The organism is Salinadaptatus halalkaliphilus (assembly GCF_006543045.1).
Taxonomy (GTDB): Archaea; Halobacteriota; Halobacteria; order Halobacteriales; family Natrialbaceae; genus Salinadaptatus; species Salinadaptatus halalkaliphilus.
The window spans coordinates 1-57671 of the sequence record NZ_RBZW01000013.1; the positions used below are offsets into that span (position 1 = coordinate 1).

49 protein-coding genes (1 of these 49 running past the window's edge) are annotated in these 57671 nt (G+C 61.5%); 25 read left to right on the plus strand and 24 right to left on the minus strand.

The annotated features are described in order from the left end of the window. The 3 genes from D8Y22_RS04620 to D8Y22_RS04630 all read right to left on the minus strand — a co-directional run. The coding region (locus D8Y22_RS04620; protein WP_246084355.1) for an isocitrate/isopropylmalate family dehydrogenase at positions 1-522 on the minus strand (522 nt) is incomplete at its 3' end. A 113-nt stretch (positions 523-635) separates the two neighbouring features. Then, on the minus strand, positions 636-1610 hold the full coding sequence (locus tag D8Y22_RS04625) for an NAD(P)-dependent oxidoreductase (RefSeq protein ID WP_141463550.1): 975 nt from the start codon (positions 1608-1610) through the stop codon (positions 636-638). Between the two features lie 3 nt (positions 1611-1613). Then, the gene (locus D8Y22_RS04630; RefSeq protein ID WP_141463551.1) at positions 1614-2048 is read right to left on the minus strand and encodes a universal stress protein; all 435 of its coding nucleotides are present in this window, start codon (positions 2046-2048) and stop codon (positions 1614-1616) included. 204 nt (positions 2049-2252) lie between these two features. Between D8Y22_RS04630 and D8Y22_RS04635 the strand changes: the two genes are divergently transcribed. From D8Y22_RS04635 to D8Y22_RS04650, 4 genes are all read left to right on the plus strand, one after another. After that, a complete protein-coding gene (locus tag D8Y22_RS04635) occupies positions 2253-3722 on the plus strand; it encodes an SLC13 family permease (RefSeq protein WP_141463552.1) in 1470 nt (489 codons plus the stop codon). 405 nt (positions 3723-4127) lie between these two features. Beyond that, positions 4128-5117, plus strand: a complete 990-nt coding sequence (locus tag D8Y22_RS04640) for a Bug family tripartite tricarboxylate transporter substrate binding protein (RefSeq protein ID WP_246084356.1) — start codon at positions 4128-4130, stop codon at positions 5115-5117. Positions 5118-5247: 130 nt separating this feature from the next. After that, complete coding sequence (locus D8Y22_RS04645) at positions 5248-5760, plus strand: tripartite tricarboxylate transporter TctB family protein (protein ID WP_174811755.1); 513 nt, start codon at positions 5248-5250, stop codon at positions 5758-5760. Next, the gene (locus tag D8Y22_RS04650; protein WP_141463555.1) at positions 5757-7247 is read left to right on the plus strand and encodes a tripartite tricarboxylate transporter permease; all 1491 of its coding nucleotides are present in this window, start codon (positions 5757-5759) and stop codon (positions 7245-7247) included. Before D8Y22_RS04645 ends, D8Y22_RS04650 begins: the two co-directional genes overlap by 4 nt. A 206-nt stretch (positions 7248-7453) precedes the next feature. Here the strand turns inward: D8Y22_RS04650 and D8Y22_RS04655 are convergent, their stop codons facing one another. Further along, the gene (locus D8Y22_RS04655) at positions 7454-8431 is read right to left on the minus strand and encodes an aminopeptidase (protein ID WP_141463556.1); all 978 of its coding nucleotides are present in this window, start codon (positions 8429-8431) and stop codon (positions 7454-7456) included. A gap of 155 nt (positions 8432-8586) precedes the next feature. On the opposite strand from D8Y22_RS04655, the gene D8Y22_RS04660 reads away from it, so the two are divergent. Next, the gene (locus D8Y22_RS04660; RefSeq protein WP_141463557.1) at positions 8587-9714 is read left to right on the plus strand and encodes a 2-methylaconitate cis-trans isomerase PrpF family protein; all 1128 of its coding nucleotides are present in this window, start codon (positions 8587-8589) and stop codon (positions 9712-9714) included. A gap of 164 nt (positions 9715-9878) precedes the next feature. Continuing rightward, the gene (locus tag D8Y22_RS04665; protein ID WP_174811756.1) at positions 9879-10838 is read left to right on the plus strand and encodes an aminopeptidase; all 960 of its coding nucleotides are present in this window, start codon (positions 9879-9881) and stop codon (positions 10836-10838) included. A gap of 69 nt (positions 10839-10907) precedes the next feature. Here the strand turns inward: D8Y22_RS04665 and D8Y22_RS04670 are convergent, their stop codons facing one another. After that, a complete protein-coding gene (locus tag D8Y22_RS04670; protein ID WP_141463559.1) occupies positions 10908-12068 on the minus strand; it encodes a PrpF domain-containing protein in 1161 nt (386 codons plus the stop codon). Positions 12069-12319: 251 nt separating this feature from the next. Here D8Y22_RS04670 and D8Y22_RS04675 point away from each other — a divergent pair, with 251 nt between their 5' ends. The 8 genes from D8Y22_RS04675 to D8Y22_RS04710 all read left to right on the plus strand — a co-directional run bounded on the left by D8Y22_RS04675 (position 12320) and on the right by D8Y22_RS04710 (position 23054). Beyond that, entirely contained in the window at positions 12320-13705 is a 1386-nt protein-coding gene (locus D8Y22_RS04675) for a CapA family protein (protein ID WP_141463560.1), read from the plus strand. 111 nt (positions 13706-13816) lie between these two features. Next, a complete protein-coding gene (locus D8Y22_RS04680) occupies positions 13817-14320 on the plus strand; it encodes a redoxin domain-containing protein (RefSeq protein ID WP_141463561.1) in 504 nt (167 codons plus the stop codon). A gap of 97 nt (positions 14321-14417) precedes the next feature. Further along, positions 14418-15179: an SDR family NAD(P)-dependent oxidoreductase gene (locus D8Y22_RS04685; protein WP_141463562.1), complete on the plus strand. Its 762-nt coding sequence runs from the start codon at positions 14418-14420 to the stop codon at positions 15177-15179. 79 nt (positions 15180-15258) lie between these two features. Continuing rightward, positions 15259-16668 (plus strand): FAD-dependent tricarballylate dehydrogenase TcuA, encoded by a 1410-nt coding sequence (gene tcuA / locus D8Y22_RS04690; protein ID WP_141463563.1) that lies wholly within the window; start codon positions 15259-15261, stop codon positions 16666-16668. A 314-nt stretch (positions 16669-16982) separates the two neighbouring features. Continuing rightward, positions 16983-19439, plus strand: coding sequence for a methyl-accepting chemotaxis protein (locus tag D8Y22_RS04695; RefSeq protein ID WP_174811757.1), 2457 nt, complete (start codon positions 16983-16985; stop codon positions 19437-19439). Between the two features lie 324 nt (positions 19440-19763). Then, the gene (locus D8Y22_RS04700; protein ID WP_141463565.1) at positions 19764-20153 is read left to right on the plus strand and encodes a cupin domain-containing protein; all 390 of its coding nucleotides are present in this window, start codon (positions 19764-19766) and stop codon (positions 20151-20153) included. 129 nt (positions 20154-20282) lie between these two features. Next, positions 20283-21383 (plus strand): zinc-dependent alcohol dehydrogenase, encoded by a 1101-nt coding sequence (locus D8Y22_RS04705; RefSeq protein WP_141463566.1) that lies wholly within the window; start codon positions 20283-20285, stop codon positions 21381-21383. Positions 21384-22091: 708 nt separating this feature from the next. Then, positions 22092-23054: a hydroxyacid dehydrogenase gene (locus tag D8Y22_RS04710; protein WP_141463567.1), complete on the plus strand. Its 963-nt coding sequence runs from the start codon at positions 22092-22094 to the stop codon at positions 23052-23054. Positions 23055-23620: 566 nt separating this feature from the next. Here D8Y22_RS04710 and D8Y22_RS04715 read toward each other — a convergent pair. From D8Y22_RS04715 to D8Y22_RS04745, 7 genes are all read right to left on the minus strand, one after another. Beyond that, the gene (locus D8Y22_RS04715; RefSeq protein ID WP_141463568.1) at positions 23621-24541 is read right to left on the minus strand and encodes an NAD(P)/FAD-dependent oxidoreductase; all 921 of its coding nucleotides are present in this window, start codon (positions 24539-24541) and stop codon (positions 23621-23623) included. 9 nt (positions 24542-24550) lie between these two features. Then, the gene (locus D8Y22_RS04720) at positions 24551-25663 is read right to left on the minus strand and encodes a hypothetical protein (protein WP_141463569.1); all 1113 of its coding nucleotides are present in this window, start codon (positions 25661-25663) and stop codon (positions 24551-24553) included. Positions 25664-25667: 4 nt separating this feature from the next. Beyond that, a complete protein-coding gene (locus D8Y22_RS04725; RefSeq protein WP_141463570.1) occupies positions 25668-26267 on the minus strand; it encodes a UGSC family (seleno)protein in 600 nt (199 codons plus the stop codon). A gap of 264 nt (positions 26268-26531) precedes the next feature. Beyond that, a complete protein-coding gene (locus D8Y22_RS04730; RefSeq protein ID WP_141463571.1) occupies positions 26532-26837 on the minus strand; it encodes a putative quinol monooxygenase in 306 nt (101 codons plus the stop codon). Between the two features lie 308 nt (positions 26838-27145). After that, a complete protein-coding gene (locus D8Y22_RS04735) occupies positions 27146-28336 on the minus strand; it encodes an iron-containing alcohol dehydrogenase family protein (RefSeq protein WP_141463572.1) in 1191 nt (396 codons plus the stop codon). A 39-nt stretch (positions 28337-28375) separates the two neighbouring features. Then, the gene (locus tag D8Y22_RS04740; protein WP_141463573.1) at positions 28376-29116 is read right to left on the minus strand and encodes an MBL fold metallo-hydrolase; all 741 of its coding nucleotides are present in this window, start codon (positions 29114-29116) and stop codon (positions 28376-28378) included. Beyond that, positions 29113-30042, minus strand: a complete 930-nt coding sequence (locus D8Y22_RS04745) for an MBL fold metallo-hydrolase (protein WP_141463574.1) — start codon at positions 30040-30042, stop codon at positions 29113-29115. The genes D8Y22_RS04740 and D8Y22_RS04745 overlap by 4 nt, the downstream gene beginning before the upstream one ends. Positions 30043-30484: 442 nt before the next feature. On the opposite strand from D8Y22_RS04745, the gene D8Y22_RS04750 reads away from it, so the two are divergent. Further along, the gene (locus tag D8Y22_RS04750; protein ID WP_246084357.1) at positions 30485-30712 is read left to right on the plus strand and encodes a class I SAM-dependent methyltransferase; all 228 of its coding nucleotides are present in this window, start codon (positions 30485-30487) and stop codon (positions 30710-30712) included. A 119-nt stretch (positions 30713-30831) separates the two neighbouring features. Here D8Y22_RS04750 and D8Y22_RS04755 read toward each other — a convergent pair whose 3' ends face one another. Continuing rightward, positions 30832-31803 (minus strand): LLM class flavin-dependent oxidoreductase, encoded by a 972-nt coding sequence (locus D8Y22_RS04755; RefSeq protein ID WP_141463575.1) that lies wholly within the window; start codon positions 31801-31803, stop codon positions 30832-30834. Between the two features lie 137 nt (positions 31804-31940). On the opposite strand from D8Y22_RS04755, the gene D8Y22_RS04760 reads away from it, so the two are divergent. After that, positions 31941-32387 carry a Rieske (2Fe-2S) protein gene (locus tag D8Y22_RS04760; RefSeq protein ID WP_141463576.1) on the plus strand — a complete coding sequence of 149 codons (447 nt, stop codon included), beginning with the start codon at positions 31941-31943 and terminating at the stop codon, positions 32385-32387. 26 nt (positions 32388-32413) lie between these two features. Here the strand turns inward: D8Y22_RS04760 and D8Y22_RS04765 are convergent, their stop codons facing one another. The 4 genes from D8Y22_RS04765 to D8Y22_RS04780 all read right to left on the minus strand — a co-directional run bounded on the left by D8Y22_RS04765 (position 32414) and on the right by D8Y22_RS04780 (position 36495). Then, positions 32414-33499, minus strand: coding sequence for an amidohydrolase family protein (locus D8Y22_RS04765; RefSeq protein ID WP_174811758.1), 1086 nt, complete (start codon positions 33497-33499; stop codon positions 32414-32416). Positions 33500-33842: 343 nt separating this feature from the next. Beyond that, positions 33843-35012, minus strand: coding sequence for a thiolase family protein (locus tag D8Y22_RS04770; protein ID WP_141463578.1), 1170 nt, complete (start codon positions 35010-35012; stop codon positions 33843-33845). Positions 35013-35093: 81 nt separating this feature from the next. Beyond that, positions 35094-35879, minus strand: coding sequence for an SDR family NAD(P)-dependent oxidoreductase (locus D8Y22_RS04775; RefSeq protein ID WP_141463579.1), 786 nt, complete (start codon positions 35877-35879; stop codon positions 35094-35096). A 166-nt stretch (positions 35880-36045) separates the two neighbouring features. Next, positions 36046-36495, minus strand: a complete 450-nt coding sequence (locus tag D8Y22_RS04780; RefSeq protein WP_141463580.1) for a MaoC family dehydratase — start codon at positions 36493-36495, stop codon at positions 36046-36048. Positions 36496-36661: 166 nt separating this feature from the next. On the opposite strand from D8Y22_RS04780, the gene D8Y22_RS04785 reads away from it, so the two are divergent. Continuing rightward, positions 36662-37741 carry an amidohydrolase family protein gene (locus tag D8Y22_RS04785; protein ID WP_174811759.1) on the plus strand — a complete coding sequence of 360 codons (1080 nt, stop codon included), beginning with the start codon at positions 36662-36664 and terminating at the stop codon, positions 37739-37741. A 56-nt stretch (positions 37742-37797) separates the two neighbouring features. Here D8Y22_RS04785 and D8Y22_RS04790 read toward each other — a convergent pair whose 3' ends face one another. Together D8Y22_RS04790 and D8Y22_RS04795 are read right to left on the minus strand one after the other, a co-directional pair. Beyond that, positions 37798-39873 carry a TRAP transporter permease gene (locus D8Y22_RS04790; RefSeq protein WP_141463582.1) on the minus strand — a complete coding sequence of 692 codons (2076 nt, stop codon included), beginning with the start codon at positions 39871-39873 and terminating at the stop codon, positions 37798-37800. 48 nt (positions 39874-39921) lie between these two features. Beyond that, positions 39922-40983 (minus strand): TAXI family TRAP transporter solute-binding subunit, encoded by a 1062-nt coding sequence (locus tag D8Y22_RS04795; RefSeq protein WP_174811760.1) that lies wholly within the window; start codon positions 40981-40983, stop codon positions 39922-39924. Between the two features lie 778 nt (positions 40984-41761). Here D8Y22_RS04795 and D8Y22_RS04800 point away from each other — a divergent pair. From D8Y22_RS04800 to D8Y22_RS04820, 5 genes are all read left to right on the plus strand, one after another. Further along, complete coding sequence (locus D8Y22_RS04800) at positions 41762-42862, plus strand: TAXI family TRAP transporter solute-binding subunit (protein WP_141463584.1); 1101 nt, start codon at positions 41762-41764, stop codon at positions 42860-42862. A 27-nt stretch (positions 42863-42889) separates the two neighbouring features. Continuing rightward, positions 42890-44950 (plus strand): TRAP transporter permease, encoded by a 2061-nt coding sequence (locus D8Y22_RS04805; protein WP_141463585.1) that lies wholly within the window; start codon positions 42890-42892, stop codon positions 44948-44950. 121 nt (positions 44951-45071) lie between these two features. Next, positions 45072-45884 (plus strand): enoyl-CoA hydratase/isomerase family protein, encoded by an 813-nt coding sequence (locus tag D8Y22_RS04810; RefSeq protein ID WP_141463586.1) that lies wholly within the window; start codon positions 45072-45074, stop codon positions 45882-45884. Next, positions 45881-46702: an SDR family oxidoreductase gene (locus tag D8Y22_RS04815; RefSeq protein WP_141463598.1), complete on the plus strand. Its 822-nt coding sequence runs from the start codon at positions 45881-45883 to the stop codon at positions 46700-46702. Before D8Y22_RS04810 ends, D8Y22_RS04815 begins: the two co-directional genes overlap by 4 nt. Positions 46703-46823: 121 nt before the next feature. Continuing rightward, a complete protein-coding gene (locus D8Y22_RS04820; RefSeq protein WP_141463587.1) occupies positions 46824-47108 on the plus strand; it encodes an AbrB/MazE/SpoVT family DNA-binding domain-containing protein in 285 nt (94 codons plus the stop codon). Between the two features lie 147 nt (positions 47109-47255). Here D8Y22_RS04820 and D8Y22_RS04825 read toward each other — a convergent pair whose 3' ends face one another. Together D8Y22_RS04825 and D8Y22_RS04830 are read right to left on the minus strand one after the other, a co-directional pair. Beyond that, complete coding sequence (locus D8Y22_RS04825; RefSeq protein ID WP_141463588.1) at positions 47256-48953, minus strand: acyl-CoA carboxylase subunit beta; 1698 nt, start codon at positions 48951-48953, stop codon at positions 47256-47258. A 136-nt stretch (positions 48954-49089) separates the two neighbouring features. Next, positions 49090-50685 (minus strand): class I adenylate-forming enzyme family protein, encoded by a 1596-nt coding sequence (locus tag D8Y22_RS04830; protein ID WP_174811761.1) that lies wholly within the window; start codon positions 50683-50685, stop codon positions 49090-49092. 160 nt (positions 50686-50845) lie between these two features. Here D8Y22_RS04830 and D8Y22_RS04835 point away from each other — a divergent pair, with 160 nt between their 5' ends. Genes D8Y22_RS04835 through D8Y22_RS04845 form a run of 3 tightly spaced genes read left to right on the plus strand, consistent with a single transcriptional unit; the run spans position 50846 to position 53645 of the window. Beyond that, positions 50846-51976: an acyl-CoA dehydrogenase family protein gene (locus tag D8Y22_RS04835; protein ID WP_141463590.1), complete on the plus strand. Its 1131-nt coding sequence runs from the start codon at positions 50846-50848 to the stop codon at positions 51974-51976. After that, on the plus strand, positions 51973-53310 hold the full coding sequence (locus D8Y22_RS04840; RefSeq protein WP_141463591.1) for an acyclic terpene utilization AtuA family protein: 1338 nt from the start codon (positions 51973-51975) through the stop codon (positions 53308-53310). The genes D8Y22_RS04835 and D8Y22_RS04840 overlap by 4 nt, the downstream gene beginning before the upstream one ends. After that, positions 53307-53645: an AtuA-related protein gene (locus tag D8Y22_RS04845; RefSeq protein ID WP_141463592.1), complete on the plus strand. Its 339-nt coding sequence runs from the start codon at positions 53307-53309 to the stop codon at positions 53643-53645. Before D8Y22_RS04840 ends, D8Y22_RS04845 begins: the two co-directional genes overlap by 4 nt. A 33-nt stretch (positions 53646-53678) precedes the next feature. Here D8Y22_RS04845 and D8Y22_RS04850 read toward each other — a convergent pair whose 3' ends face one another. The 3 genes from D8Y22_RS04850 to D8Y22_RS04860 form a co-directional block, all read right to left on the minus strand. Further along, positions 53679-54866: an acyl-CoA dehydrogenase family protein gene (locus D8Y22_RS04850; RefSeq protein WP_141463593.1), complete on the minus strand. Its 1188-nt coding sequence runs from the start codon at positions 54864-54866 to the stop codon at positions 53679-53681. A gap of 94 nt (positions 54867-54960) precedes the next feature. Next, entirely contained in the window at positions 54961-56070 is a 1110-nt protein-coding gene (locus D8Y22_RS04855) for a phosphotransferase family protein (RefSeq protein ID WP_141463594.1), read from the minus strand. 26 nt (positions 56071-56096) lie between these two features. Beyond that, positions 56097-57671, minus strand: partial view of an acyl-CoA synthetase gene (locus D8Y22_RS04860; RefSeq protein ID WP_141463595.1) — the 3' portion only. Its footprint extends 72 nt past the window's final position; only the last 1575 of its 1647 coding nucleotides appear in the window; its start codon lies off the right edge, out of view; the stop codon is at positions 56097-56099.

Here is a 57671-nt window from a genome sequence, read left to right on the forward strand (position 1 = left end):
GACTTCCTCGACCTCGTCGGTGCCGGCTTCCCACTCGATGCCGGCGTAGACGTCTTCGGTGTTCTCCCGGAAGGTGACCATGTCCATCTGGCCGGGTTCCTTGACGGGGGATGGAACGCCGTCGAGGTGGTAGGTCGGGCGGACGTTAGCATAGAGGTCGAGCAGTTTGCGCAGGCCGACGTTGAGCGAGCGGAAGCCGGCGCCGACCGGCGTCGTCAGCGGGCCCTTGATGGCGACGCGGTGTTCTTTGATGGCCTCGACGGTCTCGTCGGGCAGGTTCTCGTCGTACTTCTCGCGGGCGCTTTCGCCGGCGTAGACGCGCATCCAGTTGATCTCGCGGCCGGTGGCCTCGGCGGCGGCCTCGAGGACCTGTTGGGCGGCGGGGCCGACGTCGCTGCCGACGCCGTCGCCGTAGATGATCGGGATAATCGGGTTGTCCGGAACCTCGAGTTCGCCGTCAGTGCCGTCTTTCAGCGTGATCTGCTCCCCGTCTTCGGGGACCTCGATCTTGTCGTAGCTCATCTCGTCTTGAGAGCGAGACTCTATCGACATAAACTGTGCTGTTTTACCGTTCGGAATAGTGTGTGTTCGCGGACAACGGCACGGAGGTAACGACGGTCGACCTCGGAATTATATCAGTCGACTGGCCGCTCCGTTGGGCGGACGGCGACGAATCGATCGGGAAGATCACTACCCTCGATGTGTGCCGTCGTGAGCTCGGCGAGCGTTTCGACGGCGCTGTGGCGGTACTCTCGGGTGGTCGCGGCGATGTGTGGTGTGAGCACGACGTTGTCGTGGTCGCGAAACGGTGAGTCCTCCGGCAGCGGTTCAGTTTCGAAGGCGTCGAGTCCGGCACCGCCGATCGAACCGTCCCGAATCGCCTCGAGCAGCGCCGGTTGATCGACGATAGCGCCGCGGGAGGTGTTGACGAGCACGGCGTCGTCGTCCAGGGACTCGAGTGCGTCCGCATCGATCATACCACGGGTCTCGTCGGTTAACGCGGCAGTCACGACGACGGAGTCGGCGCGTGCGAGGAGCTCCTCGAGTTCGAGGAGGGTCGTGCCGGTGATCTGGGTGTCGATCTCGTGGACGTACGGATCGAACGCGAGCGTCTCGGTGTGGAATCCATCCAGCAGTCCGGCGACCCGTTTTCCGACGTTTCCGAATCCGACGATACCGATCGTTTGGCCGGTGAGCGAGCGACTCAACGGCATCTCGTCGCGCCAGCCGCCGGCTTCGATCGTCCGTTGTCCTCGAAGGACGTTTCGATTGACTGCAAGCAGCAACGAGACGGCGTGTTCGGCGACGGCGAGTGCGTTGAGTCCTGGAGTATAGACGACGGTGACGTCGTGTTCGGCGGCTGCGTCGAGGTCGATCGAGTCGATACCGGTGCCGATCTTCGCGACGAGTTCGAGATCGGTCGCCGCTTCGAGTACGGTCTCGGTGACGGGGAGACGGGATGTCGTAAAGAGGACGTTCGTTCCCCCCAGCGCATCGATAAGCGCAGCTTCAGTCGCTTCGACACCGACCTCGAGTTGCACGTCCCCCTCGAGATCGGCGACGAGTGGTTCGCGTGGCTTGAGGTCCTGGTCGATGAGGCCGCTGAGCATCGACTATGACTCGTCTCGTGTGACGGTGACGACCGGACACGATGCGTCCATGAGGACTGGTTGGGCCGTGCTGCCGAAAATCGCTTTCCCGACGGCCGACCGTTTTCGTCCGCCGAGAACGATGTATCGGATGTCGTTCGTCTCAATGTAGTTGAGCAACCCGTCGGCTGGATCACCGACGAGCCCGATCGGTTCGTACTCCGAGACGACACCCTCCGCGGCTTCGTCTGCGATCTTCGTGGCAAACGATCGGACTTCTTCCATCGGGACGGCCGTTCCCGTCTCCTCGACGCTCGTCTGTTCGATCTCTCGGAACTTCTTCCGGGTTAGAACGTGAACGACGTGCAGTGGCTCTCCCGTTGCCGTGGCAAGTGCTTCTGCTTCGGTGAGGACGTCGCTGGTCGAGTCGCTTTGGTCGACGGCTGCAACTATTGGCATACACGTCGTCGTACTCGCCAATGGATTATATATGCACGTGTTAAATACATCGTTTGCGAAGTGGAACTACCGACGTGGATTGCTTCCCGACTGTGGCAGTCCGTCTCCCACGTATCGATTCACGCAGTGCTTACAGAATACAATCGGGCAACGGGATGCCCGCTAACAGTACCTTTATCAAATACGTAACGGAAGGCACCGTCAATGGACTCCGATTCGGAAGGCAATGCTGAGGATGTCTCCCGGTCTCGCCGCACTCGTATAATTCAATGGGCTGGGTCGATAGCGACTGTTTTCGTGCTCGTCGTTGGTGTCGCGTTTCCACCGCTGTTCGGCCTGGAAACGGATATGCAGTTGGTTTTGACTATCTTTCTGATGGCGATTATTCTCTGGGTCACCAAGCCGGTTCCGTTCACGATCTCGAGCGTGTTGGTGATGTCGCTGCTGTTTGGACTCGGTATTACGTCCTCGTTCGACGATGCAGTAAGCGGGTTTGCTTCCGAGCTCGTGTTTTTCCTGTTCTTGCTGATCTTACTCGGGAATACGATCGGGAAGACGGGGCTGGACGACCGAGCAGCACGGCAGTTGCTGTCTGCACAGAGCACACCTCGTCGATCGGTTCGATCGCTCTCGACGAATCTGTTTGCGCTGTCGTTTTTTATGCCATCCGCTGTCGCACGAACCGTGACGTTTATTCCGTTGGTCAAGCGCGTCACGACGCTGTATGGATTGGGTGCAAAGAGCAACTTCGAGAAGTCGTCGTTCTTTATTCTCGGTCACGTGAATCCGATCGCGTCGATGGCGCTGATGACCGGCGGCGGAATGGCGATTATTACCTCGAGTGTGATCCAGTCGTCGGTGCAATCTATCACGTGGGTCGAGTGGGCGGTGTATATGATCCCGCCCGTCGGGCTCTTGTATGCGATCGCAGCGGTTTCGGCGGCGAAACTGTATCCGGTCAACGATTCGATGACGATCGGTGACACCCAGTCGACGGATGGCGGGGAGACACAGTCGGTCGACGACGAACTCGAGGCGGATCCGATGAGCAGGGACGAGCGGATCGTCGCGGTGGTCATGGGTGCAACGGTCGTCGCATGGATCGTCGGCTCCTTCGTGGGTATCCCGACGATTCTGCCGGCGGTCGTTGCTGTCGTCGTCCTGTCGTTGCCGGGTATTCAGATCATCACTCCAAGCGATATTCGCTCCATGAGTTGGGGTATCTTGTTCGTTATCGGGGCGATGTTTTCCATCCTGGAGGTAATGGAAACGACCGGGACGCTGACGTTTATCGTCGATACGATTACGCATCTGGTTCCGTTTGGCACGATGGCACTTTGGCAAGTCGTCGCGATACTGCTTACCATTGCGATCGTGATGCGAACGTTTTTCTCGACTGCGTCGGCTGCGATCACGGTCGTGCTCCCGATCGTTCTCGAGTTCGGTAGCGTCCTCGGTATCAACCAACTCTATCTCGCGTTTTCGATCCTCACCATCATCGGCTCGACGACGTTTCTCCCGTTCAACACGACTGCCGTGCTCGTTTCGTTCGATCAGGGACCGTTGAGTATGCGTGACGTGTTCACTTTCGGGTTGTTGACGATGGTCTTTGCACTCGCCGTAATTCCCCTTGCGTGGCTGTTCTACTGGCCGTTCGTCGATGCGATCCTCTAATCCGCAGATCCGCCCCGCAGTCCGCCTCTCGAGTATCTGACTGCGTTTTGAAACCGCACGACGCCCGTGTATCCCGGTCGGCACTACGTCCTGCGTTACCTCGGTTGTCTCGACGATCTCGAGCCAACGACCGCAACGACAATCGTAGCTGGCCACTTCAGCAACTACTGTTCAGGCCCAGGATGATGGCAACTATAGTACGTTTCGTCCGGATACTGTTTTCTACTGCCATTGCCGTTTCGACCGTCGTCATCTGACGATGTAAAGGAGGAATCCTCCGCAACAACATAAATTATAAATATAGTGGGTGCGAACCGTTGAGTTGCAATGGCACGGAAGTTTACTATGGAGAGCTACAACCGCAGGGAACTGCTACAATACGCTGGTGCTGCGTCTGTAGCTGGGATGACAGGCATTGCGGGCTGTCTTGGTGACGATAATGGCAACGGAAACGGGAACGGGAACGGCAATGGCAACGGCGGTGGGGACGACTTCCCAACAGACGACATTCGGTACATTATTCCCTTCGGCGAAGGGGGCGGCACCGACACGTACGCACGTGAGATGGTTCCGCTTGTGGACGAACGAATGGACGTAAACATTGCGATCGAGAACATCTCGGGCGCGGCGTCGCTTCGCGGCACCGGTGAAATGATGTACGCAGAACCCGACGGGTACACGATCGCCGCGTTCAATCCGCCGTCGACGCCGGTCTCGGAGATGGTCAACCCGCAGGATTTCGACCTCGAGAACGTCACTGGCGTCTGTAGTTACGCGAGTACGCCGTTCGTGATCGTCGCGAATTCGGATTACGACATCGATGGCTACGAAGATCTCATGAGCCGGTACGACGACGGCGAACTCGAGAACTTCGGTGGGAAGGAACGTGGCGGCGTCGACCACGTGATGGCCATCCTGATGCAGAACCTCCACGGGTTCGACTGGGGCCAGTACGTTGGCTACGACGGTACTGGCCCGGCCGTCCAGGCGACGATTTCGGACGAGATTCCGGCCTGTATCGCGACCGACACGGGAGCCGAGGCAGGGGTCGAAAGTGGTGACCTCGATATCGTTACCGGTCTCGTCAGCGAGGGGACGGAAGTCTTCCCGGATGTCGAGACCGTTACCGATCTCGGTTACGATAATATCGACTTCATCTCGCAACTTCAGCGCGGTATCTACGCCCCGCCGGACACGCCACAGGAGCCACTCGACGTCATTGCAGACGTCGTCGAGGAAGTGACCGAGACCGATCACATGCAGGAGTGGTCGGACGAAACCGGTAACATCGTTCAGTACGGTACCGGTGAGGAGGCCGAACAGGCCGTTCGGGACGCGTACGAAATCATTCCCGAGAACGTCGATCTCGAGGAAATTCGAGAAGCAGCGAACTGATCGGTTGCGTCCTCGTCGGCCAACGGGGACTGAAATTTAAATTCCTTGCAAGATACATACAATGGGTTTCCAGTCAACATATCGCAAAGTAGTCGCCCGGATTGATTTAGAGTACATTCTTCTGTTTATCATGCTCGTCGCGTCGGGCTACATGATCTGGGAGACGTTTAACTTCGGTATCAGTTCTGCAGCAACGTTTCCCCGTCTCACCGCTGGATTCGTTTTGATAGGGACGCTGCTGCTCGTCTTCCGTTCGTATCTCCCCGATCCGCTGTATTCGTTCGTCGCGGAATCTGCCGACCTCATCAATGTCGACGACGACGAACTGGTCGGTGATGAGGAACCAGCGGACGATGCTGATGATGGTGACGAAGACGATTCGATCTCGACAGTCGGTAGACCGATCCACGATTCGCTCTTTACGAGTATCATAGCGGTCGGATATGGTATTTTAGGGTACGCGATCGGTATCCTGTGGGCGAGTCCGATCTTCGTCTTCGTGTACGGGCTCTGGTTCAAACTGTCCTGGAAGGTCATCCTCGTACTCGTCGTGGTCTCGATACTTATCGGGCTCGGCTTCTACGAAGCGCTCGGGCTGCGTATCGATAGAGGAAACATCTTCTTCACGGAGGGTATTCTATGAGTACGACACAGGTTCTGGCCGAAGCAGCCCAGGTACTGTTCTCCTGGCCAACGATCGGCTGGGTCGTCCTCGGCATTCTGCTTGGCATCATTGCAGGTGCACTCCCTGGCGTGGGGAGTTCGATGGGGATGGCGATCGTCTTACCGCTTACGCTCCCACTGAGTCCGGTCAACGCCATCGTCTTGCTGGTAAGTATGTACAGCGGTGCGATGTACGGTGGCTCGATAGCCGCCATTCTCGTGAACGTGCCGGGGACAGGGGGTGCTGCAGCAACGACGTTAGATGGCTATCCGATGTCCAAACAGGGGAAAGCCGTCCAGGCACTCGCGATGTCCGCGACGGCATCGGCGACTGCCGGCTTTCTCGCGGTCCTGACGCTTCTCCTGTTCTCTCCAATCCTTATCGAGGTCGTCCTCATGTTCGGTTCGCCGGAGTTTTTCCTGATGGCTGCCTTCGGCCTCGCGATGATCACGGTCGTCGTCCAGGGATCCATCGTCAAGGGACTCGTCGCCGGAGCGTTTGGGCTTATGTTGACTACCATCGGCATCGCTCCCAACTCACCTGAACTTCGATACACGTTCGATTCGCTGGCTCTGTACGATGGACTCGATTTCATCGCCGCGCTGATCGGCATGTTCGCTATCGCGGAGATGATCAAACTCGCCGCGAAGAAAGGCGGGATCGCGGACACGGGAGTCGACATGAGCGGCAACAGACTTAGCGGTGTTCGAAAAACCTTCAGCCACCCGATCACCGTCGTCAAATCCGGCTACATGGGGATGCTGATCGGTGCCATCCCGGGTGCTGGTGCGACGGTCTCGAATTTCTTCGCCTACGGCGAGGCGATGCGGGCATCCGACGATCCAGAAACGTTCGGCAAGGGGAACCCACTCGGAGTCATCTCCGCTGAAGCGTCGAACAACGGGACGATCGGTGGGTCACTCATCCCGACGCTTGCATTCGGTATCCCCGGCAGTGGATCGACCGCAGTACTACTGGGTGGCCTCTTGATGCACGGACTTCGTCCCGGCCCCGACCTGTTCGACGCCGAACTCATGACGACGTATACGTTCCTGCTCGCGTTACTGATCGGTAACGTGTTCATCCTGCTCGCCGGTGTCTTCCTCATCACGCGAGCGGGTCGAATTACCCAAATCGACACACACGTCCTCATTCCAGCCATCATCGTTCTCTCCGTCGTCGGTGGCTACTCCCTGCGGACGAACTGGGCGGATGTCGCAACCGTCCTCGTGCTCGGTATCCTGGGTTACATCATGGTTAAAAAGGACTACTCGATCATCGCGTTCGTCCTCGGCGTCGTCCTCGGGCCGATCGCCGAGGAGAACCTCATGCGATCGTTACAGCTCTCGGATGGCTCCTACATGATATTCCTTACGCGACCGATCTCGTTGTTGATCGTTATCCTTATCTTCGTCGTCATCTTCGGTCCCTTCCTCAAGCCGTGGCTGTCGAAGCAGCTCGGCTGATCCGTATTTCTTTTCTCACCGACGCGATTACGACGCTTGTCGTCCCCTCGAGCGAGTACCGATTCTGAAGTCAATTGGGTAACAACGCTCCTTACCGTTACATCCAGTATCGAGGAAAACAGTATCGTATCCGATCCGTTGTTTCGCCGTCCTCGTGCGACCGCAACCGTCTGCGGTCACGTCAGAATGGACGACAGCAGTCCGTCTCAGAAGAACGTGAACTCGCCGTCCTCGAGGACGACTTCGCCGTCGAGTTCCAGCGTCGGTTCGGCCATCATCGCGTCGAAGTGAACCGGTGCCCGCGTCGTTCCGCCGAGGTTACTGCTTGTTCCGATGCCGAAGTGCACGTTGCCGTATCGGCCGTGATCGTTCGAGAACCAGCCGTTGAAGTCGGGACACTCCGGATTCATGCCGACCGCGAGCTGAGCGATATTGTAGACGGCGGGGTCGTCGTGTTCGTTCCAGACGCGCTCGATCGTCTTGGCTTCCGTCCCGCCTTCGACGGACGTGACGGCCCCGTCTTCCATCTCCATGACGACTGGCTCCTCGAGGACGCCGATGTCTAGGTTCGGAATCGCGCCGTCGAAGACGACGGTCCCCTCTGTCGTCCCTTCGACGGGCGCGATGTTCGCTTCGATGTGGACCAGCGCGGTGAACGCGCCGGGTTCGTCGGCGATACCGGGATGTGCGTTTCCGTCCTGTCCTTCGAGGCCGACGGTGACGTCCGTTCCCTGTGGCGTGGTGATGCGGGCTTCGCTGGCCTCGCCGAATTTCCGTCCCATCTCTTCACAGTGTTCGCGCATCCCTTCGTAGTCGGCGTACAGGCCGCCACGGATGAGCTGTTCGTCGGTGAATTTCACCATACTGATCAGCCGGGCGCCGTTTTCCGTCGCCTTCGCTGCGGCTTCGGAGTGGGTGATCGATCGGTGAACCGGCGTGATGATTACATCGGCCTCGAGCATCGCGGCGGCGACGCTCTCTTCGGGCTCGTTGCCGTCGTACTCCCGTGGGTCCATCAGCGTCATCGTCACGTTTGCGTCCCGTTCCTTGGCGGCGGCGGCGACTCGTTCGGCGACGTCTGAAACCTGCCAGTCGCTGACGACCAGTACGTCCTCGCCGGCTTCGATCGCTGCACACGTTTCGACGACGATACTCGCGCCTTTCATCTCCTGTACGGAGTCCATAAGTGAGGTTGTGGCATCCGCGTACTAATACGTTCCTGTCGAGACCGTGCTGGGTCAGCGGTCGCCGCGTTGGAGTCGAACGGGTAACCCAGGCAGCCACCGTGGGCGAATCCGATACAATCAACTATCGCGGCGATAAATTGCCAGACAGGCTAATGGATCAGGAGCAACTCGAGTGTGCAATCGTCCGCGGCGGAACGAGCAAAGGCGTCTACATTCGTGAAGACGAGCTTCCGGAATCGAACCGCGACGAGGCAATTCTCTCCCTGTTTGGTAGTCCCGACGATCGACAGATCGACGGGCTCGGCGGTGCGACATCGACGACGTCGAAACTGATGATCGTCACCGCGAGTGATCGCGACGGCGTCGATGTCGATTACACCTTCGGTCAGGTCGCCGTCGACGAACCGGTTATCGATTACGGTGGCAACTGCGGGAATCTCACGTGTGGTATCGGCTCGTTCGCTGTCGACGAAGGACTCGTCGACGTCGATGCCGACGCCGATGCTGTCGACCTTCGACTCTACAACACGAATACGGGCGCAATTATCGACCAGACGGTTCCGCTGTCGGGTGAGCGGGCCGAGACGCGCGGGGAGTTCAAGGTTCACGGCGTCCCCGGAACCGGTGCACGGATCGATACCACGTTCCGTGACCCTGCCGGTGCCGTCACCGACGAGCTGTTCCCGCTTGGCGAGCCGACGACGGAGATCGAGGTCGACGGCGAACCGATCGAGACGAGCGTCGTCGACGTGACGACGCCCGTGGCGTTCGTTCGTGCGGCCGATATCGGACTCACCGCGACCGAACTCCCCGACGAGATCGATAGCGACCCCGAGCTCCTCGAGCGCATCGAGCGGATTCGAGCGGCGGTCTGTGAGCGACTCGGCCTCGTTGAGGACGCCGATCGGGCGTCGATCGAGTCGCCAGGCTATCCGAAGCTCGCGTTCGTCACCGAGCCGACGACCTACGAGGGGACGACCGGTAACGAGGTTCGTGCCGACGAGCAAACGATCACTTCGCGGATCATGAGCATGCAGAAACTGCACCCGGTGTACGCCGTGACGGGCGCATCCTGTACCGCCGCAGCTGCAGTGTTGCCAGGCACGATTCCCCACGAGGTCGCCGACGACGACGGCGATCAGGTGGCTATCGGCCATCCCAAGGGGACGATGACCGTTCGTGCCGATGTCGACACAGCGGCGCCGAGCGTCGATGCGGTCACGATCTATCGGACATCGCGTCGGCTCATGGACGGCACCGGCTACTACCAGACGAACTAATCTCGTCGTCGTCCTTTGATCGGGTGCGTCGACCCGTTGTGGTGTGTCGGTTCAACGCTGTCGCCGACCGTTGGGACGATCCGTTCGAGAGACGGCCAAATCACCGATATTTTTATGCCGGTTGGCGGCAGCTATCACATATAGAAACTATGCTCGACGTAGAGATGGCGACAGCAGCGCGTGGTATCGTAGACGAGTGTCTCGACGTGCAACCCGGCGAAGAGGTGCTGGTCGTCGCCGACGCGAAAAAAGAGGAGGTCGCACGCGCCGTTGCACGAGCGGCAACTGCGGCCGGGGCAGAGGCGATAATCACGACGATGCCGCTGCTCGAGAGCCACGGGAACGAGCCCCCCGAAACGGTTGCGGAGGCGATGGCCGCCGCCGATGTCGTGTTTACGTGTACGACTCACGCTATCACCCACACCCGATCGCGGCTCGCGGCCGCAGAGGCTGGTGCCAGATGCGGTATTCTTCGCAGCGTGACCGAGGAGATGATGGTCGAGGGCGCCATGAGCGTCGACTTCGAGGAGCTTCGGACTCGAACCGAAGCCGTTCGTGATGTCCTCGACGACGCGTCCGAGGTTCACGTACGTAGTGACGAGGGGACCGACATCACGTTCAGTGTCGAGGGCTGCTCGGCGTTCTCGCTCGACGGCTATTTCCACGAGAACTACGGCTTTGCGACGCTCCCACCGGGCGAGTCGCCGACCCATCCAGCCGAGGGGACCGCAAACGGGACGATCGTCGTCGATGTCTCGATGGACAACCTCGGCCAACTCGAGGAACCGATCACCCTCGAGGTCGAAGACGGGTTCGTTACCGAAGTCGAGGGTGGCGAGCAGGCCGATGCGCTCCGGACGCTGATCGCGGAAAGCGACGAGAACGCCGGCAACCTCGCGGAGTTTGCGATCGGGACCAACCCCGAGGCGAAGCTGATCGGCAACCTCGCCGAGGACAAGAAACTCGCCGGAACGGTCCACTTTGCCGTCGGCGACAACGAGTCACTCGGCGGGACGCTGAAAAGCGACATCCACCTGGACGGTGTGGTTCGAACGCCGACCGTCACGCTCGACGATCGCGTCGTCGTCGAGGATGGACAGCTCGCAGCCGACATTTTCGAGTAACCCGTCCGGAAGCGGGACCGTCCTCGTCGCCGGCTCAGTTTTCGAGGTTCAGTCGAAGCGGATCGTCTGTTAATTCGGTCGCTCTACGCGCTCGAGATCACGGTAGAAGGCGGTCCCGCTCATGAGCAGTCTGGCCGTCCGGCCGATCGAGACGTGGTTGATCGTCCCGGCATCGTCGTCGACGCCGATCGTCATCGTCCCTTTGGGATGGCCGATTCGGACCGCATCGCCGGTCCGTCTCGCGGTTTCGGCGGGAATGGTCTCGGGGATCCGTGTCGCCGCTGCCAGACACATCGCGCCCGTCGTCGCGTAGGCGTGGTGGGGTCGTTGCGTCGAGACCATTCGGGCCGTAATATCGAGATCCGCCGCGTCGATGGTCGCCTCGACGGTCGTGTCGTAGCGCTGTGGCTCCGACACGGCCGCGATAAACGGCATCGTCGGTCGCTGCTCGAGCGCGTCCGCCGGCTCGTCGACGAGCCCGAGTGTCACACAGGCCTGTCCGCGAATCCGCTCGAGTCGCTCGAGGAATTCCTCGTCTTCCTCGAGGTCGGCGGGCGATTCCGTCCCCGTGAGATCGAGGTCCGACGCCCGAAGGAAGACGGTGACGTTCGTCGCATCTACGATGGAGACTTCGTAGGGCTCGCCGTCGACGACGAGTTCGTCGGTCGCGTTCCCCGTGGGCAACGTCGTCTCGAGGATGCCGCCGCCGGGCTCGAGATACCGCGACTGGACGCGGGCGCCGGTACCGGGGACGCCGTCGATGCTGTAGGTGCCATAGGGATTTGGCTCGCCGTCGACGACGGGCACGTCCTGCTCGATGATCGAGTCGGTGTTTTCGCTGTAGATCCGAACCGTCGTCGTCGGCTCGGTCGGTGTCACGAACCCCTCGAGGATCCCGTAGACGCCGACGGCACTGACGAGGTTGCCACAGTTCCCGCTCCAGTCGACGGTCGGATTGGAGATACCGATCTGGGCGTACTCGTAAGCGATATCGGCATCCGGTCGGTCGCTGTCGTTGACGAGCATCAGCTTGCTCGTATGCGTGTGGGACCCGCCCAGTCCGTCGACCTGCAGCGGGTCGGGCGAGCCGAACAACTCGAGGAGCAACTCGTCGCGTTTCTCGGGATCGGCCGGCATCGTCGCCGGGGTCGTAAAGAAACCCTTGCTGGTTCCCCCACGGATGAGACAGCCGTCGATCCCGTGTTGTACGCTCGAGGTATCGAGGTTCATACCCCCACGTACGAACGTCATCGTTTAAATGCTCGGGACTCTCGGGGCGACCACTGGTGAGTTGGGACGGCGACGGAATCGAGACGGCCCGCCGTCGGTCACGGCCAGCAAAACTGCACGACGAGACGCGTTTGTGCCGGTTCGGCGGTACAGCAGACCGTGTGTCGCAGTGGCAACTCTAGGCTGGGATCGATCGTGCGAGACGATCAGCCGGACACAATCTATTTGGCGACTATCGTCGTCCATCGCCTATGGACGCGCTCGATCCTGGGACGTGTACGATTGCGGCGACTGGCGATTCGATCATAACCCGGCCCATTGGCCATCTCGCCGAGCGAGACGAGGGGTTTGCCGATCTGCAAGCGTTGCTTACCGACGCCGACGCGACGGTGACGAATCTCGAGGTTGTGTTGCCGGACGACGACACCGCCGGAACGCCGCCGGTGGCGGTCCCCAGCCAGTACCAGTATCTCAGTTCTTTGGCGGGTATTCTCATGCGAGCCGATCCCGTCGTCCTCGAGGAACTCGAGGAGTTGGGGATCGATCTCTTTGCGACGGCATCGAACCACTCGTTCGATTACGGACGCTCGGGACTGAAAGCGACCATCGACGCGCTGACCGAACGGTCGCTTCCGTTCGCGGGGATGGGACGGACGCTTGCCGACGCACGACGGCCGGCGTACGTCGAGACGGCGGGCGGGCGCGTCGGCCTCGTCGGGGCGACCGCGAGCGTTCCGCCGGCGAGCGAAGCCGGCCCCGCCTCGCCGATCCATCCCGGCCGGTCGGGAGTCAACCCGCTCCATCTCCGGTGGGTCTACGGCGCCACGCCGGCTCAACTCGAGCGACTCCAGGACCTCGCTGCCGAACTCGGTATCGAGTCGATGAAATCGACGTGGCTCGATCGATCCGCCCCCGATCGCGACGAGCACTCCTATTACTGGTTCATGCACATGCCGATCGAGACGGTCAACGACGAGAGCGAGGTCGGCGTCCGACTCGAGCCGATCGAGGCGGATCGTCGTGCGTATCTCGAGTCGGTGTCGACGGCGGCGACGAACGCGGACTGGACCGTCGCGAGCCTGCACGGCCACCAGTCGGCTGGCGGCGTCAGAAATACGTCGGAGACGCCGGCGTTTCTGCGAGCGTTCGCACGCGAGTGCATCGACGCGGGTGCGGACCTCTTCGTCGTCACCGGCCCGCACGTGCTCCGTGGCATGGAGATCTACGAGGGGCGACCGATCTTCTACTCGCTTGGCAACCTCTTCTATCAGACGGAGACGATCGAGTGGCTCCCACCCGAGAGTTTCGATTACTACGGGGTCGACGACCGAACGGCCATGACCGACCTGTTCGAGGCGCGGTATTTCGACACCGACGGGAATCCCGCCGGCAATCTCGCGCGCGACGAGTACTGGGAAACCGTCGTCCCTGTCTGCCAGTTTGCCGACGACGTACTCGAGTCGATTACACTCCATCCCTGCGTGCTCGGTCAGGACCGCGACCTGCCCCGGCGTGGGACGCCGACGCTCGCGACCGGCGAGGCGGCCACGTCTATTATCGAACGCTTTCAGACGCTTTCGGAGCCGTACGGCGTCGATATCGCCCTCGAGGACGACGTTGGCGTCGTCGACTGGTGACGCACAGGGGTTGACGATGACGTTCGTCGAGCCCGATTCGCGCTCTCAAGGACAGCCCGCTCGAGTTTGCGCGACAGTAACGTATTTCACGAGGGCGTTCGGTGTGATCGTATGGTCGAAGAAGGCGAACCGGCACCCGATTTCACGGTGCCACTGGCAGGTGGCGACGCGTACAACGACCTCGAACAGTTCACGCTCTCGGATGCCCTCGGCGACGGGCCGATCGTACTCGCGTTTTTCCCGGCGGCGTTTACCGGCGGGTGTACCGAGGAAATGTGTACGTTCCGCGATTCGATGGCCGATTTCGAGGCGCTCGATGCGCAGGTGTACGGCATTAGCGTCGATCTCCCGTTCGCACAGAACGTGTGGATGCAAGAGCACGACCTCCAGTTCCCGATGCTCTCGGACTGGGACCACGAGGTAATCCATCAGTACGACGTCGTTCTCGAGGAGATGTACGGCTCGATCGAGGCGGCCGAACGGAGCGTCTTCGTGCTCGATGCCGAGGGGACTGTCGCGTACAGGTGGGTTCGAGACGACGAGAATCCCGAGTTCGAGACGTTTATCGACGACGTTCGAGACGTCGTTGTGGATGTCGTCGACGAGACCGTGTAGCCGACGATCCTGGACGTCTTCCGTCCTCGAGAGCGTGGAACCATCTCTCTTGTCTCTCCAAATAATTATCAGGGTTGCCGAGCGACCACTAGCGGCCATGGATTTCAGCAATCAGACAGCACTCGTCACCGGTGCCAGTCGGAATATCGGCGAAGCGATCGCGGTTTCGATCGCCGAGGCGGGTGGCGATGTCGGCGTAACCTCGAAATCGGACGAAAGAGCGTGCCGGGCGACGGCCGATCGAATCGAAGCGGCCGGCGGCGACGCGACGGTCGTCTGCGGAGACCTCGGCGAGCCGGACGACATCGAGCGCATCGTCAGGACCGTGAGAGAGGAGCTCGGATCGATCGATATTCTCGTCAACAACGCGACCGTACGGCCGAGGAAACCGTTCCTGGAGGTCGATGAGGACGACCTCGACACCGTTCTCGAGACGAACGTCAAGGGGACGTTCCTGACAACACAACACGTCGTCCCGGAGATGATTGCGGCTGGCGGTGGATCGATCGTGAACCTGATCGGCGCGATGGTCTATCTCGGTCGGACTGGCAAGTCCCACTCCTACGCGAGCAAACTGGGGATTGAAGGCCAGGTTCGACAGCTCGCCTCCGAACTCGGCCCCGAGGGAATCCGCGTCAACGCGGTTTCGCCAGGGCTTATCGATACCGACCGCGACGAACCAATCGACGGGAAAGACGACCTTCTCGAGTCGATCCCGCTCCAGCGGGCCGGAGACCCAGCGGAAGTCGCCGACGCCTGTTGTTTTCTGGCTTCCGACCAGGCATCCTTTATCACCGGGCAGGTTCTCCACGTCAACGGGGGTATCTATCCGACGCCGAACGTTATTTCACCGGAATAACTGTCGAGACGGCACCTCGAATTCTATAGATTTATTAAACTCGAACCGATCGATTACGTATCGGAGCGAGACATCGCTAATGACAACTACCGAATCGTACGACGTCGTCGTCGTAGGCTGTGGTATCGCCGGCATTACGGCCGGACTTCGAGCAACGGAACAGGACCTCTCGGTCGCCTTGCTCGAGAAGGCACCGGAGGACAACCGTGGTGGACACACCCAGTTCACCGAATCGTTCCGCATTCCGACCGCGGACATCGATCTCGACGTCGAGTTCAACGTCGAGGACTACTCCGCCTCGGACTTCTATTCGGACATCATGAAGGTCACCAACTACCGTGCGGACGACGACCTCGCGGAAGTCGTCACCAAGGAGGCTGCCGAGACCTTCGAGTGGCTCACCGAGCTGGGGATGGAGTGGGAGTACCAGGCACCCCACCCAGGATATACGGCGGGACGCGTCTGGCTGGACGGCGAAGAGATGATCGATCACTACGTCGAGATTCTCGAAGAGGAAGGCGTCGACATCTACTACAACGCCGAAGCCCAGGGAGTCGACCGTGGTGACGACGGTCACGTCGAAGGCGTCACTGCATTCGTCGACGGCCAGCGCACGCAGTTCGAGGCCGAGGCGACGATCCTCGCTGCGGGCGACTACGGCTCGAGCAAGGAGAAGCGAACGCGGTACTACGGCCGTGGCTACGGCAACATGAAGGTTCGCGGTAGCCGGTACAACACCGGTGAAGTGATCGACGCGGCGATGGATGTCGGCGCGAAGTCCGACGGCGAGTGGGGCGACGCACACATGGCGCTGATCGACGCCGGCTCGCCCGATGTCGAAGGCGGCATCACCCGTATCGACGGCTACCAGTACGGCCTCATCCTGAATCACGACGGCGAACGGTTCGTCGACGAGGGTGAAGATGCTCGAGCGCACACCTATGCGAAATTCGGCCAGCGTATCTTCGAGCAACCGTTCCACGAAGCCTTCATCGTCGTCGACTCGAACGTCGTCGACGACGTGGCCCACATGGGTCCCTCGCGAGCAGTCAGTGCCGATTCGCTCGAGGGACTCGCTCGGCGTCTCGACATCGAGGATGTCGAGCAAGCCGTCGAAACGATCGAAGCGTACAACGAGGCCTGTGACGCCGAGGCGGCGGCCAACTACGATCCGGAAGTCCTCGACGGCAACGAGACGGACGGGCTGGACCTGCCAAAGTCCAACTGGGCACTCCCGCTCGACGAGCCGCCGTACACCGGCTACCCCGTCACTGGCGGGATGACGTTCGCGTTCGGTGGCGTCGCAATTACCAAAGATGCGGAAGTGCTGGATACGACCGACTCCGTTATCCCTGGGCTCTACGGCGCCGGAAACGTCACCGGCGGGTTGTTCTACAACAACTATCCAGGTGGAACTGGGTTGACGAACGCGGCCGTCTACGGCAAGGTCGCCGCGGAGAACGCAGCGGCGTATATCCGGTCCGAGTAACCGACGCTTATCACTACCGTGGTCGCGGGATCGACATTCGGTTTCTGATACGGACCGCTGTCCGTCATTGCCGGTGCAATTGCGACTCCTGCGATTGTACCAGCAAATCGTTCCAGTAGTCCAGTAGTCCGTCCGTCTATCGCATCTTTTGTCGGCCTCGACGCGTGGCCGAACGACCGTCTGCGACAACGTCTTTCCACTTCTTTTCGAGATTTCCTGCGGAGTTTTTATTTTCTCGATCGCAAATGAAACACCGAATCTCTACGATGGCCATAATATTTTTGCCACGTTGCTTATATGGTCGATACCAAACTATGTTGTCGTCACTTCGGGGCCTGTTGCCGGATCGAGTCGAAGGAAGCTACGTCGCTAAATTCGCTCTCGTGCTCGCGATCGTTCTCGTGGTTACTGCGAGTATCGCACTGTTTTTCTATTTCGATATCTCTGGAACGCTCACCGAGGATGTCCAGGACGATATGGTGACGACGACGGAGGCGGAAGCCGAGGAGACCAGCTACTGGGTCGAAGAACACACGCAAAAGACGCGGCTGCTTGCCTCCCACAAAGCAATCGGTAACGACAGCGCCGAGACCGAGCGGGCGTTGAACGCGGAACTCGAGGAGCTGCCCGAGACGACAGAGGCGATTCACTACTTCGAGTACGGCCTGGGATCGGCCGACGCCACGGTCGAAGAGAGCAGCAACGCCGATGCCGTCGGCACAGATATCCGGTTGATGCTCGGGACGACGGATGTCCACGTCGAAGAGAACGGCGAGATTCGCGAGATCGATTTCAATGATCTCGAGGAGGATTTCGACGCCACGTATACTGATGTCTTCGAGTACGATGGGACGTATCTCGTCGGATTCCTTAGCCCCGTCTACGAGGATGGCGAGGCAATGGGGATGGTGATGGTTACCGTCGATGTCGAGGAACGCGCGTCGATGTTTCACAACCCGATAGACGGTGGGTACACGCAAGTCGTCGACAGCGGTGACGGTGATGTCTTGTTCGCGGAGGACGACGATGACGTTCTGGAGGAGTACCGTGGCGACGCGTCCGCGTCGGTTCTGGATCTCGAGGCGGACGATACAGCGTTCGTAGAAGACGAAAATGCAAGCGAGAGCGTTTCTTACTCGCCGATCGAGGGAACCGATTGGATTCTGGTTTCCCACGCACCAGAGGAGAACGCCTACGCGCTCGTCGACGACGTTGCGGTGTCGCTCATGTCGCTCATCGGCGTCGTGGTCCTCGGGTTCGTCTTGGTCGGTATCGCTATCGGTCGGCCGACTGCGAGTGCACTCGACGAACTCGCTACCAACGCAACGGCGCTGTCGAACGGTGATCTCGATGTCGAGATCGAATCGACCGATCGATCGGACGAACTCGGACGGGTCCAGAACGCGTTCGTCGAAACGCAAAGCTACCTCCAGACCGTCGCCGGTCAGGCCGATGCGATCGCTCACCAGGAGTTCGACGATCCACAACTCGAGCGCGACGTACCGGGTGATCTGGGCGTGGCACTCGAGACGATGCAATCCGATCTCGAGTCCTTTATCGCGGAACTCGAGGAATCGAAAGCGGCGGCCGAGCAATCCCAGGCCGAAGCCACGCAGGCACGCCAGGAGGCCGAAGACCTCGCGAACCGACTTGAGGAGCAGGCAGAGCGCGTCGGTGAGGCGATGGCCGCCGCGGCCGACGGCGACTTCACCGTGACACTCGAGGAGGATGTCGATACCGACGCGATGCGTGAGATCGCCGTCGCGTTCAACGAGATGTGTGACGATCTCCGGGGAACCGTACTGACGATCCAGGAGCTTTCCGAGGAGGTCGATCGGGTCAGCGACGATGTCGCATCCAGCGTCGACGAGATCGAGCAAGCCAGCCAGGATGTCAGCGAGTCGGCCGAGGAAATTTCGGTTGGCACCTCCCAACAGCGCGATCAGTTCCAGGCGGTCTTGGCGGAGATGAACGACCTGTCGGCGACGGTCGAAGAGATCGCCTCGACGGCGGACAACGTCGCTGCGGTCTCCGATCAGGCTGCAACCCGTGCCGACGACGCCAACGATGTGACGACGGATATTCTCGAGGAGATGGATCGTCTCGAGCGACAGAGCGACGCGATTGCAGCCCAGATCAGCGAGCTGGACGAGGAGATGGAACAGATCAGTTCCATCCTCGAGCTGATCGACGACATCGCCGAGCAGACGAACTTGCTCGCGTTGAACGCGTCGATCGAAGCGGCGAGTGCCGGCGAGTCGGGAGATGGGTTCGCCGTCGTCGCCGACGAAGTCAAGACGCTCGCCGAGGAGACGAACGATGCCACACAACGTGTCGATGCGCTCATTTCGGGCATCCAGCAGACGACGACCGAGACCGTCGACGATATCGAGGCGATGCGCGGGCAGGTCAGCAACAGTATCGACGCCGTCGAAGACGGGATGGACGCGATCGACGACATCGCGGTGCAAGTCGATGAGGTCAACGATGGGATCCACGAGATTAGCTCGGCGACCGACGAACAAGCGACCGCGAGTCAGCGCGTCGTTTCGATGGTCGACGAAACGACCGAAATTAGCGAAGAAACCGACAGGGAAGCCGAAACAGTCGCCGCAGCTGCCCAGGAACAAACTGCGACGATTACGGAGGTCTCGGCTGGTGCACAGTCGCTGACGGCGTCTGCACAGGAGCTACACGATTCGCTCGATGCGTTCACCGTCGCCGACGAACAGACCGACGAGGCTGCGCTTCCCGTCGTCGACGGCCAGTAATCGGTCCCGGTGGCTGCTCACCAGTTCGAGCCGCAGATCCGACAGCGTTCGATCCGCGTCTCGGCCGTGATTTTGTGGACGAACTCACAGCTGGGGCATCGTTCGAATTGACTGTCACTGCACTCACTCATAGCTGTACGTACACGCAACACCCTCATTGTTGATCGCCTGGGTGCAATTTTTGCGTACACGTTCTCGCGTAGCGATAATCTTCCGTTCCCGTTTGTCGATAGATCCGAGGACGCCGTGTTGGCGGTCACCGACACACCGCCTTCGTTCGGTTGTAGCCCATATAGTTATGAGGACACGGTTACAGCACACAGTATGGTACGGAGTTACGACGAGTCGGCGGTCCCTGCTGTGTACAATTTCCGTGATGCACCGACGTATCGTGACGAACCTGGAATCACCCAAACCATCTTTCGCGGACTCGATCAGATGGTCGGATTTACCGTCATCGAACCCGACAAACCGGACGCCACGCCGCATACCCATCCATACGAGCAGGTCAACATGCTGATCGACGGTGAGCTGGATTTCCTCGTCGGCGACGAGCGTCTCTCGCTCGAGCCCGACGACGTGTTGGCAATTCCGCCCGAGGTCGAACACACCTCCCGAGCGGTTGCCGACGACCCGGCGACGCTGCTTGCGTTCTGGCCGCTTCGTGAGGATCGACTCGATGGGACGCAGTACCAGTCGGAGTTCGATACATAGTACCGTCTCGACCCGACTACTGTCGTCCGTTCCGACGCGGCCACGGTCGTCTTCCGGCTGCCGTGTCGCTATTCGAACGGCTTCGCTCTATCCCCAGGATATATACTATGGTAGCTGTTGTCCACCGATATGGACGCAGTAGTCGTCGACGAGTTCGAAGAATCACGTATCGCTGACGTTCCACGACCGACACCGGATTCGGGTGAGGTCCTCATCGAAGTGTCTCGAGTGCAACTCAGCGTGACGGAGTGTCTGCTCTATCGCGGCGCCGAGATCATTCATTACGATGCCATCGAGCGCCGTCTCGAGGGTGGCGACGCTCGACTGTTCGGCCACGAGTTTTGCGGTCGTATCGCCGAAGTCGGAGCGAACGTGACGGCGTTCGAACCCGGCGAGCGCGTGTACGCGCCGGGCAAGATTCACTGCGGGACGTGTTCGTACTGTCGATCCGGGTACGAAAACCTCTGTCCCGATACAGTTGGCATCGGCTACGATCGGCCCGGTGCACTCGCGGAGTACGTCTCGCTGCCGACCGAGCCCCTTTGTAGGCTCCCATCGGGAGTCTCCGATGCGGCGGGCGCTGCGTTACAGCCGATGGCCAGTTCGTTGCTCTGTGTCCTCGACGCGGATATCGACCCCGGTGATACGGTCGTCGTCCTTGGGACGGGCGTCATGGGATTTCAGTGTGCGATGGCAGCGAAACAGTTCGGCGCCGGCGACGTGTACACTGTCGATGTCCGGGACCGTCCGCTCGAGATCGCCGGTGAAAACGGACTGGTGCCGATCGATGCGACGACGACCGATCCGCTCGAGCGAATCGACGAACGGACGGACGGTCTCGGTGCCGATGTCGTCTTCGAAGCGGTCGGTGGCGAACAAGATCACGGGACGGCCGGAGACGATCCGCTTGCACAGGCGTTCCAGATGGTCCGTCGGGGCGGAACGATCCTCCAGGTCGGACACATCGCGAACGATATCGAACTCACGCCGCGGGCCGCTCGCTCGAAGTGCGTTCGGTGGGTCAATCCACAGAAGGGGTACAAATCCGTCTCGCCGAGTACGAACACCGGTGAACTTGCCGGCGAGCTCGTCGCCGACGGTGACGTTCCGATCGAGGCGTTCGTCACCCACGAACTCGAGGGTCTGGAATCGTTCGACAGCGCGGTCGACATCACCGTCGAGAAAGCGGAGTACGGCGCGCTCGGACCGGCACAGATCGTCATCGACTGATACGGTTTACTGTAAGTCATTGCCGGCGCAACTGCGACCCGGGCGGCGGTTGCGCCGAAAATGACACAGTAAACCGTATGCATGGGTCTATTCTACCGGTCTCCCGTCTGGCTGTGGGTCCGCCGGTGCTTGCTGGCAAGCGGTCGCATGAAGCGGTTTGATGTTTATTTTCGATAGGGTCGTAACCCTCTACCGGTAGCGTAGGAACCGGTAGGACTGTTCGTCGATACGATTGCTAGGCGACCACCAACCGGGAGTTGTCCCGCGTGATCGTGCTGCTCGTCGTACGCTTTCGACGTTCCGAACGCAAGCATACGTATTGTACACAATAGTACTCAATTTCGTGGGGCGGAACGGATAGCGTGGTCGTCTTCTCGTGGCTGCGGGCCGAAAACCGGCGTCTGGTTTCGCCGCCGGGTTCGCGGCGACTCTTGACGCGTCGTTCCCGTTCGGGTCTCGAAATCTATTCCGTGTGGCGGAATACTGTTTCCATCCCCTGCGATCTGCGGAGATATTTACAGACATACAGTTGTATACCGAGTTAGTACGCCACACGATCATGGTTCGCGTGTACTCTCTCGAGGTAACCTGATAGAAGTGGTTCACGGGGTGGTACTGCAAGTGTCGACGGTCGTTCCGTCATTCAGAATCCCGGTCGATTATGTAGCATCGAAGACGTTATTTGTGTAGGTGCGACATTTTTTCACAATGAGTCCGTCTAACTGGGAGGTACTACTGCCGGCGGAGATCGATCCGGCCGGTCCGGAGCTCCTCTCCGAGTTCGCGAGTACGCGACGTATCGACGAGTATGCTGACCGAGATGCCCTCCTGGCCGACGTCCAGCGGTTCGATGCGATCATCACACGCATCGACCGGATCGACGAGGCGTTGATCGACGCGGCCTCGTCCCTCGAGATCATCTCCAAACACGGCGTCGGTGTCGACAATATCGATATCGAGGCGGCGACTGAACGCGGTGTACTCGTCGCTAATACTCCCGGTGTAAACGCCCGCGGGGTCGCTGAACACGCGATTACCCTCCTGCTAGCCGTCAGGCGTCGGTTGCTCGCTGCGAATGCCACCACTCGCGCCGGAGCGGGGGACATCCACGACACCGTCACCGACGAAGTTCGCGATGATACGATCGGGCTGTATGGCTGTGGCAACATCGGCCTCGAGGTCGCAACGCTCGCCCACGGGCTGGGGATGGAGTGTCTCACGTACGATCCGTACGTCGACGCCGAGGGGCTTCCGGCGTACGTTACAGGAGTCGATACACGCGAGATGCTGTTCGATCGCGCTGACGTCGTCTCGGTTCACACACCGCTTACCCCGGACACGCGCCACGCGATTGCCGACGAGGAGTTGGCCCGTTTGTCGCCATCCGGCATCGTCATCAACACGGCCAGAGCCGACGTGGTCGAAACGACCGCACTGGCTCGTGCCCTCGAGGCTGACGAACTCGCTGGTGCGGGTCTGGACGTGTTTGCGTCGGAACCGCCGGCCGACACCCACCCCTTGTTCGGGTTTGAGAACGTCGTTGCGACGCCACACGTTGGCGCCCAGACGACCGAAGCGCTCCGGGCAGCGAGCGTCGAATCGGCGAACAACGTTCGGACGGTCTACGAGGGCGGTACTCCCGAGACGACGATTAACGCCCACGTGTGTTAACTTGGATGTCGGCTAGTACCAACTGTACCTAGTTACACACTGATCCCACAGCTATCGTGCGATTAGGTATGGGGTGACGTGCAGTGGTTCCTATCGACACCCCTTTTGGAGGCCCAGCAGCCGTCTCCTCTCGTTCGTTCTCGTGATCGATGGCGCTTTCTCGAGCCCATAGTCAAAATATATGTATATACTAAAAACACACACGTAAAAAACATGAACATAATATACTACTTGTTTTGAAATCAAATTAGTTTGGAATCATCGATTTCGGATCGATAATCGATCGTCGAAACGTACCGTCCCCTCCCGATTGAACGATCAAATGGGCCGATGTGCTGCATGTGTCTGACTCGTCTCTGGTTTCGACGGCACTGACTACTGCAATCCGTACACCTATCTATACCGGGAGAGACGCCCCGTCTCCGGTACAGTATAGCAGTTCGATTCCGTTGACTCTACCGTACGTAATACTGACCAAATTAACCATCTACCAGTTTTAAATCATATATTGGATATATCATACTTCCGTCTATTGCGATCTTATCCAATTCCACACACATATTTGTCTATGGCTGACTATCGGTTTGTGACTCGAGGTACTGCTGTACGGACCGGCAGGCAGTAATCCCATCACCGACAGCTGCCCCGACCGTTTGTGGCGAGCCACACCGAAGGTCGCCAGCCGCGAAGACTCCGTCGGTCTCGGTTTGCAGGTCGGCGTCGGTAACGATTTCGCCGCGGTCGTTGGTTGGGATCGCATCGCCGAGAAATTCGGTGTTCGGTTCGATCCCGACTTGGACGTAGAGGCCATCGACGTCGACGATATCAGTTCGACCAGCGCTGTCGATGACGTTGATACTGTCGATCACGTCTTCGCCCGTTACCTTCGTAATCTCGGTCCCTGTCCGAACCTCGATCGTCGAGTTCGATGCGACGCGCTCACGAAGCGAAGCGCCCGCCGGTAGTTCCGACTCTGTCTCGAACAGGATGACCTCGGCGGCGTGGTCGGCCAGAAAGAGCGCATCGGTAAGCGCCCAGTCGTCACCACCCGCGACGGCGACGACCTCGTCCCGGTACAACGGCCCGTCACACTTCGCACAGTAGAAGACGCCCCGTCCCGCGTAGGCCGATTCGCCCGGCACGTCCAGCGTCGATGCTCGTCCGCCACAGGCGATCAGAACGGCTCTCGCAGCGTATTCACCGCCCGATGTGGCGATTGTGAACGGATCTTCATCACGGATGTCGACGACCTCCTCGAGGACGATCGGCACGTCGTACTGTTGGAACTGCTCGTAGAGGGTTGTCCGGAGCTCGGGACCGGAGACGTCGGGTCGGCCGGGATAGTTTTCGATTCGGTCCCTGTTTACGAGTTCCCCGCCCGGCGTCTCCGCTTCGAAGACGACCGCGTCGAGCCCCGCCCGTCCGGCAACGTGCCCTGCGGTTAATCCGGCCGGTCCCGCGCCGATGATAGCGAGATCGCTTGTCATCGTCGTCGATTATGGCTCCGTCGTCGTGCCCCACTCCCGCTCGAGGTGCGGGCTGTATGTCTCGAGTAAGTCCTCCCAGTTGTCGGGAAGCGAAATCGCTTTCGTCGTCGGCCCGCCGAGCGTCGGTCCCATGATGGCGTCCCAGCGGCCGCTCCCGCCGGTGACGAAGAGGTTGATGCGGTCGGGGTCGTCGAACTGTCGACGCTGGAACGGCGGGAGCCCGTCGCTGTCGGAGTCGGCCTCGGAGCGCTCGACACCGGGGTCGAACTGGTGGATCGGCACGTGGGAATTCTCGTAGATGTGTTCGCGAATCTCGGCTTTCGTGTAGTCTGCGAGTTCGCCAGCGTTGTACGGACACAGGGCGTAGAACACCTCCGTCTGGGTCCCCTCGTACCGTTCGTTCGCCGTTTCGCTTTTGACGCCGATCATCCGCGGCGGCGTGTTGTCGATCAGGTTGGCCAACACTCCTCGTTTGTCGACTCGCGTTCGAAACGGCTGTATGAAACTGTTCGGCGCCGCCATCGTGATCGTGCTTTCCTCGGCGTCGTATCCCCGTTCGACGTGGTAGGGCTCCCACGGACTCCGCTCTTCGTTCTCCCCAGCGAGGAGACTGAACTTGAAGGGGTTCCCGAGCGTGGACATCTCCTTCTCTCCGGGGTGGATCCGCGCAGTGTTCTTGTAGGTCAATCCGAGCGCACGGCCGATGGTGCGATTCGACCGGAAACCGGGACCGAACGCACCGGTATCGGCGTTGATATCGAGGCTCTCTCGGATGGGGCCGTTGAGCAGACAGAGATACGCCCACGAGCCGGTACTGACCGACATCTGGAGCGCGTTCGTCTTCGGATCGATCAACGCTCGAGCGCCGGCCTCGAGCACGGGCATGTGAATCGGTAGACAGCCCGCCATGACGGCGTTGGTCGCGAGTTTTTCGACCGTTAACACGCCCTCTCTGGTTCCCAGGGTTCCGAGTTCCTCGTCGCGATCGCGGTCGGTCCCCTCGAGCATTCGGTCGACCCGCTCTTCGGTCGGCGTCACGACGGGAAGCCCATCGGTCGCGCCGCGACGGTAGAACGATTGATATGTCTCTTCGAAGGGGTCTTCGCTTCGGTGTTGTGCCATGTATTCACTCACCAATCGACGCGACTTCGTCAGTTCGATCGGTTTCGTCGGTGTCAGCCTGGCGTTCCTCGTCGCTCCGTGGCCGCGTCAGTTCTGTTTCGATCTCCTCGAGTACGTCGGCTGTGATCCGATCGCGGATCCGATCGAGGTCGGTCAGTTCGGCGTGGGCCTCGAGTTTGTAGTTTCGGATCGGCCGACCCAGGTCGCTCGAGTTGGTCTGCCAGTCGAGCTCGAAGCCCGAATCGATGAGTCCGACGGCCGGCGTTTCCGACCGTTCGACCGCTTCGATCGCGTAGACGAGGTACTTCGTACACGAGCCACAGTCACCGATCGCGCCGATACAGGCGTCGATGTCGTCGGCCCACGACTCGATGCGCTCGAGTTCCTCGTCGTTTTTCAGCTGGTTGAGGTGGTCGACCGCGTAGTGGTCGACAGTTGCGTTCGGATAGGCATCGGTGATTCGTTCCTCGACGACGGTTAGGGTCGGCTCGGCGGCGAGCTTCCCGTTGTCGAACAGGCCAATCCGTTTGTCCGCCAGGCTTTCGATTCGGGGTGCGATCGGCGTCTGTTCGACGTCCGAAGAGTCGGCTATCGGATCTAGCATAGTATTTTGCTACACTCTGGCACACTTAGTGCTGTCGGTCCATTCCGTCGTCTATTTGACTAAACGTGAACGTGCCCGGAACGATTCCCACCACGACGTGGCGGACCGCCGGCTCACGCTTTGCCCTCGCGCTCGAAGTCGCCCTCGACTCGAGTGGCGACGAGCACGACTTCCTCGCCGTTCGTACGGGTTACTGTCCGTCAGTTCCGGCCCAACCGCCATCCGGCTCGCGGTTGGGCCGGTCAATCGGTACAGCAATCCGTTTCAGACTTCGATCTCGGTCGTCGACTCGACGTCGTACCGGGTGATTTCGGGCTTGCCGACGAGAAACTCCGCGATCGACCGTCCGAACTCTTCGTAGTGGTCGCTTTGGCGATGCTGCTCGAGAGCCGCCTCGTCCTCGTAACACTCGAAGAAATTGACGTGATTCGGATTGTCGATATCGGTCGAAGCCTGGAACTCGATCGTCCCGTCGTCCTCCCGATACTGTGCAGCGGTTTTCTGGATCAGCTCGAGCGCCTGGTCGCGTTGATCGGGGTCGATCGGGAGTGTCGCGTTTATGACTATCATACACGTGGTCGTCTCGCGACAGCTACAAAAAGCCTCACGAGCACTCCAAAATCGCCGGTTCGTCCGCGCCTCATCCGACTGGTGTCCGCGGTCTGCGGCCAGACGGAATCCTCGTGGTGGTCGTGCTGGTCGGTGGTTCACTTCGTCTCGGTCACCTGATCCGGTATCTCGGGACCGTTGTAACTCCGACGCCCGACGCGTTCATCCCGCTAAAGGCGACGTGTGCGTCGTCTCCGCTCGATTGCCGACGTAGACCACGCCGGCCTCGAGTCGTTTCGCGAGCGCAGTCCGGTTCCGACATCGCCCGCTTACCACGCGTTTCGTAGCACTCCTTCGAGTTCCGCCTCCGTTGGCTCGAGTCCTGGCGGGACGTTCGGGATGAAGACATCGTCGGCGATGTCGGCCGCGACGGCGGGGAGATCGCGTTTCGAGAGGTCGTCGATGGTTCGGAGTCGCGACGGCAGCCCGAGCGCATCCCGGATTTCCGTGACGGCATCGACGACCGCAGTAGCCGTCTCCTCGGGCGTTCCCGTCGTGTCGACGTCTACCCCCTCGGCGAGCAGGTCGCGGCGCGCGTCGACGTTGTCGAACAGATACCGGAGCACGTGCGGGGCGACGATCCCGTGGGCGCCCCCCTGCTGGATGGCGTACCCGCGAGCGATGCCGTGGCCGAACGAGTGGATGAGCGACGCGGTGATCCGTTCGCCGCCCAACGCGCCGTACTGTGCCAGCACCGTCCCCATAATCGCGTCGTGTAACGTGTCCTGGTCTCGATCGCCCGCCCCCAGTCGCGGGAGGCCACGCCCGAGCAGGCGGAGGCTTCGTACCGCCGTCCCGTCGGTTATCGGCGTCGCATTGGACCCGTACAACGACTCGACGGCCTTGTCGAAGCCGTTCATGGCCGACGCACAGAGGATTTCGTGGGGCGTCGTCTCGAACAGCGCCGGATCGTAACACAGCGCCGCGGGCATCAGTCGATCGTCGACGAGTGCGCCGCGAGTGAGTCCGCCCTCCCGGACGGTGATGCCGGCGATCGCGGAGAGATCCGATCCGGCGAGGGTCGTCGGTAGAGCGACGATCGGCGGTAACGTCGAATCGGGAATCGCAATCGCCCGCTCGCGCTCGAACGTCGATTCGATCTCGCCGCGCGGCCGCTCGCTGGCCGCGAGGACGCTCATCACTTTCGCGATGTCGAGACTGCTGCCCCCGCCGAGGCTCACCAGCGCGTCGATGTCGTCTTCGCTCATCCGATCGGCGCCGTCGAACGCGGTCGACAGCCGCTTCTCCGGCGTCGTTTCGTCGAACACGCCGGCGAGCCGATCGCCGGCCCCGGCGACGACGGGATCGATAACCGCGTCCGTGGCGCCGACGGTCGATCCACAGACGACCAGTGCCCGCTCGGCGCCGATTCGCTCGAGTTCGTGCTCGAGGCGACTCACGCAGTTCCTGCCGTAGACGATCGTGCCCGGATCGTAGGCGAATCGGTAGTCGGGAGTCACGTCCATTCCTCGGTTGTCCGGTGACACATACGTTCGTCCTCAGGCCTCGAGGACCGGGTCCGGGTTCTCGATGACCTCCATGACGCGCTCGAGGTAGTCGTCGATATCCTCGCGTGCGACGGGGTTGCCGTGGATCGGCGCGACGTAGGAGACATCGAGGATATTGAACATCGTCTCGAAGGCGGCCCCGAGCGTGTCCTCGTCCAAGTAGTCGACGAAGGGGATCTTGTCCCGGTAAAACTGGTCGATGTGAAGGTCGTCGAACCCGTTTGCGAGTTCGTCCGTCGTCTGTGTGCAGACGCCCGGTTCGTGGTAGTGACCGAACGCCTCCGCGGTGAACAGGACGCCGGAGTCGTGATCAAACGCCCACTGGGACACCGTCACGTCCGTGAGAAGCGGGTGGATGCAGGTGATCGGCCGCCCGGCGAATTCGACGGGGCGGTTCAACTGTCGCGGCTTCGCACCCGGCAGCCCGACGACCTCCGGAAACCGTCCCGTCGCGGCGATCGTTTCTATCTCACCCCACTCGTCTTCGAACGCGGGCACGTTCTCCGTGTGTGGCAGCGTCGAGTGGGTGAGCAACACCACGTCCGGTCCGTCGCCGTCGGTGAGTCGGTCGATCTCCGCGACGATCTCCTCGCGGTAGTGACTCGAGCCCGAGTCGACGAGTACCGTGCCCTCCTCGCCCTGGATGAGGTACTCGGACATGTGCATGTGGTACTGCTCGTCGGGGTGGCAACTCGAGATCCAGTAGACATCGTCGGTGAGTTGGGTCGTCATTGCTCTACCTCCGGCGGTCGCAGGATGTACTCGAGTTTGCTCTCCATGTTGGCCTGCTCGCCCTCTCGGGAGAGCGCCTCGGCGGCCTCGAGGAACAGGTCCAGGTACGCGTCCAGCTCTTCGGTCATGACCATGCCGTGGGCCGGCGCGATGACGTCGGGATCGAACGTTTCCCGGACATCGTCAACGGCGCGCTCGATTTCGTCCAGATCCGCGAATCGCATCCAGGGAAACGCCAGCGCGTGAAAGCGAAACACCTGCTCGGTGGCGACGTCGCGGTCGAGCTCGCTCGCGAACGAGACGCAGTTGGCACTCTGGTGGAGAAAACCTAGCCAGTCGACCGTAAACAGCGTGTTCGTCGTCCGTTCGCTCATCCACAACGTAAACGAGTGATCTGGAAACGGCGGCGCTTCGAACTCGACCGTGTGGGTGCCCAGATCGATCGACTCTCCCGGCTCGACGTACTGGATTTCGTTTGGCACCTGCTCGACGTCCTCGGGTGTCTCATCCGCGATGTGATACAGTTCGTGCTCGGCGCTGTGGCCGCGTCCGTAGCCGGCCGCTTCACCGGGGACCAGCAGCGTCGCGTCCGGATACGCCTCGAGGATCGTGAACGTGTTACCGGCGTGATTGGCTTCGGGATGGGAAATGACGAGATAGTCGAGCTCCTCCCCATCGAGTAATTCGTCGATCAGATCGACGACGTGGTCGCTGTTTGGCTGTGTCAGCGTATCGAACAGCAGATTTTGCTCGTCCGAGAAGAGATACGCGTTCTGACAGCCGTGAACTTCCTCGTCCGGTTCGACCCACTGCTCGAGGTCGAAGCGCTCGAGTTCGCTGAGCGTCCCCAGGGGGAGACACTCCTGTGTCCAGTAGATACCGTCGCTGAGTCTGCGGTGTTCGGGTGGAGCTACCTCTTGTGCCATGTTCTGTCTAGTCACACCATCTGTAATAGCATAATTCTTGGTATGGGAACGGATAATCGCCGAATCTACGGGGTTGGATGACAACGTACCGACGCGATCACGACCCGTCGCGTGTTCGCACCGATGAGAGTTCAGGCGTGGAAGGCTACTATAGATGGCTGCCCGTCTCGCGAGCGATTGGGACCAGGTGTCGAAATACGCGAGCACAGTCGGCCTGCTGTACCGTGTTAGTGGAGGATCGTGGACCGTCCTGGGGTCACGCCGGTACCGACGTACAGCAGTCGGTCCGATACATCCGGACGGTACGCTGCATTCACGGTCGCCCCTGCGTCGCAGTCGCCGAGTCGTTTACAGCGAGTGCAGGACCGGCAGGAGCTGGCGAAACGTCACAAATTAACTACAATATCTTCGGCGTCGTGTCTGACCGGGAGGAGAGACGAGAATGCCAACCGATCAGCAGATCAAAGCCGATGCGGATCTCTGGGCAGCCTGTATCGGTGGGGCCGAACAGGTCGACAGCTACACGTCGCTCGTCGAAACCGCCGGCTTCGAGCTCATCGAGGTTCGGGAGAACACCGAGTACGAGTTCATCTCCGATCGGGCTGCGAACGCGTGTCAAAAGTACGGTGTAAAGAGTATCTCACTGTGCGCCAACAAACCGAACGAGTAACCCAAAACGGGGTAACTGCGAGGTCGGCGATCGCCATCTACTCGCAGCACTGATCGACGCTATACCTCTCCAAGACTTTTTGCGGGGTGGATTCCCCTCCGACGCCGCCGTGGCCGACCCTACTGGACGAGCGACGCGAACTGTCGAAGCTGCTCGCGCTGGGTGTCGGTCGTGAATCTGACCGCGATCGTGTCGACGCCCGCATCGTCGTACGCCTCGATCGTCTCTCGGACGGTCTCGAGCGGCCCGAAGGCTCCCTTGGCTCGAATCTGGTCGTCCGTGAGCGTCGGCCAGGCCGGATAGTACCGGTCGTAGAAGGATCTGGCTCGCTCGAGCGCACGGGATTGGTCCTCGTCGATGACGACGTCGAGGTAAATTCCCGCGCCGAACGCGTCGGTCGATCGGCCGGCGTCCGCGAGCAGGGTTTCGATCGCCGCGAAACCGTCGCTGTACTGGCCCGGATCGATGCCGATCGGGAGCCAGCCGCCGCCGTAGTTCGCCAGCCGCTCCTCGATCAGTTTCGGGAAGCCATCAGCGGGATCGAACGCCGCGGAGGCGACGTAGATCGGCACGTCGCCGACCGGTTCGAATCCGATGCTCGCGTCCTCAAGATCGTAGTACGCGCCGCTGTAGTCGACCGAATTCCCGTCCCAGAGTCCGGTGGCGATCTCGAGCAGTTCGTTCGTCCGGGCCCCCCGATCGCCGAAGCTCCGATCGAGATTCGCGTACTCCGCCTCGACATCTGATCCGATGCCGACGCCGACGCCGAGTTTGAGGCGACCGCCGCTCAGTTGGTCCACCGTCGCGACCTGGTGAGCGACGTGGACCGGGTTCCGAAGATCCGGTAAGTAGACGGCGGTACCTAGATCGACGGCGTCGGTCTCCGCGGCGACGGCCGCGAGCGTCGACAGCGGTTCGTGGCGCGGTTTCGCCAGGATGCTATCGCCGACCCAGACCGAACTGAATCCCATCGTTTCGGCTCGACGCGCTAGTCCGAGTACGTCACTCGCCGTTTTTGCTGTCAACGTGTGCTCGCCGTCGCTCGTCAAAACGGCACCCCGTGTCGGCAGTAGATAGCCGTAGTTCGCCATAGACGGCCACACGACGGCCGGGCTCAAGGCTGTTCCGGTAGCGTGATACGGTTTCCTGTCCGTCACGGATTCGCTTCTCCCGAGTGCGAAGCAGCGCTGTGGCGAATGTTAAGTACGAGCACACCGAACGCGGTGCCATGGCAGACCGGCACGAAGTGTGTACAGTCGACCAACTCGAGCCCGGTGACCGAACGATCGTCGAGATCGAGGGGCTTCCCCACTCGGTCGGCGTCTTCAACGTCGACGGGGAGTTTCACGCGATCGCGAACGTCTGTCCGCACCAGCTCGCGCCGCTGTGTGAAGGGACGCTGACCGGCGAGGTGGTCGCCGAGAACGTCGGCGAGTTCGAGCAGACGCGGTCGGGCGAGATCATCCGGTGTCCGTGGCACGGCTGGAAGTTCGACATCGCTGACGGCACGTCGCTGTTCAACCCGCACGCGGTCCGCACCCGGACCTACGAGACGGGGGTCGAGATGCCCGACGCGGAGGCGTGTGCATACGGCACGGAGTTAGCCGGCGACGAGCCGCCGATCGAAACGTACGACACGGAGATCGAGGACGCCACCGTCGTCGTGTACGTGTAACTGCGATTCGGTCGAGAGACATCGATCTAGAGCCTGTAGACCGATTTCGCGTTTTCCGACAGGATTGCTCGGTTGGTCTCGTCGTCGATCCCCCGCAGTATCGCCTTCGGATTGTCGTTGTCCCAGTGGGGGTAGTCGCTCGAGAACACGAGCGTCTCGTCGGCGTGGATCATGTCGAAAAACTGTGGGAGGTGTTCGGGGTCGTCCGGATCGATCGACGGCTGCGTGCTGAACCAGACGTTATCCCGGATGTACTCGCTGGGCCGGCGCTCGAGCCACGGGACGGCGTCCTTGAGTCCCTTCCAGTTTTGGTCCATCGTCCAGAGCACGTGGGGAATCCAGCCGAGACACTGCTCCAAGAAGACCCAGTCGAGATCGGGGTATTCCACGAACACGCCCTCGGAGACGATGCTGATGAGTTGGCCCATCTGCACGGCTCTCGTCGCGGCGTGCATTTCGAAGTACGAGAGCGGCACGCCCGCCCCGGTCGATGGTTGCTGTGCGACACCCTTGCTGGCCGTCGAGGAGTGCAGTCCGATCGTCAACCCGGCCTCGTGGGCCGCCTCGTAGATCGGCCAGTACTTCTGGTGGCCGTACGGCGATTCGTGTGCGCCCGGTAACAATACCTGCACGATCTGGTCGTGGGCGCCGAGCCGTTCGATCTCTTTGCGGGCGTGATCCGGCGCGTGTGGCGCCACCATGATCGATCCGAGGAAACGCTCGTCTTGCTCCAGCCACTCGGCCACCTGCCAATCGTTGTACGCCTCCATCGCTGCCTTCGCGTAGTGGACGTTCGGATGAACCGCCAGATCGTAGTTCGTGATGGGGCCGGTCAGGACCGCATAGTCGACGCCGAAGTCGTCGAACAACTGTTCTTCCAGCAACTCGTGACTCGAGCCGCCCGGTCCCTCCTCGGGGACGGCGTCGTTTCGGGCAATCCCGTGTTCGGTGACGGGATTGGCCCAGCCCTGGCCGCTCGGCGCGGTAAGGCCTCGGTCCTGAAACTCCTCGGGGAGATACGCGACGACTTCCTCCTCGGAAACCCATGCCTGATGGACGTCACAGTCGATCAACGTCGACTGTTGATCTGTCTTTTGTGCCGTGGACGACATAGCTACACCATAGCACGCTATCCAATATAAATACCGAGTTCGTGGCATTCGTTCGTCGATGTCAGTCGTGCGTTGCTGTGGTGAACTCCGACACCAGATACGCAGGTGGACGAGAAGCGGCAGGCGCGACCGATTCCAATCGTGTTTTGACACCACGTATCATAGTCGATGACGCTCTGGATAGCGCTCCCATCACTACCGCTCCAGAGTACTATACCGTGGCAACCTCGGGAAATCGGTTTTGCCGGTTTCCCATCTCCGAAATCGATCGGTAGCAGCAGGTCTCCCCCCAGATGTCGTTTCCCAGATCGGAGACGTGGGCCGGCTTCGGCGACGGCTGTCGCTACACGCGCTCGATAATCGTCGCAACGCCCTGTCCAAACGCGATACACATCGTCGACAGCGCCCTGTCTTGTCCCGTTCGCTCGAGTTCGTGAGCGAGTTTGGTAATGAGCGCGCTGCCGGTTGCCCCCAGCGGATGGCCGTGTGCGATCGCGCCGCCGTTGACGTTGGTGTCCTCCCAGGAGAGGCCGGTTTCCTCGAGCCAGGCCGCGATGACCGAGGCGAACGCCTCGTTGACCTCGAAGAGATCGATCTCCGCGGGCTCCAGGTCGGCCTTCTCGAGGACCTGCTCCGTCGCCGGGATCGGCCCCGTAAGCATCAAGACGGGATCGACACCGACGACTTCCGTCTGGACGATCCGGGCCATCGGCTCCCAGCCGTACGCCTGTGCTGTCTCGCGACTCGTCACGAGCACGGCGCTCGAGCCGTCGACGATCCCCGAGGAATTCCCAGCGTGAATAACGCCGTCCTCGTCTCGAAACGCCGGCGGCAGGTTTGAGAGGTCGTCGACGTCGGTTCCCGGTCGCGGATGCTCGTCTTCCTCGACGACGATCGACTCGCCGTCCAGCTCGGTTTCGACCGGGACGAGTTGGTCGTCGAACCGACCCTCGTCGTGTGCTCGTTTCCACCGTCGCTGGGAGTCGACGGCGATCTCGTCGAGTTCCCGTCGGCTGAAGTCCCACTTCTCGGCGACCCGTTCGGCGCTTTCGCCCTGGTGGGTGAGCTCCTCGAAGTGCTCGAAGTAGGTCGCGGACATGTCGGGCTCGGCCGTCGACACGCCGTCGCTTCGGTTGCTTGACATCGGCACTCGAGTCATGTGCTCGACGCCGCCCGCGACCACGACGTCGCTGAACCCGGCTCGAACGTTCGCCGCGGCGAGGTTGATCGTTTGCTGGCCCGAGCCGCACAGTCGGTCGAGCTGAAAGCCAGGCACCTCCTCGCCCCAGCCGGCGACCATCGGCGCGATGCGGCCGATATCGGAGCCTTGCTCGAAGACCGGTTTCACACAGCCGTACATGACGTCGTCCACGATCGCGGGATCGAACCCGTTGCGCTCCTGTAGTGCCGTCAGGGGCGCGGCTGCGAGATCCTGTGGGTGCGTGTCACGAAAGGAGCCGCCGTGTTTCCCGAACGGCGTCCGCACTGCATCGACGATTACAGCTTCGTTCATCGGTCGTAGTGTCAGTACATGCCACCTTAGAGATTCCGGATCGGGACTCGTTCGGGTTGCTGCGGGTACGTGAGCTGGATCTCACATATCGTGGTGTTCGGTCAACGCGATTCGTGGGGTGCCCTCGACGACGATCGTCTCCCCCTGGATGTACTGCGCGCCGGGACTGGCGAGGAACTGGGCGACTCGAGCGATCTCGTCCGGCAAGCCAAGCTGGCGATCGACGCTGCCCGTATCGATGTCGTCGGCCGTCATGCTTCGCTGTTGTTCGACGCCCTCCGTGAGGACGAGTCCGGGCATGATGCCGTTGATTCGAATTTCGTACGGCGCCCACTCGACGCCGAGCGTTCGCGTGAGCGTGTCCAGTCCCGACTTGGCGGCTGCGTAATGAGCCATCATCGGTGCTCCGTCACGACCCGCCACGCTCGAGACGTTGATAATCGTGCCGCCGTCGCCCTCGATCATTCCGTCGCCGACGATCTGTGCGCAGTTGAACGCGCCGGTGAGGTTGATCTCGAGGATGGTGTTCCAGGCGTTCGCGCTTAGCTCTTCCGTGGGAGCTTCGAAACTCGCGCCGGCGTTGTTCACGAGGATGTCGATCGGGTCGAGTTCGTCCGTCGCCGCTTCGACGACGGAGCGGATCGAGGCTCGGTCACGAACGTCGCATTCGACCGCGAGTGCCTCCCCGGGGGCGTCGCTGTCGTTGATCGAATCCGCGACGGCATCGACCGCGTCTTGGTCTCGAGACGTGACGACGATGTCGACGCCGTCGGCGGCGAATCGCTCCGCGATCGTTCGACCGATCCCTCGCGACGACCCGGTGATAAGTGCTGTGTCTCCGTCTATCGAAAATGTTGCTGTCGACATTCCGATTGCGGTTCCCAGTGGGGCGATCAAAAATCTATTGTCGGCTTGCTGACTGGTGACTGTACACGACGGCAATCGCGGCACTCATACGGATTGCTGTAACGATTTACCGGCGAAACCGCAGACGGGTCGCGGTTTCGGCGGTAACGACTTACAGTAAACCGTATCACTCGTCGGGATTGCGCCGTTCGACCATGCCGAGTCCGATCCAGGAGATGACGACCTCGTCGTTCTGATTGATGCCTTCGGTGTAGCCGTCGACGTAGCCTCGTTTCGGGTGGCTGTCGGAGACGCGCTTGTCAACGACTTCCGTCCGAAGATGCAACGTATCACCGGGTTTGACCGGCTGTTTCCACCGGAGTTCGTCGACCCCTCGAGCGCCCATTCCGGCCCGCTTCTGGATCGGTCCGTCCGCGAGCATGCGCATACAGATTGAGGCGGTGTGCCAGCCGGAGGCGATCAGTTCACCGAACGCCGACTCCTTGGCCGCCTCCTCGTCGGTGTGAAACGGCTGTGGATCGTACTGTTCGGCGAACTCGATGATCTCCTCCTTCGTAACGTGGTACTCGCCGAATTCGTCGGTTTCGCCGATCTCGATGTCCTCGTAGTAACGCATTGCCTCGATGTGTGGCGCCGTGCGACCAAGTAGCTGGGGGATGAGGCAGGCCACTGACTGGCGGGCGTCGGTTGAATCGACGTCGATGCTGGATACTCGCTCGAGGGGGTGTTTCGTTTCGCGCCCCGACGGCAACGTTTACAACGGATACGATGATACGTCTGGTATGGGAACACATAGCGCTGATGAGGGGAACCGGTCGACAACTGATCTCCAACTCATCGACTGTGATGTCCACCAGATGTGGGCCCACCCCGACGAGGTGGTCCAGTATCTCCCTGACCACTGGACAGGTCGAGGCATCGACGTTCCAACCACCCCGTGGCCTAGTCCGGTCGGGTTGATGCGCGACGATGCCGGACCCGACTCGGGCGCACCGGCTGGTTCGGACCCCGACATGATGTGCGAACAGCACATCGAGCCCTACGACATCGAGTACGTCGTTCTCAACGCGACGGGGATGTTGACCCTTGGGGTCACGCCGAACGAACACTACGCCGCGGCGCTTGCATCCGCCCAGAACGACTGGTTGGTCGAGCACTGGCTCGAGACGGCCGACTGTTTCAAGGGCGGTCTCGTCGTCGCGCCGCAGGCGCCACATCGCGCAGCCGAGGAAATCGAGCGGCTGGGCGACCACCCGGACATCGTCCAGGTGCAGATGGCGAGCGTCGGCCGCACGCCGTACGGACGCCGCGAGCACTGGCCGATCTACGAAGCCGCGGCGAAATACGACCTCCCGATCGCACTGCACATCGGTCCGGAGGGGATGGGCACGAGTCCGCCACACACGCCCGCCGGCTACCCCTCGAGCTACTTCGAGCGCCACGCGCTGACGAACACGAGCCTGATGGGACAGCTCACGAGCATGCTTCTAGGCGGCGTCTTCGAGGAGTTCGGCACCGACCTCGTCCTGATCGAGGGCGGCTTCGCCTGGCTGCCGTATCTCCGGTGGCGACTCGACAAGGACTGGCGCGGCCTGCGCGATCAGACGCCGTGGATCGACCGTCGGCCGAGCGAGTACATCAGCGAGCACGTCCGAGTGACGACCCAACCGCTGCCCGAACCCGACGATCCCGACCACCTGCGGTACATGTTCGAGATGATCGACGCGCGAGAGACGGTGCTGTTCGCGTCGGATTACCCCCACTGGGACGCCGACGATCCGCGGCTCGCGTTCCCGCCACTCGAGGACGACCTCGAGCGACGGATCTTCCGCGAAAATGCGGCTGAGCTGTACGGTTTGTGACAGACACGATCGATCGCCTGGAGTACCCCGACAGCAACCGTTCCGTCCAAGCCGGATCAGTCGTCAGCCACCGCGTGTGGTTCCGGAGTCGAGCGAAGGTACGCGTTCGCGAGTAACAGGCCGATGAGGACGACGGCACCGACCTGGGCCGCGAACGGACCGACCATCGCGGCGAGCGCGAGCACCAGGAAGACTAGCCGTTTTGGACGAGTCAGGAGCTCCCTTCCGTTGTAGCCGATCATCGCCATGATCAACGCGGCAATACCGGTGAGTACGAGCACGAGCGCGATCGCCGTATTCGGGAACGTCCAGTAGATCAAACTCTCGTTGGCGATGAACGAGAACGGGATGATAAAGCCCGGCGCGCCGATGCGCAACGCCTGCTTACACGCGATCAGGAACCCGCTGCCCGAGATCTTCGACCCGATCGCCACCGCGATTGCGACTGGCGGGGTGATCGCCGACAGCATGGCGAAGTAGAAGACGAACATGTGGGCCGAAATTTCTGCGACGCCGTACTGGATCATCGCAGGGGCGACGAGCACCACGACGAGGATGTACGCGGCCGGCGTCGGCATTCCGAGCCCGAAGAGGATACTCGCGACCATCGCAAGTAGTAATAGGATGACGAATACGCCGCCGGATAGCGAGATCATCTGGGCGCTAATCTTCTGGGTGAGTCCCGTCTGGGTGAGCATGTTGATGACGACGCCCAGCGACGCCAGGATGCCGACCAACGGCGCCATCTCGACCGCTCCCTGTCGAAGCCCGAGGAGGGTCTGTTTCGTCGTCTCAAGGACGGTCCCGACCGAGACGCCGTCGACGATAGCGTTTCGCACGTACATCGTTGCCACGAGCGTGAGGATCGTGTAGAACCCGGCTCCGAGCGGGGTCAGGCGCATGACAACGAGCGTGTAAATGAGGACGGCAAGCGGCAACAGGAAGTGGACGCCCTTCAGCAGGACGCTGCGGTCGAACCGTCCGCTTTCGGTCGCTTTCCAATCGTGGCGCAGTACGAGGAGGTGTGTCGCCACCATGACGCTGAAGTAGAACAACAGCGCTGGAATAATGCCGGCCTGAATGATGACGAAGTACGACACGCCCAGGATGTCCGCCATGATGAACGCCGCGACGCCCATCACCGGCGGCAGCATCTGGCCGCCGGTGGACGCGACGCTTTCGATCGCCGCGGCGAAGTCCTCGCGAATGCCCTGGTTTTTCATCATCGGGATGGTGAAACTCCCGGTCGTCGCCGTGTTCGCCGCGGCGCTGCCCGTGATCGACCCCATCGCCATGCTACTGATGATCGCGATGTGGACGACGCCGCTCTCGAGCACCTTGAGGACCTCCTGTGACGTTTCGATGATGAAATCCATCAGACCGTACACCTTGGCCATGCCCGCGAACATGATGAAGATCGCGACCCACGTCGCTCCGACTTCGAGGATGAAGCCGTACGTTCCGGTCAGGGAGATGGCCCCTTCGCGACTGATCTGTTGCCAGTCCATGCCGGTGTGTCGAAACAGGCCGGGGAGGTTCGGTCCGATGAACGACGTCGCGTACAACACCGAGCCTAGCACGACCGCTGCGATCGTTTTACCGTAGGCTCGTCCGGTCGCCTCGGTGACGAGACCGACAATGATGAGCCCGATAACGAGATCGGTCTGCGTCCAGCCGACCATCCGCGCTTCGTGCAGTAGTCGGTCGAAGTGAAACTCGACGTAGCCGGTCGCGATAATGGTGAGGACGGCGAGTGCGAGACAGATCGCAGGGTTGACTCGTCGGTAGGCGGCACCGACCGCCTGCCGGTACGTTCCGGCTACTGCCGAACCCCGAGTTCCGCCGGCCGACGATGTCTCGGTCGGCTGATCGGTCGCAGTGGCTGTATCGTCGGGCGCACCCGGCATGGGACTGTCTTTGTCCGGATAGAGGTGCTTTCGCGCTTCGACCAGGTAAAACAGCGTCAATCCCAACCCCAGGAAAATGTTCGAATACCGGAGTTGATCCATGGGTATCTGCCACGCGAAGTACAGCGTAAACAGCGTCATCGACGCACCGATGACGAAGATACTGCTGCGTAATACTGCACGCGGCGTCACTGAACTGAGAGAGAGGTCCTGGGAAACACTCATTGATAGGCTCGTTAAGTGGTAGGGCTGATTGTCGAATACTCGTCGCGTCTACTCGTCCGCCCGACCGCCTTCGGCACCGTCCCAGGCACCGATGTCCTCGAGGAAATCGGCTGCGGCGGGGTGATACGGGACCTCGGGATACGGGAAGTCAGTCCAATGCTCGGCGTCCTGGTGGTAGGTCATCAGTGCGTGAATGTCTCCGTATTCGTCGCGGTGATCCCACATCGCGTGTAACGTATCGTACAGTACGTCGTAATCGACGTCGTTTCGTGTCACGAAGTTGTACGCGTTTCCGGGCGTCATCATCGGCTGCTGGTCGGGAACCGACGCATAGCCCTCCAGGTCGCCAGCGTCAATCTCCATCATCTCGACCAGCGGGTCGTCCTCGAGTTCGGCGACGGCGTCGTCGGGCCACTCGAGCACGTGGAGATCGACGATACTCTTCTGTTCTTCGGCGTAGGCACCTTCGATTTCGAAATTCATGATCGGCACGACACCGACGTCCAGGCTTCCTTCCTGGAACGGACCCGATTGTTGGGTGAAATCGACGCTGACGTCGTCGTAGTCGTCGATGACGTAGTCCAGCGCCATCTCGAGGTTGTCCCGCGTTCCGGCGCCAGTTTGCGTCGCGGAGACTCGATGATCCGGCTCGATATCCGCGATCGAGTCCAGCTCCTCGTGGGGCGTAATGAAGAGCCACGGCGTCGTCAGCCAGTGCATGACTTCGTTGAGTTCGAAGTCGAGGTCGTGGAACGGTTCCATCTCGTGGGGGACTCGTGTTGCGTCGAAGTTCTGCGTGTACGCGACTTGGGCTTCGTCGCGGTCGAGTCGGCCCATGTTTGCGCCCGTCCCCTCGCTCGGGCGACCCTCCATGTAGATCCCCTCGGTGGCGTCGTTGACGACCGGTGCGATCCCCTGGATCGAAATCGTGGTCGAGCTCGATTCGGACGTACAGGTCCAGATCAATTCTTCGTCCCCTTCTTCGGGGCCGTCGCCGTTACCCGCTGAGTCGTCTCCGTTTCCGATGTCGGTTCCGCCCGTATCTCCATTGGGATCTTCCTCGCCGGCGCACCCGGCCAACCCAATGACGCTTGCTCCCGCGACAGTCATGTAAGTACGCCGGCTCACCCGTCGACCCTTGTTAACCATGAACAATTGTATTCCGAGCCACTACTTTAGTATTTCTATTAGATGATCATCACAATGATGGTACCCTCGATTCGACTGTTGTAGCCACCACGCGTTGCTACAAACTATATCAATTCGACAACTCATACGGATTGCTGTACCGATTTACCAGCGTAACCGCCGCACCGGTCACGGTTGCGACGGAAATGACTTACAGTAACCCGTATCACACATTTGTAATCGCTCCTATGAATTATCGGCGAAGATCGGTTGGCATGGAGAGGGCCCCGTGGCCTGTACTGCTTGGTAACGTCGAAGACGGTGAGATGATTGCACCATCGATTGACGGTGGGGAGGGTAGTAGTGTACTACCTCGAGTTCTCGGAATACGGTAAACCCTCATATTTATACTGTAGTTTATATTTACTCCTGTACTCGTGTAATATAGTGTATTGGTAGCAGTTACTGTAGTCAACTCGAAGACGCGTCTACGACTGTCGACAGCGCTGGCCAACATCGTGGCGAACGGCAAGTGGCCCTGTACGTCACTGGTTCCTGACTGTACGACAGCTACTAGCCGAGGGAATCGCACATCGTGGTGCCTGTCACTATCGGAATTCGGTTACAATCTCCGCTATTATTCTTTGGAATCCGCTCCGAGGCGGGCTCTCTCTATGAGATTGGGTTTTTTGGCCGATGCAATAACCGGTAACTCTCTCCGTTACTACTATATATCATTGGATCATTGGTGAGCAATACCATGGATCAAAACCGTGGGGTAAATCGGCGCACATTCATCGGAGCGAGTGGAATTGCAGGTGTCGGGATTCTGGCAGGATGTCTTGATACGGACGATGTCGAAGACGATGTCGGTAATGGGATTGGGGACGGCAACGGAAACGGTGGCAACGGGGGCGATGCACCGGACGATGCCGAAGATCTGGTGATGGTAACATCTGGGGAAGAAACCGGCACGTACGCGGCGAGCCAAGGGATCGCCGCCACCGTCAATCAGAACACCGACGAGGTTTTCATCGACGCCCGGCCGAGCGGTGGAACCGACGACAACGTCGGGATGATGAATCGCGGCGAGGCGGAGATCGGATATCTCCAGCACCGAAGCTCGATTCTGATCAACGACGGCGAGGAACCGTACGACGAGATCGACTTTACGCCACAACAGTTGTTCCACCACTCGGACCTGCCGTGGCTGCTCGTCACGCCTAACGAGGACTGGGAGACGGTCGAGGATATCGAACCTGATAGTCGCGTTTCGCCGACGCCGAGCGGGTCCGGATCCGCTCCGGTGCTCGAGCAAGCACTCGACTACGCGGGCGTCGAGTTCGATCGGGTGAGCTACGAGTTCGGCGAGCAGGCCGGTGCGATGCAGGAGGGTGAACTCGACGTCGCGGCGATCACCGTTTCGAACTTCGAATTCGAAGCCGCCTGGATCCAGGAGATGAAACAGGTCGTCGACACCCGCATTCTGGGTTGGCCGGACGATGCCGTCGACGAGATGGAGGATGACGAAATCGTCCCCGCCGAGCCGTTCGAGATCCCCGACGACCTTGCCGAGGGATACGCCTACGTGCCCGACCAAGTCTACGGCATCAACATTCCCTACAACTTCGTCGCGACCGACGAGGTGCCGTACGATCCGGTCTACGAAATGCTCGAGGTCATGTGGGACAACAGAGAGGAGATGGCCGAGACCCACCTGTACCAGGAGTACATGGTCGACGCGGAGTGGTGGGCAACTCGAATGTACGATGGCGTCCCGATTCATCCCGCCGCCGCCGACTTTTTCGAAGAGCGGGACATCTGGCAGGATGACTTCGTCCGTGGGGAGATCGAGAATTAAGTAAGGCGACCGAACAGATACCTACCTATGAACTTCCAGGTCCACAACGTTACGGCAGCGGCTCGTGACGGCAGATCATGGCTTCGCGCAGCGATCTATCTATTTGGCGTCGCACTGACGTTATTTACGATCTATTACGCCTACGCCGTCCCGATCGAGCGAACGCGATACTCCAATATCTTTCTCGGTATCGGCCTCGCGCTGTTTTACCTCCTGGAAGTTCAGAAACGGTACGACCCGGACGGAGCCGACGATCCGGTCGAAGAAACCGACATTCCGGACCGTCCGGGATTCGGCTCCGTTACGGGACGAGCGAGCGCGTTCGCTGCTCTTACCGGGAGTTATCGTCGACTCAAACGCGGCGTCGGGACGATCGACCCCGTCGTAGCGCTTTTGTTCGCGTTCGCGTCGCTAGCTGCGACCGGGTACGTCGAATATCACTTCCAGCACCTCCAGTACGACGCACAGCTGTATGGCTTCTCGACGGCCGATCACATCGTCGGTCTCACTATTATCGTACTCGTTACCGACGCCACTCGGCGCGCGTTCGGCAATTTGATTACGTCCGTCGTCGTCCTGGCGGTCGCGTACGCGTTCGTCGGCCCGTGGCTGCCCGGAATCTTCCAGCACACGGGTATGAGCTGGGAGGAAGCCGCCAGACACGGCGCGATCGGTCTCACCGGAACGTACGGCTTTATTCTCGCGATCGGCTCGACGTGGGTCGCGATCTTCATCATGTTCGCCGGGATGGCGAAGGCGTTCGGCGCCCTCGAGTACGTCCTCGATATCGGGCGCGAAATGGGAACGAGTTTACACACCGGTGTCGTCCAGATCGCCGTCATCGCGAGCATGATTATGGGATCGATTACCGGTAGCGCCGCGGCGAACACGGCGACGACCGGGAGTTTTACCATTCCGATGATCAAAGAGCAGGGCATTCGCGAGGACTTCGCCGCGGCCATCGAAGCCGTCGCCTCGAGCGGTGGCCAGATGCTGCCGCCGGTGATGGGCGTCGCGGCGTTTCTGATGGCGGACATCATCGGCGTTCCCTACGTGATGATCATCCAAGCAGGGATCATCCCAGCAGCGCTGTTTTACTTCAGTGTCGGCGTCGCCGTCTATCTCATTACGGTCAAATTTGGCTGGACGACCGACGAGACAACCTCGTTTAACTGGCGGGTATTCCTGAAGGGTCTCCACTTCGTGATTCCGTTGGCCGTGTTGCTCTACACGTTGATCGTTCTGCGGTTTACGCCGCTTGCAGCCGGTATGTACACGATTTTCACGATGGTGCCGGTTATCTATCTCCGGAATCTGTACGTCGACGGCATCTCCGTGGGGACGCTCGTCGATACGACTGTCGACACGTTCGACGGGCTGCGCCAGGGTGCCGTCGAGATGGCGCCGCTGGTCGGTATTCTGGGATCGCTCGGGGTTATCCTCGTGTTCGTTACCCAGACCGGTCTCTCCCAGCAGATCAGCCTCCAGATGGTCGCACTCGCCGGTGGGGTGTTGATCCTCCTGTTGCTCATGGCGATGATCGCGAGCATCCTCTTTGGCCTGGGAATGCCGACGCCTGCGGCGTACATCCTCGTCGTCATGCTCGTCGTGCCCGGCGTGACCAGTATGGGGATCCCGGATATCACGGCCCATATGTTCGTCTTCTACTTCGCCATGCTATCGGCGATCACTCCGCCAGTTGCGGTGGCGGTCGCCATCGGCTCGAGTATCGCCGGTGCGAGCTTCCTCAAATCCTGTGTGCAGGCGCTGCGAATCGGGGCACCCGGCTTTCTGATCCCCTTCGCGTTCATCGCGAACAACAGCCTGATCTACTGGTCGTTCCCCGAAACGGTCATCGCGTTCCCGCTCGTATTGCTCGGAACCGCCTCGTTGGTGGTCGCAACCGTCGGCTACGATGGCGTCAACGAGCTCGGATACGGACACCGCGCGTTCTACATGGCGCTGACGTTCGGCGCGTTGTTCGGTCCTTTGGTCGTTCAGGCCGGAGCCGGAGCGTTGATTCTCCTGTCGGCATTCCTGGCCAACACCGATCGGTTGCCGGCGATCGTCGACCCAGCGCAGAACTGAGCGTTCGAGCTCTCTTTTTCGTGTGGTGTGAGTTTCTCCGCCTGCAACGTCGCATATCGTCCGATAATATACCGACACTAACACAACACTTTAGCCCGCACCTCTCAACATCTGCCTTGCTATGTCAACACGTAGTGCCGACCTCGGCAACGAGGATCTCGAGGTAACGACCAGCGACGATGGGGTGGTCGCGTGGGTGACGATCGATCGCCCGGACGTACACAATGCACTCAGTGACGACGTTCTGACGGGACTCTCCGAGGTAGCAGCTGCGACCCACGAACGTGATATCCGGGTCGTCGTCATCCGGGGGGCCGGCGGCACGTTCTGCTCCGGCGGTGACCTCCAGGGAATGGACGACGCCGAACCGGAGCCGATGATCGATCGACGGCGCGGCTCTTCGGGGCTGGCCGACCTGCTCGAGGAACTGATCGATGCCGACGCGCTCACGGTCGCCGCCGTGGAGGGTTACTGTCTGGCGGGCGGCTGCGGGCTGGCGGCTGGCTGTGACTTCGTCCTCGCGGCCGACGACGCCGAGTTCGGCACGCCCGAGGTCAACGTTGGCATGTTCCCGATGCAGGCGATGGCGGCGATCATGCCCGCTGTCGGCGAGAAAAAAGGACTCAAACTCATGTTCACCGGTGAACATATCGACGCCGAGACGGCCGAACGGATCGGCCTCGCGACCGACGTACTAGATGCCGACGCGTTCGAGACCGAACTCGCGGCCTACGTCGACGATCTGGCCAGGAATAGCCCGGTGCTGATCTCGATGGGGAAAGAAGCCTACTACACGCAGCGGGATATGACCGTCGAGCAGTCCTACTCCTATCTCAAGGAGATGTTGACGCTGCTGATGGAGAGCGAGGATCACGAGGAGGGCGTCGCGGCATTCGTCGAGGATCGTGAACCGGAGTGGGGGAAACGACCATGACGGGCGACCAGCGGACGCCGCCGAGTACCGACATCTTCGCGCCGGACTTACTCGAGGGCGAGACCGCGTTGATCACCGGCGGCGGCACCGGGATCGGGAAGCACATTGCGCTCGCGTTCGCCGACCACGGTGCCGACGTCGCGATCGCCTCGCGGAACATGGACCACCTCGGGCCCGTCGCCGAGGAGATCGAAGCGAAGGGACAGCGAGCGTGTGCGACGACCGTCGACATTCGCGAGCGCGACGAGGTCGACGCCATGGTCGAGACCGTGCTGGACGAGCTCGGCGAGATCACGATTCTTGTAAACAACGCGGGCGCGAACTTCCTGAGCCCCGCCGAAGAACTGAGCGAGAACGGCTGGCGCGCCGTCGTCGGGACGATCCTCGACGGCACCGCCTACTGTACCTTCGCCGTCGGCGAGCACATGATCGACAACGGCGGTGGCTCGATCGTCGCCATGGGGGCGACCAACAGCGAACGCGGCGCGCCCTTCCACGCCCACTCCGGCGCCGGGAAAGCCGGCATCACGAATCTCATGCAGACCGTCGCGGCCGAGTGGGCCCAGTACGGCGTCCGCGCCAACACGATCGCCCCCGGGATCATCGAGACCGAAGCGCTCTCGAGCGTCTGGGACGAAGCCGGCCGCGATCGCGACCAGATCGGACGCGACATCGCCATGGACCGGCTCGGGACGCCGGCAGACTGCGTGCCGATCACGCTGTTTCTCGTCAGCGACGCGGCCGCCTACGTGACGGGATCGTACTTCGTTGTCGACGGCGGCCAACTCGTCGCCGGTGCGGACGGCACACTCGAGTAGCGTCGGCCTGGTACGGCGGCGTCGCCCGGTTGCAGTCGATATCCTGATTACGGTGTCCGAACTGTGCCGGAATTGCGGTCGAATCAAACCGTTTATCGTCGTTCCTGTTGTCCGGCCGACTATGGTCACAGTGGACCCGAACGGGCGGATTGCTCTTCCGTCGGACGTTCGAGATCGATTCGGTCTTACGGCCGGTACGGAAGCGGAGCTTCGCGAAAAAGAGGGGAACGTAGTCATTATACCCGAAGATGATCCTGAACAGATTATCGAACGCATGGGGCGTCTCGTCGAGGGAACGGCGCCGGAGCGAGAGGGGGCAACCTCGACCGACGACGGGGCTCTCCCAATTGCCCGGAAGCACCGCGACGCTGTTCGAAGTGGAGCGGGGCAACGCAGCAATGAGTAATACGGTCTGTCGTAACGTTTTACCGGGGCCCGTCCTGCGGTTGCTCCGGCAACGACTTACAGCAGTCCGTCCAATGGCTCGTAATCCGTCTCTTTTCGATCCGTGGGTTCGACGTTCCGTCTCTGATTCAGCGGACCATGTTCCTCCCTAGAACAGCACCGTCCCGTGATGGCGGTCGCGGTCGATGCGACGCTTGTCGCGATAGGCGTCGATGCGACGCTCGAGTTGGCGGCGCAGATCGCTCGCGGCGACCAGTTCGTCGACCTGCATGCTCGAGGCCTGTTTGCGGATGTCCTTGCGGTACAGCTCTTTGGTTTCCTCGATGAACGCCTCGCGTTCGGCGGGATCGTCGATCTCCGCTATCTGGTCGGAAAACATCGCTCGAACCGCCGCATCGGGCCCCATTACGGCCAGTTCTGCCGAGGGCAGTGCGAGCGTCGAATCGGGTTCGAACGACGGTCCGCACATCGCGTAGATGCCCGCACCGTAGGCCTTGCGCGTGATGACACAGAACTTCGGCACCTGCGCGTTCGAGGTCGCGTAGATGAACTTCCGGCCTTTCTGGAGGACGCCCTGGCGTTCGACCTGCGAGCCGACCATGAATCCGGGCGTATCACAGAGGTAGATGAGGGGAATCCCGAAGGCGTCGCACTTCCAGATGAAGTCCGCGGCCTTCTCCGCGGAGTCGGGGAAGATCGCGCCGGAGACGTGATCGGGCTGGTTCGCGATGATACCGACCGGCCGACCGTCGATCCGACCGAAGGCCGTGACGAGTTCGGGTGCGAACCGGGGTTTGAGTTCGAACAGCGATCCATCGTCGACGATACGCTCGAGCACGTCGTGGACATCGTAGGCCTCGTTTGGATTCTCGGGGATGACGGCGTCGAGTCCCTCGGGGTTGCGACTCGGTGCCGTTCCCGGTTTCTCCGGAAGGGGTGACTGGTAATCTTGGGGCAGATACGAGAGCAGCGTCCGGACCTTGTTCGCGGCGGTTTCCTCGTCGGGAACGACGAGGTCGGCGCTGCCCGACTGGGTCGCGTGGACGTCGGGGCCGCCCAGTTGCTGCATGTCGATGTCCTCTCCGGTTACTTCCTGAACGATCCGAGGCGAGGCGATCGCCATCCCGGAAATCTCCTCGACCATGATCAGGAAGTCACAGAAGATTGGCGTGTAGGCCGACCCTGCGATGTTCGGTCCGTAGAGGACGCCGATCTGTGGCACCTGTCCGGAGTGGATACACTGGTTGAAAAACGACTTCCCGCCGGTGTAGCGGCCCGCGTGACTCGAGGACTCGTCGCGGTCGTCGGGCGATAACCGCGCGCCCGTCGAATCGATGAGTCGGACGATCGGCGCGCGAGCGGTCACCGCTCGCTCGGAGAGTCGAATCGCCTTCTCGATCCCCTGTTGGCCCAGCGAGCCGGCTTTCACTGTGTAGTCGTTCGCCGTGAAAAACGCGTCGCGTCCGTCGATCGTTCCGACGCCCGTTATCATGCCGTCGGCGGGCGTTTGGTCGTCGTTGGCGTAGCCGGCGAAGGAACCGTCCTCGTACTGGACGTCGTCGAAGACCATGTCGATCCGATCCCGGACGAACTCCTTGCCCAGCTGTTCGATTTTGTCGTGACCCCGCTCGGGTCCACCGGCCGCGATGTCGGCTATGTCCTCTCGAATGCGCTCCTCGCGGTCGGTGAGGATTACGCCCTCGTCGTCGAACGCCGCTTCGGTGTCGTCCGCCCCGTCCATCCTGTCGGTCTCGAGGCTGACCGATTCACCCAGGTGATGCGAAAGTGCCGTGATGATCGCACGAACCGTTTCTTCGTCATATTCGCCGTCGATATGTACTTTCATAGTCTCCCTGCTGTCGATAGCTGTGACCGCGTCATCGTCGTACAACTCGGGCCGATTCCAAAAGTATATCGTCGGTGACCGGTTTCCGAGCCCTGCGATGCAGTCGCCCGACCGCCGACTTGCACGGGACAGACGATCATCGGTAGTAGTCTTCGTACTCCTCCGAGACGACGTGTTTCCGTACCTTACTCGTCGCCGTCTGTGGCAACTCCTCGAGAAGCTCCACGGCTTTCGGCGCCTCGAAGCCGGCGAGATTGTCTCGGGCATACTCGAGGACATCGTCGGGGTCAGGGTCGTCTCCGTGTGAGACCGCGAAGGCGGTCACCGCCTCACCCCACCGTTCGTGAGGGAGGCCGACGACGGCGACTTCGTCGATGTCGGGATGATCGAGCAGCGTCGATTCGACCTTCTGGGTCGAGACGTTCTCGCCGCCGCTTTTGATCATGTCTTTCTTCCGGTCGACGAACTTCAGCAGGCCGTCCTCGTCGAAGTAGCCCATGTCGCCGGAGTGGAACCAGCCGTGGGCGAACGCTTCCCGGGTTCGGGCTTTGTCCTCGAGGTAGCCGTCCATGACGTTCGGCCCGCGGTAGACGATCTCGCCGACCTCGCCGTCGGGGAGCAACTGCCCGTCGTCGTCCATGATCGCGATGTCCGTGTTCGGCAGCGCCGTCCCCCAGTAGTTGCCCTCCTTCTCGAGTTGCCATTCGGGGTGGTAGGTACAGGTCGGCGGGTAGGCTTCGGTCTGCCCGGAGCCGAGGCTAAACTCGGCGTCGAAGACCTCGATGCACTCGGCAAGCGTCTCGTTGCCGATCGGCGTCATCGCGTACGTACACCGTCTGAGCGAGGAGAGGTCGCGATCCCTGATGTCGTCTCTGGCCAGCAGTTCCGTGTACATCGACGGCAAGAGCGTGACATCGGTCACGTCGTAGCGCTCGACGCACTCGAGGAACTGGTCCGACTCGAAGCCCCGCAGGATCACCATCCGCGCGGAGACGTGCAACACGGCTTTGACCTGCGAGAGCATCGCGCAGTGAAACATCGGCAAGAGCCCACACTTGACGTCGTTTCGGGATACCTCGCCCCCGACGACGTTGTTGATCGATCCGGCGTGGAGCGCCCGATGGGGGAGACGGACACCTTTCGGTCGGGATGTCGTCCCCGAAGTGTACATGATCTGTGCGAGATCCGAGCCCTCGAGTTCCACCGCGGGTTCCGCGGCGTCGTACTCGCTCGTCACCGCCCGAAACTCCGGCGCCGGAACCGACTGGTCGCCGCTCCATTCGATCACAGCGAGCGCCTCGAGGTCCCGGTCCCCGAGTACGGTCTCGAGTTTCGGGTAGAACGTGTCCTCGACGACGAGCGCGTCGACGGCCGCGTGATCGAGTTCGTAACCGATGTCGTCAGCCGTGATCTCGGGGTTGATCGGTACGACGACGAGCCCCGCTTTGAGCGCGCCGAAGTACGCCTCCAGGAACTCGAGGGAGTTCGCGGCGACGATCGCGAGCCTGTCTCGGGGCGACAGCCCCGACTCGAGGAACGCGTTCGCCGCGCGGGTGACGCGCTCGTCGAACGCGGCGAACGAGACCCGTTCGTCGGTCGCCGGAACCACGAACGCATCTTTGTCGGGTCGTCGATTCCCGGCGCGACGAACGATATCACCGGCCGTCACGCGGGTTATCCGTCGGTCGCGCAACGCACCATCAGTGGTGTGTGATACCGATTGGTCTGTCATAGATTGACGACTGTGTACAGATTCAAAACTCTGTCGGTCAGTGTGACACTGTGAGCGCGGATTCGCCGACGCGTCGGTGGCTCTCGAGCGAGCACTCCTCCCGTGAAGACGGCGAACGGCGGTAGCTATATTACCGCGAGTCTGTATGTCATTGCTGTCCATGGTAGACTTTACGCTCAGCGAACAACAGCGCGCCGTTCGGGAGACGGCGCGGGAGTTCGCCGAGACCGAAATCGCTCCCGTGGCGCGCGAGGCCGAGGAGACCGGCACCTGGCCTCGAGACGTCTGGGAGCGGGCGGTCGAGGCGGGACTCGTCGGCGTCGAGATCCCCGAAGCCTACGGCGGCCCTGGAATGGGGGTCCTCGAGAGCGCGCTCGTCTCCGAGGAGTTCGCCCGCGTTGACGCCGGCGTCTCGGCGGCGCTCGGGACGGCCTTCGGGACTCGAATGATTGACGAGTACGGCACCGAGGCCCAGAAGGAGTGGATTCTCCACGGCGTCGCGACCGGCGAACTCATCACGGCGATGGCGAACACGGAGCCGGCCCACGGCAGCGACGCCGCCAGCATCGAAACCAGCGCCCGGAAAGAGGGCGACGAGTACGTCATCGACGGCACCAAGACCTTCGTCACGCACGGCACGATCGCCGACGTCATCCTGACGCTGTGTCGCACCGGCGGCGAGGGTGCCGGCGGCATCTCGGCGATCCTCGTCGAGACCGACCGCGACGGCGTAATCGTCGACGCCGAGATCGAGAAGATGGGGTGGAACGCTTCCGAGACCGCCCAACTACGGTTCGACGGCGTTCGCGTCCCCGAGGAGAACCTCGTCGGCGAGGAAAACCGTGGCTTCTACCAGCTGATGGCGTTCTTCGAGGCCGAACGGGTCGGCATCGCCGCCTCCTCGCTTGGCATCGCGCAGGGCTGTCTCGAGCACGCCCTCGAGTACGCCGCCGACCGCTCGCAGTTCGGCCAGCAGATCGCGGCGTTTCAGGCGATTCAGCACAAACTCGCCGAGATGGCGGTCAAGGTCGAGAACGCACGCCGGCTCACCCTTGATGCCGGCGCCCGACTCGACGACGGGAAGAAGCCGACGAAACTCGCCAGCATGGCGAAACTCTACGCTAGCGAGATCGCCGAGGAGGTCGCCAGCGACGCTATCCAGATCCACGGCGGCAACGGTTACACTCGCGACTACCCCGTCGAACGCCAGTACCGCCACGCGAAGATCTACCAGATCGGTGAAGGCACGAGCGAGATTCAAAAGAACGTCATCGCGGGGGAGTTGCTATGACCGTTCGGATCGCCAACGCGGCCGGCTTCTGGGGCGACGATAGCGAGGCACCGCGTCGCGTCATAGAGCACGCCGCAGATCTCGATTACCTGACGATGGACTACCTGGCGGAGGTGACGATGGCGGTGCTCGTCCGCCAGCAAGAGCAAGATCCTGACCGCGGCTATGCCACGGACTTTCCGTCGGTCGTCGACGACATCCTGGCCGAGGCGATGGATCGCGGCGTGACGATCCTGGCCAACGCCGGTGGGGTCAACCCGCAGGCGTGTCGGGAGGCGGTCGCGTCGGTCGCCGAGGAACAGGGCCTCGAGCCGACGATCGCGACGGTCTCGGGCGACGACTTTCGCGATCGGGTCACGGAATTCGACGACGACCACCTCCGCCACGCCGACACCGGCGAGGCGCTGCCCGCGGACGCCGATGTCGTCTCGGCGAACGCGTACTTCGGCGGCTTTCCTGTCGCCGAGGCGCTGTCGGCCGATCCCGACGTGGTGATCACCGGGCGGGTGATCGACGCCGCGTTGATTCTGGGGCCGCTCATCCACGAGTACGGCTGGGGCCGCGGTGAGTACGATCGCCTCGCGCGGGGCTTGATCGCCGGCCACGTCATCGAGTGCGGTGCGCAGGCGACGGGCGGGAACTTCCTGGGCGAGTGGGAGGAAATCGACTTCGAGCACATCGGCTTCCCGATCGCCGAAGTCGAGGCGGACGGTTCGACGGTCATCACGAAACCGGCGGGTACCGGCGGGTTGGTCACCCCCGAAACCGTCGGCGAGCAACTGCTGTACGAGGTCGCGGATCCGTCCGCCTACTACGGTCCGGATGTTGTCGCGGACTTTCAGCACGTCCGCTTAGAGCAGGTGGAGACAGACCGGGTCGCGATGCACAACGTCGCGGGTTCCCCGCCGACGGACACGTACAAGGCGAGTCTCCACTACCGCGACGGCTTTACCGTCCGCAGCGACGTCGTCTACGCGAATCCGGACGCGGAATCGAAGGCGGACCGGGCTTTCGAGTACATCCGGAACCGGGCGGACGAACGCGGAATCGAGTACGACCGGTTCCGAACCGAAGCCTTCGGCGTCGACGCGCTCCACGACGGCACCGCGTCCGGCGAGCCCGAGGAGGTGGTCGCCAGAATCGCTATCGAAACGCCGAACAAGGGTGATGGCTACGAGTTCGCGAGCCTGTTCGCGAATCTCGGACTCGGGGGACCGCCCGCGGTGACGATGTTCAACCCGGGTCGATCCTCGCCGACGCCGAAGTTCGCGTACCATCCCGTACTCGTTCCGAAATCGGAATTCGAGCCGACCGTCGAGGTGACCGACGCATGAAACTCCACGATATCGCACACGGCCGCTCAGGCGACAAAGGAAACAAGGCTAACGTCGGGATCATCGCCACCGACCGCGACGACTTTCCCTTCCTGCGGGACCTGCTAACGGAAGCCTACGTCGCCGCGGTGTTCGAGGCGTTCCTCGAGGAGCCGGGCGTCGAGAGCGTCGACCGGTACATCCTCCCGAAGATGGGCGGGTTGAACTTCGTCCTCCACGGCGCGTTAGACGGCGGCGCGAGCGAGTCCCTTCGAACCGACCGCCAGGGCAAGACGTTCGCCGCGATGCTTCTCCGCCAGGAGATCGACGACGAGTACGAGGGGTTCCGGGACTGACCGGTCCGGATTGCCGTCGTTCGCTCGAGGCCGTCAGTACGACCGGGGCAGTCCGAGCACCTGCTCGCCGATGTAGTTGCGCATCATCTGACTCGAGCCGGGGGCGATCCGTCCCAGTCGCGAGGCCTTCCAGAGATCGACGACGAAGTAATCGGGGCTGAGGCCGTTGCCGCCGTGGGTCTGGACGGCGAAGTCGCAGGCCTCGTAGCAGGCTTCCGTCGCGCGCAGCTTCGCCATGTTCGCCGCCGCGCCGGCGTCCCCGCCGTTGTCGACTGTCCAGGCGCCTTTCTTGACGAGCAGCTCCGCCGCCTCGAGTTTCGACCACGCGTCGGCGATGGGGTGCTGGATGGCCTGGTGGGAGCCGATGGGGGTGTCGAACACCTCCCGCGAGTTGGCGTACTCGATCGCCCGCTCGAGGGCGCACTTGCCCGCGCCGACGGCGTTGGCCGCGCCGACGAGCCGTTCGGGGTTGACGGTCTCGAACAGTTGGTAGAGGCCGTTGTCCTGCTCGCCGATGACGGCGTCTGCGTCGAGGTGGTAGTCGTCGAAGTGGATCTCGTACTGCATCTCCGGGGCCGGAACGCCGGTCTCGAGGGGCTGGTACTCGACGGCGTCGTCGCTCGGGTCGGCGAGAAAGAGCGTGATGCCGTCGGTGCGACGCTCGACCGCGGACTCCGGTTTCGTCCGAGCGACCAGCAACATCTTGTCGGCCCGGTCGACCCCGGAGATCCACTGCTTCGCGCCGTTGACGATGAACCCGTCGTCGGTCGGTTCGGCGAAGGTATCCAGATTGAGCGTGTTGTGGCCCGCCCGGGGTTCGGTGAGGGCCATACAGAACTTCATCTCACCGTTGGCCAGTTTCGGGAGATAGCGCTCTTTCTGTTCCTCGGTACCGTTTTGGCTGAGCGTGATCGATCCGAACACCGGGGTAACGACCCAGAGCATGCCGGTCCCCATACAGCCGTTCTCGGCGAACGTCTGGACGATCGTCGTTATCTCCTGGATTCCCATCCCCTCGCCGCCGTACTCTTCGGGCACGGCGGCGCCAAGGAAGCCGGCGTCGGCGCAGTCCTGCCAAAACTCGGTCGGCTCGACCTGGTCGTGGTTGACGGCCTGCCAGTAGTCGTCGTCGTACGAGTCGGCGATGTCGCGGGCTGTCTCTCGGATGAGTTCGGACGCTGGACCCTCCCCGAATGCGTTCGATCGATCGCTGCTGGACATGAACGCGTATTCGACGTGGGGAAAGTAAACATTGTGCATACGAGAAGCGATACCACGAACGGCAACCGAGTGCGTCTGAGGGTACGATAGCCGCCTACAGGGTCTCTTCGCCCTCGAGAATGCCCATCGCCCGCTCGGCAATTTGTGGCACCCGCTCTTCCATCAACGGGTAGGTTTCGTTGTCGGCGTTGCCCTCGAGGTAGCGCCGGTACATCATCTCGCAGGCACCGGCCATCTTGAACACGCCGAACGTTCGATAGAACCGGTCGTGATCGAACGTGCGCCCGCTGCGGCGCTCGTAGCGATCGATGAGTTCTCGCCGCGTGGGGTAGCCATCGTCGACCAGGAACTCGGATCGGAACGGATCGTCGAGCGCCGGATCGCCCGGATCGGGCCAGTAGACCAGCATCCAGCCAAGATCCATCGCCGGATCGCCGCGGGTACAGAGCTCCCAGTCGAAGACCGCGGTTATCTCCGGCTGCTCGCGGGCGTCGCCCGCTCGCCCGTTCGGGGACGCGTCGCGTCCCCCGGCCGGCCCGAACATCACGTTGTCGAGCTTGTAATCGCCGTGGACGAGTGCGTGATCGTACTCCTCGGGGACATTGTCGGCGAGCCAGTCGCCGACCTCGCGAAGCGTCGGGATCTCCCGTTCGTCCTCCGTCCGTTCGAAGGCCCACTCGAGTTGCGTTCGCCAGCGATCGATCTGGCGTTCGGTGTAGCCGTCGGGGTGACCCAGATCGTCGAGGCCGACGTCGGCCGGATCGAGGGCGTGAATGTCGGCGATCGTATCCACGAGTTCGTTCGCTAGGGCCTGCCGGTGTGCGGGCGTGGCGAATCGTTCGGGTTCCTCGTCCCTGATGACATCGCCGTCCTCGCGTTCCATCAGGTAGAAGTCGGCCCCGATGACCGAGTGGTCGTCGCAGCCGGCAACCGTCCGTGGGACCGGCACGTCGGCATCCTGTAACGCCTCCATGACGCGATACTCCCTGAGAACGTCGTGTGCCGAGTCGGCCGTTTCCCCCGCCGGGGGTCGACGGAGGACGAGGTCGTGGTCGCCCCACTCGAGAAAGAGCGTCTCGTTGGACTGGCCCTCGCGGTGGTACTCGATCTCGAGGTCGTTCGCCGGGCCGACGGCTGCCTCGAGGTACTCGCGAAGCGCCCGTTCGTCGACCAGTCGATCGAGGTAGTCGTCAGTTTGTGTCATGGGCGTATCTCGGGTTATTACTGTTGTTAGGCCTCGAGCTCTGTCCGCTTGATCTTGCCACTCGAGGTCTTGGGGAGTTCGGCGACGAACTCGATCCCGCGGGGATACTCGTGTTTCGAGAGGTTCGATCGCGCAAACGACTGGAGTTCCGACGCCAGCGCGTCGTTCGGCGTCGCGTCGGCGACGGGAACGACGACGGCTTTGACGATGCTGCCGCGGGTCTCGTCGGGAACGCCGACGACGGCCGCCTCCTCGACGGCCTCGTGTTTCAGCAGGGCTTCTTCGACCTCCTCTGGACCGATTCGGTAGCCCGAGGAGATGATGACCTGATCGGCCCTCGAGACGTACCAGTAGTAGCCGTCCTCGTCGCGTCTGGCGAGGTCGCCGGTCCGCCACCACTCGCCGCTGTAGCTGGTGATCGTCGTCTCGGGGTGGCCCCAGTAGCCCGCCGTGCGCGTCTCCGCATCGCGCCTGACCGCGATCTCCCCGACCTCGCCCTGCTCGACGGGCTCGCCGTCGTCGTCGAGCAGGGCGATCTCGTAGCCCGGAAGGGGTTTCCCCATGCTTCCGGCCTTGACCTCCCAGTCCGGAAACGGATAGTTGGCGACTACCATTCCCGACTCGGTCTGACCGTAGGCGTCCAGTGGGCGCGTCCCCAGCATCTCGTCGCACCAGTCGACGGTCGTCTCGTCTAACGATTCGCCGGCGGAGACGAGCACGCGCAGGTCGATGTCGTACTCGCTCGGATCGACGGCCGACGCTCGTAGCTTGCGAAGCCCCGTCGGCGGTACCATCGCGTTCGTAATCTCGAACTCCTCGAACGTCTCGAGCAGCTGCTCGGGATTGAACGGTCCACGATAACAGCCCGCGGCGGTCCCGCGAAGGCCCGCCGCGACCATTCCCGCGGTAAAGCCGTAGGACCACGCCGGCGACGCGGCGACGAAGTAGTTGTCCGCGGGCTGGAGATCGACGACGTGCTCGAGGTAGGAGTGGAGCCGGATCGTATCGCCGTGGGTCGACGCACAGCCTTTCGGCTGGCCGGTCGTCCCGCTGGTGTACTTGATCGCGTAGACGTCGCTCGGGTGGCTGGCGACGGGCTCGAAGTCGCTCTCACGCTTCTCGACGGCGTCGTAGGACTCGAGGTCGATCCCCGTGGGGATGTCCGCGGTGTCGACCGCGTCGGCGCCGTCGACGACGACCACCGTCTCGAGGTCGGGGAGGGCCTCGCCCTCGAGCTTCGAGACGTGTTCGGCCGTCGTAACGAGGACCGACGCTCCGGAATCGGCCAGCCGGAACTGCAACGCCTCGGGGCCGAACAGCGGCGCCAGTGGGACGTAGACGCGCCCGGATTTGATGACCCCGTAGGCCGCGGCGTAGAGTTCGATCCGCGCCGGCAACATCGCCGCGACTCGGTCGCGATTACTCGTCGACTCGGCGACGAAGTTGGCGACCCTGTTGGCGGCGTCGTCGAGTTCGGCAAACGTGTACGTTTCGTTCGCACCGGTTTCGAAGTCTCGCAATCGAACACCGACCTCCTGTGAGTCGCCGTGGCGTCCGAGCGCTTCTTCGGCGAGGTTCAACGACGACCGATCGCCCTGTGT

Bases quoted from the DNA above. Each gene is read 5' to 3' on its own strand.
- D8Y22_RS04625 (WP_141463550.1), bottom strand. From the start codon at position 1,610: ATGCTCAGCGGCCTCATCGACCAGGACCTCAAGCCACGCGAACCACTC.
- D8Y22_RS04630 (WP_141463551.1), bottom strand. From the start codon at position 2,048: ATGCCAATAGTTGCAGCCGTCGACCAAAGCGACTCGACCAGCGACGTC.
- D8Y22_RS04635 (WP_141463552.1), top strand. From the start codon at position 2,253: ATGGACTCCGATTCGGAAGGCAATGCTGAGGATGTCTCCCGGTCTCGC.
- D8Y22_RS04640 (WP_246084356.1), top strand. From the start codon at position 4,128: ATGACAGGCATTGCGGGCTGTCTTGGTGACGATAATGGCAACGGAAAC.
- D8Y22_RS04645 (WP_174811755.1), top strand. From the start codon at position 5,248: ATGCTCGTCGCGTCGGGCTACATGATCTGGGAGACGTTTAACTTCGGT.
- D8Y22_RS04650 (WP_141463555.1), top strand. From the start codon at position 5,757: ATGAGTACGACACAGGTTCTGGCCGAAGCAGCCCAGGTACTGTTCTCC.
- D8Y22_RS04655 (WP_141463556.1), bottom strand. From the start codon at position 8,431: ATGGACTCCGTACAGGAGATGAAAGGCGCGAGTATCGTCGTCGAAACG.
- D8Y22_RS04660 (WP_141463557.1), top strand. From the start codon at position 8,587: ATGGATCAGGAGCAACTCGAGTGTGCAATCGTCCGCGGCGGAACGAGC.
- D8Y22_RS04665 (WP_174811756.1), top strand. From the start codon at position 9,879: ATGGCGACAGCAGCGCGTGGTATCGTAGACGAGTGTCTCGACGTGCAA.
- D8Y22_RS04670 (WP_141463559.1), bottom strand. From the start codon at position 12,068: ATGAACCTCGATACCTCGAGCGTACAACACGGGATCGACGGCTGTCTC.
- D8Y22_RS04675 (WP_141463560.1), top strand. From the start codon at position 12,320: ATGGACGCGCTCGATCCTGGGACGTGTACGATTGCGGCGACTGGCGAT.
- D8Y22_RS04680 (WP_141463561.1), top strand. From the start codon at position 13,817: ATGGTCGAAGAAGGCGAACCGGCACCCGATTTCACGGTGCCACTGGCA.
- D8Y22_RS04685 (WP_141463562.1), top strand. From the start codon at position 14,418: ATGGATTTCAGCAATCAGACAGCACTCGTCACCGGTGCCAGTCGGAAT.
- tcuA (WP_141463563.1), top strand. From the start codon at position 15,259: ATGACAACTACCGAATCGTACGACGTCGTCGTCGTAGGCTGTGGTATC.
- D8Y22_RS04695 (WP_174811757.1), top strand. From the start codon at position 16,983: ATGTTGTCGTCACTTCGGGGCCTGTTGCCGGATCGAGTCGAAGGAAGC.
- D8Y22_RS04700 (WP_141463565.1), top strand. From the start codon at position 19,764: ATGGTACGGAGTTACGACGAGTCGGCGGTCCCTGCTGTGTACAATTTC.
- D8Y22_RS04705 (WP_141463566.1), top strand. From the start codon at position 20,283: ATGGACGCAGTAGTCGTCGACGAGTTCGAAGAATCACGTATCGCTGAC.
- D8Y22_RS04710 (WP_141463567.1), top strand. From the start codon at position 22,092: ATGAGTCCGTCTAACTGGGAGGTACTACTGCCGGCGGAGATCGATCCG.
- D8Y22_RS04715 (WP_141463568.1), bottom strand. From the start codon at position 24,541: ATGACAAGCGATCTCGCTATCATCGGCGCGGGACCGGCCGGATTAACC.
- D8Y22_RS04720 (WP_141463569.1), bottom strand. From the start codon at position 25,663: ATGGCACAACACCGAAGCGAAGACCCCTTCGAAGAGACATATCAATCG.
- D8Y22_RS04725 (WP_141463570.1), bottom strand. From the start codon at position 26,267: ATGCTAGATCCGATAGCCGACTCTTCGGACGTCGAACAGACGCCGATC.
- D8Y22_RS04730 (WP_141463571.1), bottom strand. From the start codon at position 26,837: ATGATAGTCATAAACGCGACACTCCCGATCGACCCCGATCAACGCGAC.
- D8Y22_RS04740 (WP_141463573.1), bottom strand. From the start codon at position 29,116: ATGACGACCCAACTCACCGACGATGTCTACTGGATCTCGAGTTGCCAC.
- D8Y22_RS04745 (WP_141463574.1), bottom strand. From the start codon at position 30,042: ATGGCACAAGAGGTAGCTCCACCCGAACACCGCAGACTCAGCGACGGT.
- D8Y22_RS04750 (WP_246084357.1), top strand. From the start codon at position 30,485: ATGCCAACCGATCAGCAGATCAAAGCCGATGCGGATCTCTGGGCAGCC.
- D8Y22_RS04755 (WP_141463575.1), bottom strand. From the start codon at position 31,803: ATGGCGAACTACGGCTATCTACTGCCGACACGGGGTGCCGTTTTGACG.
- D8Y22_RS04760 (WP_141463576.1), top strand. From the start codon at position 31,941: ATGGCAGACCGGCACGAAGTGTGTACAGTCGACCAACTCGAGCCCGGT.
- D8Y22_RS04765 (WP_174811758.1), bottom strand. From the start codon at position 33,499: ATGTCGTCCACGGCACAAAAGACAGATCAACAGTCGACGTTGATCGAC.
- D8Y22_RS04770 (WP_141463578.1), bottom strand. From the start codon at position 35,012: ATGAACGAAGCTGTAATCGTCGATGCAGTGCGGACGCCGTTCGGGAAA.
- D8Y22_RS04775 (WP_141463579.1), bottom strand. From the start codon at position 35,879: ATGTCGACAGCAACATTTTCGATAGACGGAGACACAGCACTTATCACC.
- D8Y22_RS04780 (WP_141463580.1), bottom strand. From the start codon at position 36,495: ATGCGTTACTACGAGGACATCGAGATCGGCGAAACCGACGAATTCGGC.
- D8Y22_RS04785 (WP_174811759.1), top strand. From the start codon at position 36,662: ATGGGAACACATAGCGCTGATGAGGGGAACCGGTCGACAACTGATCTC.
- D8Y22_RS04790 (WP_141463582.1), bottom strand. From the start codon at position 39,873: ATGAGTGTTTCCCAGGACCTCTCTCTCAGTTCAGTGACGCCGCGTGCA.
- D8Y22_RS04795 (WP_174811760.1), bottom strand. From the start codon at position 40,983: ATGACTGTCGCGGGAGCAAGCGTCATTGGGTTGGCCGGGTGCGCCGGC.
- D8Y22_RS04800 (WP_141463584.1), top strand. From the start codon at position 41,762: ATGGATCAAAACCGTGGGGTAAATCGGCGCACATTCATCGGAGCGAGT.
- D8Y22_RS04805 (WP_141463585.1), top strand. From the start codon at position 42,890: ATGAACTTCCAGGTCCACAACGTTACGGCAGCGGCTCGTGACGGCAGA.
- D8Y22_RS04810 (WP_141463586.1), top strand. From the start codon at position 45,072: ATGTCAACACGTAGTGCCGACCTCGGCAACGAGGATCTCGAGGTAACG.
- D8Y22_RS04815 (WP_141463598.1), top strand. From the start codon at position 45,881: ATGACGGGCGACCAGCGGACGCCGCCGAGTACCGACATCTTCGCGCCG.
- D8Y22_RS04820 (WP_141463587.1), top strand. From the start codon at position 46,824: ATGGTCACAGTGGACCCGAACGGGCGGATTGCTCTTCCGTCGGACGTT.
- D8Y22_RS04825 (WP_141463588.1), bottom strand. From the start codon at position 48,953: ATGAAAGTACATATCGACGGCGAATATGACGAAGAAACGGTTCGTGCG.
- D8Y22_RS04830 (WP_174811761.1), bottom strand. From the start codon at position 50,685: ATGACAGACCAATCGGTATCACACACCACTGATGGTGCGTTGCGCGAC.
- D8Y22_RS04835 (WP_141463590.1), top strand. From the start codon at position 50,846: ATGGTAGACTTTACGCTCAGCGAACAACAGCGCGCCGTTCGGGAGACG.
- D8Y22_RS04840 (WP_141463591.1), top strand. From the start codon at position 51,973: ATGACCGTTCGGATCGCCAACGCGGCCGGCTTCTGGGGCGACGATAGC.
- D8Y22_RS04845 (WP_141463592.1), top strand. From the start codon at position 53,307: ATGAAACTCCACGATATCGCACACGGCCGCTCAGGCGACAAAGGAAAC.
- D8Y22_RS04850 (WP_141463593.1), bottom strand. From the start codon at position 54,866: ATGTCCAGCAGCGATCGATCGAACGCATTCGGGGAGGGTCCAGCGTCC.
- D8Y22_RS04855 (WP_141463594.1), bottom strand. From the start codon at position 56,070: ATGACACAAACTGACGACTACCTCGATCGACTGGTCGACGAACGGGCG.